Origin of the sequence: Sphingobium lactosutens (assembly GCF_013393185.1) — a bacterium.
GTDB classification, from domain to species: domain Bacteria; phylum Pseudomonadota; class Alphaproteobacteria; order Sphingomonadales; family Sphingomonadaceae; genus Sphingobium; species Sphingobium lactosutens_A.
In genome coordinates, this window is record NZ_QJQX01000022.1 from 1 (window position 1) to 57,671 (window position 57,671).

At 64.3% G+C, this 57,671-nt stretch carries 51 protein-coding genes and 1 pseudogene (1 of these 52 running past the window's edge); 28 read left to right on the forward strand and 24 right to left on the reverse strand.

Annotated features, from left to right (window positions below; genetic code table 11):
* Positions 1-162: 162 nt before the first annotated feature.
* From DM806_RS01985 to DM806_RS02025, 9 genes and pseudogenes are all read right to left on the reverse strand, one after another.
* Positions 163-3,357, reverse strand: a complete 3,195-nt coding sequence (locus DM806_RS01985; protein WP_179041596.1) for an amidohydrolase family protein — start codon at positions 3,355-3,357, stop codon at positions 163-165.
* Positions 3,358-3,436: 79 nt separating this feature from the next.
* The gene (locus tag DM806_RS01990) at positions 3,437-5,680 is read right to left on the reverse strand and encodes a TonB-dependent receptor (protein ID WP_179041597.1); all 2,244 of its coding nucleotides are present in this window, start codon (positions 5,678-5,680) and stop codon (positions 3,437-3,439) included.
* Between the two features lie 61 nt (positions 5,681-5,741).
* Positions 5,742-7,412: an amidohydrolase gene (locus DM806_RS01995; protein ID WP_179041598.1), complete on the reverse strand. Its 1,671-nt coding sequence runs from the start codon at positions 7,410-7,412 to the stop codon at positions 5,742-5,744.
* A complete protein-coding gene (locus tag DM806_RS02000; protein WP_179041599.1) occupies positions 7,409-8,032 on the reverse strand; it encodes an FMN-binding negative transcriptional regulator in 624 nt (207 codons plus the stop codon). The genes DM806_RS01995 and DM806_RS02000 overlap by 4 nt, the downstream gene beginning before the upstream one ends.
* A 123-nt stretch (positions 8,033-8,155) precedes the next feature.
* Positions 8,156-8,419: an alpha/beta fold hydrolase gene (locus tag DM806_RS02005; RefSeq protein ID WP_372859181.1), complete on the reverse strand. Its 264-nt coding sequence runs from the start codon at positions 8,417-8,419 to the stop codon at positions 8,156-8,158.
* Between the two features lie 136 nt (positions 8,420-8,555).
* A pseudogene (locus DM806_RS02010) lies at positions 8,556-8,735 on the reverse strand (3-oxoadipyl-CoA thiolase); the annotation flags it as partial.
* Positions 8,736-8,910: 175 nt separating this feature from the next.
* Positions 8,911-9,912, reverse strand: coding sequence for an SMP-30/gluconolactonase/LRE family protein (locus DM806_RS02015; protein ID WP_179041601.1), 1,002 nt, complete (start codon positions 9,910-9,912; stop codon positions 8,911-8,913).
* A complete protein-coding gene (locus DM806_RS02020) occupies positions 9,909-11,012 on the reverse strand; it encodes a Gfo/Idh/MocA family protein (RefSeq protein ID WP_179041602.1) in 1,104 nt (367 codons plus the stop codon). The genes DM806_RS02015 and DM806_RS02020 overlap by 4 nt, the downstream gene beginning before the upstream one ends.
* A 40-nt stretch (positions 11,013-11,052) precedes the next feature.
* Positions 11,053-11,334 carry a response regulator transcription factor gene (locus DM806_RS02025; RefSeq protein ID WP_179041603.1) on the reverse strand — a complete coding sequence of 94 codons (282 nt, stop codon included), beginning with the start codon at positions 11,332-11,334 and terminating at the stop codon, positions 11,053-11,055.
* Between the two features lie 310 nt (positions 11,335-11,644).
* On the opposite strand from DM806_RS02025, the gene DM806_RS02030 reads away from it, so the two are divergent.
* From DM806_RS02030 to DM806_RS02045, 4 genes are all read left to right on the forward strand, one after another.
* Positions 11,645-12,991: a GntP family permease gene (locus DM806_RS02030; protein ID WP_179041604.1), complete on the forward strand. Its 1,347-nt coding sequence runs from the start codon at positions 11,645-11,647 to the stop codon at positions 12,989-12,991.
* 83 nt (positions 12,992-13,074) lie between these two features.
* The gene (locus DM806_RS02035; protein ID WP_179041605.1) at positions 13,075-13,752 is read left to right on the forward strand and encodes a FadR/GntR family transcriptional regulator; all 678 of its coding nucleotides are present in this window, start codon (positions 13,075-13,077) and stop codon (positions 13,750-13,752) included.
* A 104-nt stretch (positions 13,753-13,856) separates the two neighbouring features.
* Entirely contained in the window at positions 13,857-14,327 is a 471-nt protein-coding gene (locus tag DM806_RS02040; protein WP_179041606.1) for a hypothetical protein, read from the forward strand.
* A gap of 34 nt (positions 14,328-14,361) precedes the next feature.
* Entirely contained in the window at positions 14,362-14,547 is a 186-nt protein-coding gene (locus tag DM806_RS02045) for a hypothetical protein (protein ID WP_179041607.1), read from the forward strand.
* Positions 14,548-14,723: 176 nt separating this feature from the next.
* Here the strand turns inward: DM806_RS02045 and DM806_RS02050 are convergent, their stop codons facing one another.
* Positions 14,724-15,254, reverse strand: coding sequence for a gluconokinase (locus DM806_RS02050; protein ID WP_256869049.1), 531 nt, complete (start codon positions 15,252-15,254; stop codon positions 14,724-14,726).
* 169 nt (positions 15,255-15,423) lie between these two features.
* Here DM806_RS02050 and DM806_RS02055 point away from each other — a divergent pair, with 169 nt between their 5' ends.
* From DM806_RS02055 to DM806_RS02065, 3 genes are all read left to right on the forward strand, one after another.
* Positions 15,424-18,447 carry a glycosyl hydrolase family 28-related protein gene (locus tag DM806_RS02055; protein WP_179041608.1) on the forward strand — a complete coding sequence of 1,008 codons (3,024 nt, stop codon included), beginning with the start codon at positions 15,424-15,426 and terminating at the stop codon, positions 18,445-18,447.
* 138 nt (positions 18,448-18,585) lie between these two features.
* Complete coding sequence (locus DM806_RS02060) at positions 18,586-21,558, forward strand: TonB-dependent receptor plug domain-containing protein (protein WP_179041609.1); 2,973 nt, start codon at positions 18,586-18,588, stop codon at positions 21,556-21,558.
* A 74-nt stretch (positions 21,559-21,632) separates the two neighbouring features.
* Positions 21,633-24,674: a glycosyl hydrolase family 28-related protein gene (locus DM806_RS02065; RefSeq protein WP_179041610.1), complete on the forward strand. Its 3,042-nt coding sequence runs from the start codon at positions 21,633-21,635 to the stop codon at positions 24,672-24,674.
* Positions 24,675-24,732: 58 nt separating this feature from the next.
* Here DM806_RS02065 and DM806_RS02070 read toward each other — a convergent pair whose 3' ends face one another.
* The 7 genes from DM806_RS02070 to DM806_RS02095 form a co-directional block, all read right to left on the reverse strand.
* Positions 24,733-25,620 carry a SphA family protein gene (locus tag DM806_RS02070; protein ID WP_179041611.1) on the reverse strand — a complete coding sequence of 296 codons (888 nt, stop codon included), beginning with the start codon at positions 25,618-25,620 and terminating at the stop codon, positions 24,733-24,735.
* Positions 25,621-25,751: 131 nt separating this feature from the next.
* On the reverse strand, positions 25,752-25,913 hold the full coding sequence (locus tag DM806_RS26925) for a hypothetical protein (RefSeq protein ID WP_218647305.1): 162 nt from the start codon (positions 25,911-25,913) through the stop codon (positions 25,752-25,754).
* Positions 25,877-26,464, reverse strand: a complete 588-nt coding sequence (locus DM806_RS27740; RefSeq protein ID WP_218647306.1) for an FAD-binding oxidoreductase — start codon at positions 26,462-26,464, stop codon at positions 25,877-25,879. The genes DM806_RS26925 and DM806_RS27740 overlap by 37 nt, the downstream gene beginning before the upstream one ends.
* A gap of 262 nt (positions 26,465-26,726) precedes the next feature.
* Positions 26,727-28,199, reverse strand: coding sequence for a MocR-like pyridoxine biosynthesis transcription factor PdxR (gene pdxR, locus DM806_RS02080; RefSeq protein WP_179041612.1), 1,473 nt, complete (start codon positions 28,197-28,199; stop codon positions 26,727-26,729).
* Between the two features lie 55 nt (positions 28,200-28,254).
* Complete coding sequence (locus tag DM806_RS02085; protein ID WP_179041613.1) at positions 28,255-28,767, reverse strand: hypothetical protein; 513 nt, start codon at positions 28,765-28,767, stop codon at positions 28,255-28,257.
* On the reverse strand, positions 28,764-29,171 hold the full coding sequence (locus tag DM806_RS02090) for a c-type cytochrome (protein ID WP_256869050.1): 408 nt from the start codon (positions 29,169-29,171) through the stop codon (positions 28,764-28,766). Before DM806_RS02090 ends, DM806_RS02085 begins: the two co-directional genes overlap by 4 nt.
* Positions 29,171-30,727: an FAD-binding oxidoreductase gene (locus DM806_RS02095; RefSeq protein WP_179041614.1), complete on the reverse strand. Its 1,557-nt coding sequence runs from the start codon at positions 30,725-30,727 to the stop codon at positions 29,171-29,173. The genes DM806_RS02090 and DM806_RS02095 overlap by 1 nt, the downstream gene beginning before the upstream one ends.
* Positions 30,728-30,895: 168 nt before the next feature.
* On the opposite strand from DM806_RS02095, the gene DM806_RS02100 reads away from it, so the two are divergent.
* The 5 genes from DM806_RS02100 (at position 30,896) to DM806_RS02120 (ending at position 34,972) form a co-directional block, all read left to right on the forward strand.
* On the forward strand, positions 30,896-31,732 hold the full coding sequence (locus DM806_RS02100) for a p-hydroxycinnamoyl CoA hydratase/lyase (RefSeq protein ID WP_179041615.1): 837 nt from the start codon (positions 30,896-30,898) through the stop codon (positions 31,730-31,732).
* 74 nt (positions 31,733-31,806) lie between these two features.
* On the forward strand, positions 31,807-32,931 hold the full coding sequence (locus DM806_RS02105; RefSeq protein ID WP_179041616.1) for a cobalamin-independent methionine synthase II family protein: 1,125 nt from the start codon (positions 31,807-31,809) through the stop codon (positions 32,929-32,931).
* Positions 32,928-33,329: a nuclear transport factor 2 family protein gene (locus DM806_RS02110; protein WP_372859186.1), complete on the forward strand. Its 402-nt coding sequence runs from the start codon at positions 32,928-32,930 to the stop codon at positions 33,327-33,329. The genes DM806_RS02105 and DM806_RS02110 overlap by 4 nt, the downstream gene beginning before the upstream one ends.
* An 18-nt stretch (positions 33,330-33,347) precedes the next feature.
* Positions 33,348-34,109, forward strand: coding sequence for an IclR family transcriptional regulator (locus DM806_RS02115; RefSeq protein WP_179041617.1), 762 nt, complete (start codon positions 33,348-33,350; stop codon positions 34,107-34,109).
* Positions 34,110-34,624: 515 nt separating this feature from the next.
* Positions 34,625-34,972 (forward strand): hypothetical protein, encoded by a 348-nt coding sequence (locus DM806_RS02120; protein ID WP_179041618.1) that lies wholly within the window; start codon positions 34,625-34,627, stop codon positions 34,970-34,972.
* Positions 34,973-35,102: 130 nt separating this feature from the next.
* On the opposite strand, the gene desA is transcribed toward DM806_RS02120, so the two are convergent.
* Positions 35,103-36,503, reverse strand: a complete 1,401-nt coding sequence (gene desA, locus DM806_RS02125; protein ID WP_179041619.1) for a syringate O-demethylase — start codon at positions 36,501-36,503, stop codon at positions 35,103-35,105.
* The gene (locus DM806_RS02130; protein ID WP_179041620.1) at positions 36,504-37,298 is read right to left on the reverse strand and encodes an alpha/beta fold hydrolase; all 795 of its coding nucleotides are present in this window, start codon (positions 37,296-37,298) and stop codon (positions 36,504-36,506) included.
* 120 nt (positions 37,299-37,418) lie between these two features.
* On the opposite strand from DM806_RS02130, the gene DM806_RS02135 reads away from it, so the two are divergent.
* From DM806_RS02135 to DM806_RS02150, 4 genes are all read left to right on the forward strand, one after another.
* On the forward strand, positions 37,419-38,291 hold the full coding sequence (locus tag DM806_RS02135) for a methylenetetrahydrofolate reductase (protein WP_179041621.1): 873 nt from the start codon (positions 37,419-37,421) through the stop codon (positions 38,289-38,291).
* 126 nt (positions 38,292-38,417) lie between these two features.
* Positions 38,418-39,272, forward strand: a complete 855-nt coding sequence (gene purU / locus DM806_RS02140) for a formyltetrahydrofolate deformylase (protein ID WP_179041622.1) — start codon at positions 38,418-38,420, stop codon at positions 39,270-39,272.
* Positions 39,241-40,140, forward strand: a complete 900-nt coding sequence (locus DM806_RS02145; RefSeq protein WP_179041623.1) for a bifunctional 5,10-methylenetetrahydrofolate dehydrogenase/5,10-methenyltetrahydrofolate cyclohydrolase — start codon at positions 39,241-39,243, stop codon at positions 40,138-40,140. The genes purU and DM806_RS02145 overlap by 32 nt, the downstream gene beginning before the upstream one ends.
* A complete protein-coding gene (locus DM806_RS02150) occupies positions 40,133-40,558 on the forward strand; it encodes a dihydroneopterin aldolase (protein ID WP_179041624.1) in 426 nt (141 codons plus the stop codon). Before DM806_RS02145 ends, DM806_RS02150 begins: the two co-directional genes overlap by 8 nt.
* On the opposite strand, the gene DM806_RS02155 is transcribed toward DM806_RS02150, so the two are convergent.
* Complete coding sequence (locus tag DM806_RS02155; RefSeq protein WP_179041625.1) at positions 40,555-41,901, reverse strand: MFS transporter; 1,347 nt, start codon at positions 41,899-41,901, stop codon at positions 40,555-40,557. The genes DM806_RS02150 and DM806_RS02155 overlap by 4 nt on opposite strands.
* Before the next feature lie 123 nt (positions 41,902-42,024).
* Between DM806_RS02155 and DM806_RS02160 the strand changes: the two genes are divergently transcribed.
* Entirely contained in the window at positions 42,025-43,239 is a 1,215-nt protein-coding gene (locus DM806_RS02160) for a Bcr/CflA family efflux MFS transporter (protein WP_179041626.1), read from the forward strand.
* Here DM806_RS02160 and DM806_RS02165 read toward each other — a convergent pair.
* Together DM806_RS02165 and DM806_RS02170 are read right to left on the reverse strand one after the other, a co-directional pair.
* Positions 43,224-43,772 carry a MarR family winged helix-turn-helix transcriptional regulator gene (locus DM806_RS02165; RefSeq protein WP_179041627.1) on the reverse strand — a complete coding sequence of 183 codons (549 nt, stop codon included), beginning with the start codon at positions 43,770-43,772 and terminating at the stop codon, positions 43,224-43,226. The genes DM806_RS02160 and DM806_RS02165 overlap by 16 nt on opposite strands.
* Positions 43,773-43,782: 10 nt before the next feature.
* On the reverse strand, positions 43,783-44,184 hold the full coding sequence (locus DM806_RS02170; RefSeq protein WP_179041628.1) for a nuclear transport factor 2 family protein: 402 nt from the start codon (positions 44,182-44,184) through the stop codon (positions 43,783-43,785).
* Positions 44,185-44,267: 83 nt separating this feature from the next.
* Here DM806_RS02170 and DM806_RS02175 point away from each other — a divergent pair, with 83 nt between their 5' ends.
* Genes DM806_RS02175 through DM806_RS02185 form a run of 3 tightly spaced genes read left to right on the forward strand, consistent with a single transcriptional unit; the run spans position 44,268 to position 45,924 of the window.
* Positions 44,268-44,657 carry a nuclear transport factor 2 family protein gene (locus DM806_RS02175; protein ID WP_179041629.1) on the forward strand — a complete coding sequence of 130 codons (390 nt, stop codon included), beginning with the start codon at positions 44,268-44,270 and terminating at the stop codon, positions 44,655-44,657.
* Positions 44,658-44,671: 14 nt separating this feature from the next.
* Complete coding sequence (locus DM806_RS02180; RefSeq protein ID WP_179041630.1) at positions 44,672-45,421, forward strand: SDR family oxidoreductase; 750 nt, start codon at positions 44,672-44,674, stop codon at positions 45,419-45,421.
* Positions 45,421-45,924 carry a DUF3237 domain-containing protein gene (locus DM806_RS02185; RefSeq protein WP_179041631.1) on the forward strand — a complete coding sequence of 168 codons (504 nt, stop codon included), beginning with the start codon at positions 45,421-45,423 and terminating at the stop codon, positions 45,922-45,924. The genes DM806_RS02180 and DM806_RS02185 overlap by 1 nt, the downstream gene beginning before the upstream one ends.
* 86 nt (positions 45,925-46,010) lie before the next feature.
* On the opposite strand, the gene DM806_RS02190 is transcribed toward DM806_RS02185, so the two are convergent.
* Together DM806_RS02190 and DM806_RS02195 are read right to left on the reverse strand one after the other, a co-directional pair.
* On the reverse strand, positions 46,011-48,158 hold the full coding sequence (locus tag DM806_RS02190; RefSeq protein WP_179041632.1) for an acetate--CoA ligase family protein: 2,148 nt from the start codon (positions 48,156-48,158) through the stop codon (positions 46,011-46,013).
* Positions 48,159-48,239: 81 nt separating this feature from the next.
* Positions 48,240-48,680: a MarR family winged helix-turn-helix transcriptional regulator gene (locus DM806_RS02195; protein ID WP_179041633.1), complete on the reverse strand. Its 441-nt coding sequence runs from the start codon at positions 48,678-48,680 to the stop codon at positions 48,240-48,242.
* A gap of 121 nt (positions 48,681-48,801) precedes the next feature.
* Between DM806_RS02195 and DM806_RS02200 the strand changes: the two genes are divergently transcribed.
* From DM806_RS02200 to DM806_RS02235, 8 genes are all read left to right on the forward strand, one after another.
* Complete coding sequence (locus tag DM806_RS02200) at positions 48,802-50,220, forward strand: aldehyde dehydrogenase family protein (RefSeq protein WP_179041634.1); 1,419 nt, start codon at positions 48,802-48,804, stop codon at positions 50,218-50,220.
* Between the two features lie 166 nt (positions 50,221-50,386).
* Positions 50,387-51,130 (forward strand): DUF4198 domain-containing protein, encoded by a 744-nt coding sequence (locus DM806_RS02205; RefSeq protein ID WP_179041635.1) that lies wholly within the window; start codon positions 50,387-50,389, stop codon positions 51,128-51,130.
* 28 nt (positions 51,131-51,158) lie between these two features.
* Complete coding sequence (locus tag DM806_RS02210) at positions 51,159-51,539, forward strand: hypothetical protein (protein WP_179041636.1); 381 nt, start codon at positions 51,159-51,161, stop codon at positions 51,537-51,539.
* 9 nt (positions 51,540-51,548) lie between these two features.
* Positions 51,549-52,277 (forward strand): HupE/UreJ family protein, encoded by a 729-nt coding sequence (locus tag DM806_RS02215; RefSeq protein ID WP_179041637.1) that lies wholly within the window; start codon positions 51,549-51,551, stop codon positions 52,275-52,277.
* A 1-nt stretch (position 52,278) separates the two neighbouring features.
* Positions 52,279-52,887, forward strand: a complete 609-nt coding sequence (locus DM806_RS02220) for a hypothetical protein (protein WP_179041638.1) — start codon at positions 52,279-52,281, stop codon at positions 52,885-52,887.
* Positions 52,888-52,913: 26 nt separating this feature from the next.
* Positions 52,914-54,125, forward strand: a complete 1,212-nt coding sequence (locus tag DM806_RS02225) for a DUF1624 domain-containing protein (RefSeq protein WP_179041639.1) — start codon at positions 52,914-52,916, stop codon at positions 54,123-54,125.
* Positions 54,126-54,452: 327 nt separating this feature from the next.
* On the forward strand, positions 54,453-56,585 hold the full coding sequence (locus DM806_RS02230) for a TonB-dependent siderophore receptor (RefSeq protein ID WP_179041640.1): 2,133 nt from the start codon (positions 54,453-54,455) through the stop codon (positions 56,583-56,585).
* Between the two features lie 107 nt (positions 56,586-56,692).
* A protein-coding gene (locus DM806_RS02235) for an NAD(P)-dependent oxidoreductase (protein ID WP_256869051.1) crosses the window boundary here: on the forward strand, positions 56,693-57,671 show its 5' portion. It continues 155 nt past the right edge of the window; the window shows 979 of its 1,134 coding nt (coding positions 1-979); the start codon lies at positions 56,693-56,695; its stop codon lies beyond the right edge, outside the window.

A 57,671-nucleotide genomic window follows, 5' to 3' on the forward strand; every position in this document is an offset into this window, starting at 1 on the left:
GCAGCGCCCCGTCCGGTGAAAAGCCCTCTAGGCATACCAATTGAGTCGGTCAACTAGAAAATTACAGAAAAACGACAAAGATCCGAACCCACCCCCTCGCCCACGCCTTCGCCCGAAAACAAAAGCTTCCGCCAAGCGACGCGGCGCATCCCCCACACCAAACTAGCGCCCCGGCGCGTCCCCAACAAACCAGGAAACCGGTCGGCTCCAGACCGTCGGCCAAATCTCGTCCAGCCTCAGAGGATCATAAAGGCGACCATTCTTCATCACAGCGCTGATCTTCATGGCATTGGCAATGTCGACACGCGGATCGGCATCCAGGATCAGCAGGTCCGCAAACTTGCCCGGCTCCAGGCTGCCGACATCGTCGCTGTGGCCAATCACCTCCGCCGAACCGATCGTTGCAGCCTTCAACACTTCCATCGGCGTTGCGCCGCCGGCCGCGAAGGCCTGCATCTCCCATTGATAGCCGAGCCCCTGCATCTCGCCATGGCTGCCGATGCCGACCAGCCCGCCGGCGCGCTGGATCGCAACCGCATCGGCGGCGATCAGCTGCCAGCTTTGCGCTTCGGGCGGCATCCAATGGCGGTTGCGCAATTTTTCGCTGACGATGCCGGGCGGCACGAAATGGCGGAACTTGGGGTCGTCTTGCGGGCGCTTGTTGATGATGAAGTCGAACAGGGCAGGCGTCGTGCCATAGGCGACCGAGATGGTGGGGGTGTAGCTGGTGCGGCTCTGTGCGAAGAGGCGAACGATATCCTCGCGCAGCGGTGACACCGGGATGCTGTGTTCATTGCCCGAAAAGCCGTCGATCGCGTGGGTGAGGTTGAGCACCATGTCGCTGGCGCCTTCGGTCGTGGGCATCATGCCCAGTTCCTTCGCCGCCTCGACCATATATTGGCGCTGGGCGCGGTCGCCGATCATGTAGCTCTTGATGTTCCGCGTGCGATAATGGTCGCGATAGCGGGTGAGGACGTCGAGCGCATCCTGCTTACTGTGAATCTCCGCGTTCACGAAGACACCGGGACCGGTGGACCATGCGCGCGGCCCAAGCATCATGCCCGCGTCGATCATGTCCTGATAGGCGAAGACATCGGTGGTGAATGGCTGGACGTCGAGCGCAGATGTCACGCCATAGGCAAGGTTGGCGGCGAAATCCCAATGCCCCTTGTCCTGAATGCCGCGCCTTATCTCGAACCAGTGGGCATGGGTGTCGACGAAACCGGGGACGATATATTTGCCGCTGACGTCGCGCACGCTCGCGCCGGCCGGCACCGCCAGCGAACCGGACGGGCCGACCGCGACGATCCGGTTGTCGGTAATAAGGATGTCGGCATTGGCGACCGCATCCTGCCCGCCCGCCATCGGCAGGACCGTCGCCCCGCGCAGCAATATGCTGCCCTCGGGTATGTCGCGCGGCAGTTCGACCGGGAGCACAAAGCTTTGCGCCGACGCTTCGCTGCCTTCGGGCGGGGCCGCCAGCGCCTGCGCAAGCGGAAGACGGCGGAAGGTCGCGCCGACCGACCAGGTGACGGTCGCGCCCTTGTCCGCCCAGTCGGTGAAGTCGGCGCCGATGCGGGTCAGCTTTGCTCTGGCGACCGTGGGGGCTGAGAGGTTGATCGTCGGCGGTTCGCTGCCATTAGCGGGCGGGACATCGAGCAGATAGATCTGGCTGAAGGACTTGACGAGCGCATGGCGGCCATCGGGGCTGAGGCGTACCTCCTCGACCGGCGCGGGTCCGGGGAAATATTGGCCAAGGCCGGGCGCAAGGACGCGCAGCTCCACCTGCGGGTCGCCGCCGGCCAGCGGCACCGAACTGACGCCGGCCGGACTGTAGAAGAGCAGCCGGCCGTCCTGCGCGAAATGCGGCAGGCGCGCGCCCATGGCATGAGCGATCAGCGTGGCGGACCCGCCTTGCATCGGCATGCGGATGAGGTCGGTGGGACGCGATGGATCGATTTCCGACACGGCGCGCAGCCGGTCATAATGGTTCGCCCGCAGCGCGACGACGCCCTTGCCGTCCGGAGTGAAGATCGGTTGCGTATAATAGGCGGAGAACTGCGTCAGGCGCTTCGGCTTGCCGCCGCCAGCCGGGACGGTCCAGACATGTCCGCCGTCCTTCGCGGTCCAGCTGACATAGACGATGCTCTTGCCGTCCGGCGACCAGGCTGGCTGGAAGGCGTCTTCGGCGACGATCTTGCGCGGCGTGAAGTTGGCGGCGAGATTTTGCACATAGAGCCCCCCCAGCGCGGTAAAGACCACGCTTTTCCCGTCGGGCGACTGGCGCGGCGCCTGCACCACGCGAACGCGGACCGGGCCATCCTCTTCCTTCTGGCGAACACGGGTGAGCGGACCGAGGCCGAGCTTCACCGGCGCGGTGAAGGGGATATCCGTTCGCACGCCGCTGGCGATATCGAGCCGGGCGAGCTTGCCCCCGACACTCATCAGCAGCGCCTTGTCGCCGGGCATGAAGGTGAAGCGCGGCAGCAGATCGGCGTAATAGCCGCCATCCTGCCCGTCCCGGTCGATCGGGAAGGCTATCCACCTGTCCTCGCCCGTTTCCAGATTGCGCAGGCGCAGGCCATCCTTCTGGTTGTTGCGGCTGGCATAGGCAAGCAGCCTGCCATCGTGCGACAGGGCCGGCCGCATCGCACCGCCGGAGGATTGAATGACGGTTTCGTCTTGCCCGGTCTTCAGATCGCGCCGCGCGATCGACCAGTTGGGCAGGTCATTCTCGGTCCAGGTATGGCCACGCTTGGTCGCATAATAGAGGGTGCGGCCGTCGGGCGCCGCGACGGCGCCCATCGCATTCATCTTCGCGTCCCAATTGTCGGGGGAGCCAGCCTTGGTGATCTGGATACCGCTGCCGCCGTCCCTGTCATACATGAACAGTTCGAAGGCGAGGATCGAGTGAACGGTGCGGGAAACGGTGACGAAGCGACCGTCCGGCGACCAAGCCGGCGAGGAATAGATCGCGACCGTCTCGTCATGCGACAGCTGCTTGAGGCCGGTGCCGTCGACATTGGCGATCCAGAGATTGGTGACACCGGACCGGTCGGAGATGAAGGCGAACTGCCTGCCGTCGGGTGAGAAGACGGGATTGCGTTCGAACGCCATGCCGGTCAGCAGAGGGCGAGCCGCGCCTCCCCCGACGTCGAGGGCGTAGATATCGCCAAGCAGGTCGAACAAGATCGTCTTGCCGTCGGGCGAGATGTCCGGCTGCATCCATGTGCCTTCGCTCGCCTGATAGTCCAGCGTCCTGGTCGGCTGGAGGCTGAGCCTCTCCTTCTCCTGCGCATGCAGAACGGCCGGGCTGAACGGAGTGGCGGACAGAAGCAGGGCGGCAAGAAAACGCATCGCGGCCTTTCCGGCAGGAGAGCAGACAGAAGACGGGACCGCCCGCCACTTGGCAAGCGGTCCCGTTCATTTTTGGACCTTACAGGCTCCAATCTGCGCGCAGGCCGATGGTGCGCGGCCGGATGATCGAGCCTTGCGGCGTGGCGGCATCATTGGCGAAGGGCGCATTCAGCACGCCATATTTATCGAAGACGTTGTTCGCGAAGGCCATCAACCGTATCTTTTCGCCAAGGCCGACCGAGGCGCGCAGGTCGAAGACGTTGAAGTCGCCGCGCCGCGACACGTCATCGAAGCTGGTCGGCGCCGACGAGAGATAGCGATGCGCAATGTCGAAGGTCGGCGCGCCCGACACATCGGCAAAGGTCAGCGTCAGATTGTTGGAGACCGACCATTTGGACGAACCGGGCAGCGTCGTCCCCTTGGGATAGCCGCCCAGCCCGGCCACGTCGAACGGATAGGGCAGGAACTCGGTGATCTCCGCATCCTGCCAGGTCACGTTGCTGGAAAAGCGGACCATCCGGTTGACGTTGACCGTGCCCGAAAATTCCACGCCGTTGATCCGCGCGCCGCCGGCATTGACGACATAGGAGAAATAGGACGGCGCCGGACCGAAGAGGCGCGCCTGGATATTGTTCCAGTCGATGCGGAAGCCGGTCAGGTCTACGGCGAAGCGGCCGTCGGGCGTCTGCGCCTTGATGCCGGCCTCGTAATTCTTGACCTTGTCGCTTTCATAGGCTTGCGGGATGCTGGGCAGCAGGCCGGCATTGGGGTTGATGCCGCCGACACGGAAACCTTCCGAATAGGTGGCATAGGCCATGATGTCCTTCGACGGGCGGAAGGCGAGCGTCACCTTGGGCGTAAACCCGTCTTCCTTCTGGTTCACGCTCCCGCTGCTGTCGGTCGGCGTGTAACCGCCTGGATAGCCGCCCAGCGCGCCGGCCTGGTTCAGCACGTCGGCCTTGGCGGTGGTGTCGAAATAGCGGCCGCCCACGGTGATCTCGAACTGCTCCACCGGCTTGAACGAGAGTTCGCCGAAGATACCGAAATCCTCGTTCGTGCTGTGGGTCAGATAGCCATAGAGCCGATCGCCCGGCGTCAGCTGCGCGCCGCTATAGCCACCGAACAGGCCGGGGTTGGCGTCGATGAAGTCGACCGCGCCCGCCTGGAAGATCTGGTCGTAGCTGTTCTTCTTCGCCTGCATGTAGCTGACGCCGACCAGCCACTTGAACGGCCCCTCGCCCGCAGAGGCCAGCCGCGCCTCGACCGTCTTGATGAGGGCGTCGGCCTCGCCGAGCGAATAGGCGGCGCCGTCGCCGGTGGTGACGCCGGTGACATAGGCATAGGGATAGGAGAAGACGGTCGTGTTGTTCTTCTTCGTGACCGATCCCAGCACCGTCAGGTTGGCGATGTCGCCGATTTCCTGATCGAGGCGCAGGCTGCTCATCCAGAAGTCGGTCTTCTGTGTTTCGGCGCGCGGCAGGTTGCGGACATAGGGATTTTGGAGGTCGAGATAGGTCTGGTCGTCGAGCTTGCTGTCCTGATAGCTGGACAGGAACGTCACCTTCGTCGTTTCGCCCAGATGCGCGACGATCGATCCGCGCAGCCCACGGCTGCGGAAGTCGTTGGAGCCGTTCACGCCGATGCCGGGATTGTCGAGATAGCCTGCGTCCGACCGCTGCATGGCGACGAGGCGCACGGCCAGCTGATCGGCGACCAGCGGAATATTGACCATCGCCTTGGCGGCATAGTTGAGTTCGCCCGACGCATTCTTGGTCGTGCCGACCAGACCCGATGCGGCGGCGTCGATCTTGCTGGCGTCGGCAACGTTGGCGACATAGTTGACGAGACCGCCAAGCGTCGAGGAACCGAAAAGCGTGCCCTGCGGACCGCGCAGCACCTCGACCCGCTGAAGGTCGAACGTGTCGACATCGGGGATGCCGATCGGGAAACCCGGCTCCACGATCGGCACTTCGTTCAGATAATAGCCGACCGTGGTCTGGCCCTGCTCATGATAGGTGGTGGCGGCGACACCGCGGATCACGACTTCGGAAATGCCGGGCTGATAATCGTTGAAGACGACGCCGGGCAGGCGCGTGATATAGTCGGACAGGCTGTTGGCGTTCATCGCCTTCAGCTGATCGCCGGTGACGGCGCTGATCGACAGGGCGACCTGGCGGATATCCTCGTCGCGCTTGCCGGCGGTGACGATGATGGTGTCCCCCTCCCCTGCGGCGGGCGCCTGGGCCATGGCCGGCGTGGAGAACAGGGTTGCCGCCGCGAGCGCGGCCAGACTGGCAGACTTCACATGCGTAATCGTCTTCATGCTTCTTCCCCTTCAAGTGGGAAGGCCGCCGTGTTCGGATCGGCCTTCCGAAACTGTCACTTCATGCGCTGAACCGCTCCGTGCCGTTGACGATGGTGCGCAGCACTTTCGTGTCGCCGGTCCGGGCCGGGTCGATCGCAAACAGGTTCGCATCCATCACCACGAAGTCAGCCAGCATCCCCGGCGCAATTCGGCCGAGCCGATCATCCTGAAATCCGGCAAAGGCGTTGGTCGCGGTGTAGGCGTGGAGCGCCTGCGCCATGGTCAGCTTCTGTTCGGGCAGCCAGCCGCCCGGATTGGCGCCGTCGATGGTCTGGCGCAGCACCGCCGCCGCGACTCCCGTGAGGGGATCGAGCGGGGCGACGGGCCAGTCCGACCCGAACGCCACCTTCGCCCCGGCGTCGAGCAGCGACCTGAAGGCATAGGTGCCCTTCAGCCGTTCCGCCCCGACACGCTGGATCGCCCAGCGGCCGTCATCGATCGCATGATAGGGCTGCATCGACGCGATGACCTGCTGCCTGGCGAAGCGCGGGATGGCGGCGGGGGCGAGATGCTGCGCATGTTCGATGCGGAAACGACGATCGCGCGCGCCATTTTTCGCAGCAGCCGCCGCGAAGATATCGAGCGCCTCGTCATTCGCCCTGTCACCGATGGCGTGGATCGTGATCTGGAGACCGGCCGCGTCGGCATCGTTGGTCCATTGCTGGACGTCGGCCATTTTGTGGATCGGCATGCCGCTATTGCCCGGCGCATCGTCATAGGGCTTGTAGAACATCGCCGTGCGCGACCCCAGCGATCCATCATATTGCAGCTTCAGCCCGCCCCAACGCACCCAGTCGTCGCCGCGCCCTTCGGCATCGACCAGCGCCTTGACCTTCGCCCAGTCCTGCAACGGCAGGAAGGAATAGAAACGCATGTCAGTTTCGCCCTTGGCGCGCAGGCGGCGCAGCGCGTCATGGGTGTGCCAGTCCAGTTCGGTCGTATGGACCTGGGTCACGCCCTTCGACAGGCCATGGGCGATGCCCTTGCGAACCGCCGCTTCGCGGTCGGCTTCGGTCGGCGCGGGAATGGCGCGCTTGACGAGGTCCATCGCGGCGTCCTTCAGGATGCCGGTGGGGTTGCCGTCCTTGTCGCGGACGATGACGCCGCCCGGCACTTCGGGCGTGTTACGGTCGATGCCCGCCAGCTTGAGCGCCAGGCTGTTGAGCGCCAACATGTGAAGATCGAGCCGCTGCACCGCGACGGGCGTATCGGGAGTCACCGGGTCCATCCAGCGGCGGTCGGGCAGTTCGCCGCCCCACAATTCAGCGTCCCAGCTGCCGCCCTGCACCCATTGGCCGGGCTTGAGCGCCTTGGCTGCGTCGCCGACGATGCGCGCAAACTCCTGCGGACTTTTCGCCTCGCGCAGATTGGGCTGGGTCAGCAGGTCCGACCCGATCAGGAAATGGGTGTGGCAGTCGATGAAGCCGGGCATGACGAAGGCGCCGCCCAGATCGACGATGCGGGTCGCCTTGCCGGTCTGCGCCTTGACGGCTGCTGCACCCACCGCCGCGATCCGCCCACCGACGATGCCGATGGCGGACCGTGCAGGCATGCCCTCCCCGGTCCATACCGTCGCGTTCACATAGGCGGCGTCGAGCACCTGCCCCGCCGCCCAGCTGCGCCCGCACATCATGGCCAGCGCCAGCCCGCCCGATGCACCCGCCAGCCATTCGCGACGGTTCATGCTCATGCCCTGTCCCCTTCTTCCGCCTGTTCCAGCCGATCGTCATTGTAGAGCCGCATCCAGTCGCGCAGCGCGCCCGGCGCCATGCCGCCGACAATCTCGTTGATGCCGGTGCGGGACTCGTCGCGGCCCAGCTTGAACCTGCCATCGATCGCGCGGACATGCGCGCGGAAGGCGATGATGTGCGGCAGCATCGCGGGCAGGCGCGCCTCGGCGTCGCTGACCTTCCACGGCGCGGCACGGCCTTCCTCCATCACATCGGTCAGCCGTTCGATCGCCTCACGGGTTTCCTCGGCCACGAACGCGACATCGACCTGGACAATCGCCATCGCATAATTCCAGGTCGGCACCCAGGTCGGACTGCTCAGCAATTCGGGCGAAATATAGCCTTGCGGCCCGTTGACCAGCACCAGCGCCTGCGGGCTTTCGCGCAGTTGCGCGACCTGGGGATTGGACAGGGCGCAATGGCCGAACAGCGACACGAGGCTGCCATTCTCGTCGCATTCGGGCAGCAGCGGCAGCGGCGTGGCGCCGAAGCCGTCAGGGCCGAACGAGACGAGCCAGCAGAGCGGGTTCTGCCGGACCAGCGATATTATATCGGCCTGGGCGCATGGCGCATATTTCATGCGAGTGACAATCACGCGCACTGGACCCCGCGCAAACATCCAATTCACAAAAGTGAAGGGGTCCAAGCAAAAAGGCCGGAAACATGTTCAAGGCGGCAGTGGACGGCGATGCGTCCTGATCACTCAGGCGGGAAAATCGCGGACGGCCCTGCCGAAAGCAGCGGGCTGCTCTACATTTGCCAGGTGGGCAGCATCGAGCATGACGAGGGTCGCACCCGGAATGGCATGGGCGAGCGCCTCGCTATGGGGCGGCGGGGTCGCAGGGTCGTGCGATCCGCCGATGATGAGAGCCGGCCTCTCGATCAACGCGCCAGCGCGGCGCATGTCCATGTCGCGAATGGCCGCGCAGCAGCCGGCATAGCCCCTAGGGTCGGTCGCCTGAAGCATCGTGGCGATGCGCGCGATCGCATCCGGGCTGGTAGCGGCGAAGGCCCTGGTGAACCAGCGCTCCACCGATGCCTGGGCGAGCGGGGCCATGCACTGTGCGCGGACCAGCGCAATGCGCGCGTCCCAGGCCGAAGGCGGCCTGATTGGCGCTGCCCAGGATCACATCATCGATCGCGGCAGGATCGAGGCCCGTCCGTTCGATCAGGGCCTTGAGCGGGATCGCCGCGAGATCGTCGGCACGGACGCTCGCCAGTGCACCGCGGTAGCGACCGACAGGCGTGCGGACGGCATCGCAGATAAGGCGGACGATGACCATCGCCTGCGACTGCATGGTCGCGACCGACAAGACATGCGGCCGGATAGTGGGCACATCGAGAATGACCGTCTCGACTGCTTCGATGGTGATTGCCGCTGCCATATAATGGAAAATGCCGTTTCGCTCCGACATGATACCTATTGGGTATCGCGCGGGCTGATGCCGACGGATTTTCTCAGGCGCTCGCTTTCAGCGCAACTCGCGCGATCATGTCCGATGACGCCAGGTAGAGATGCGCGCCTTTCGGATCGATGCAGATATTGGCGATCGCCTTGCCGGTGGCGATGATGCCGAGCAGCGCGCCTTGCTCCGCGCAGACATGCACCCCGCCCGGTCCCGTCGCGAAGACATGGCCGTCAGCGGCGACCTTGATCCCGTCGGGCAGGCCGGGACGTCCTTCGGCATGGTAAGCGCGCATGTCACGGAATTGCCTCTGTCCGACGGGCAGGCCGCGCGCATCCATATCATAAGCGATCACCTCGGGCCGTTCCTCGTCGGACAGGGCGAGGTAGAGCGTGCGGCCGTCCGGCGACAGCGCCACGCCATTGGGGCGGCGATGCTGGCCGTCGAGCAGCGTGACCTCACCATCGGGCGTCAGCCGGTACAGGCCATTATGATCGAGTTCGCGCAGGGGCGACGTATCGCCATCGGTCAAACCATAGGGCGGGTCGGTGAAATAGAGGACGCCCGACGGCGCGATGCACAGGTCGTTGGGGCTGTTGAACCTTTTGCCCTGAAAGCGATCGGCCAGGATCGTGCGGCGACGGGTACGCCGGTCGATACGCACGATCGCCCGCGTCCCGCTGTCCGCCGCAACCAGAGCGCCTTTGCCGTCGAGCGCCAACCCGTTAAGGCCAGCCTCGCGCACGCCGGGCGGAACTTTACCCTGATAGCCGGCGGGCGAGAGGAAAGGTTTCGCGTCTTCCCCCTGCTTCCAGCGCCAGGCGATATTGGCGGGCGGGTCGGTGAAGAGCAGACAGTCCTCCCCCGGCACCCAGACCGGCCCTTCCGCCCAGCGAAAGCCGCTCGCCACTATCTCGATCGCGGCCGACGGGTCGACGATGCGGTCCAGCGCCGGGTCGATCCGCTCGATCCGGCCGACAGGCGCCGCCATGCCGCGGGCCGACAGCAGCGGCAGGCTCGCAAGCCCGGCAAGGACGGTCCGCCGATCGGTCAAACGCCGATCCTGACAGAGGTCCGCTCGGCAGCGGAGCGATAGATCGCCTCGATCACGCGCAGGTCGGCCAGCCCCTCCTGCCCCGCCACGATCGGCGTCCTGTTGTTGAGGATGCATTCGGCCAGATGGTCGAGCTGGCCGGCAAACTGGTTCTTCGCCGGCGCGGGCAAGGTTCGGGGCGCGGTGACGCCATCCTTGCGGATCGTCATCGTCTGCCCGCTGTACGGCGTCGCCGGTTCCATATCGATCCAGCCCTCCGTGCCGATGACGCGATAGCCATTATGCGACGAGCTATAGCTGGAAATGCAGTTGGCGACGATGCCCGACGGGAAGCGGAGCGTGAAGCTCAGACGGTCCTCCACCGTGCGGAAGCGCGGATCGTTGCGATCGGTGGATTCGATCGCGCTGACCTCGACCGGTTCCTCGCCGGTCAGGTAGCGCGCGGCGTTGAGGCTGTAGATGCCGATGTCCATCATCGATCCGCCGCCGGACAAGGGCCGATCGAGCCGCCACTGGTCCGGCCGGATCGGAAAGCCATGTTCCGCCGTGATGAACCGGGTGGGACCGACATGACCGCCGCGCGCCAGATCGATGGCCAGCCGGTTATAAGGCTCGAACCGGGAGCGATAGCCGATCATCAGCTTCTTTCCGGCCTTGCGGCAGGCGGCGATCATCGCCTCGCACTCCGCCGCCGAAACCGCCATCGGCTTTTCGCACATCACATGCTTGCCGGCCTGCGCGGCGCGGATGCTATATTCGGCGTGCAGGCTGTTGGGCAGCACGACATAGACCGCGTCGATATCCGGATTGTCGCGGATGCGGTCAAAATCGGCATAGCTGTAGCGATGGGTCGACGGGATACCATATTGCGCGCCATATTGCTCCAGCTTGGCGGGCGTGCCGCTGACCAGAGCGACCAGCCGGGCATGATCGCAGCCGGCGAAATTGGGCATGATCTGGCGCGTGGCATAGGAGCCGAGGCCGACCACCGCATAGCCGATCCTGCGCGAAGGCGCGGTCGCCGCGCGCGCAGCCATACCGGCCAGCATCATGCCAGCGCCAAGGCCGCCCAGCAGTTCACGACGGGAACCTGTCGCCATGCGAACCTCCTTATTTTCTGGCCCGGTTACAGCCGGACGATCAGTCGGCCGCCCGGCCAAGCGCGGGCCGCAGCCACCCCAGATTACGCGCCGCGATGGCGGCCTGGGTGCGGTTGCGCACGTTCAGCTTGCGCATCAGCGCGGTCATGTGAACCTTCACCGTGGCTTCGGCCATGCCCAGCTCATAGGCGATCTGCTTGTTGAGCAGCCCCGAATGGACGCAGCGCAGCACCTTCATCTGGGTGGGCGTCAACTGCGGCGGTTGCGGTGCGCGGCGATCCTGATGATCGAGAATATCGTGCAAATCCGTTGCGAAGTGCATCCGTCCTCTCCCTGTTCGATCCGATCTGTGTGCGCCAGCAATTGGCCCGCTGGCTGCATCGGAATCGGTAGCGCTAACGATAAGAGAATCAGTCAGACAGGTTCAAGCGAAAATTGGCCAATTTGAGGATTTTTTCTAGTTCAGGGCAAAATTACGGCTATAACCTGTCTAACAGATTTTGGGGTCCGGTCGATCGAATCGCCGGATTCGCGCAGAATGAGAAAGGGGAGAGGATGGCGTTACCAGTTCGTCGATCGACTTCGTTTGTCCGCGGACGGCGACGCCGCGCCGATCATGGGATCAACGCCCGATGACTCCGGCGGATTACCGGCTCGTCCTGTCCGCCGTCATCGGCATCGCCCTTTCCATCGCGCTCATCATCCGGGGCAGGCTCCATCCCTTCGTCGGCCTGCTCTGCGGCGCCTTCACCGTCGGGCTGCTCGCCGGCCTGCCGATGGAGGAAACCGCCAAGGCCGTGGAAAAGGGCGCGGGCGCGATATTGGGCGGGACCGGCCTGGTCGTGGCGCTGGGCCTTGGCCTTGGCGCGATGCTGCAATTGTCCGACGGCGCGGGTGGTCTGGCGCGCGCGGCGTTGCGCGTATCGGGCGTGCGTGGCGCGCCCTGGGCCAGCCTCTTCACCGCGATCGTCATCGGCCTGCCGCTCTTTTTCGAGACTGGGCTGGTGCTGCTGCTGCCGATCGTCGCCTCTGCCGCCGCCGCCCTGCCCGCGGGGCAGAATGGCGACACGGCCAAGCTGCGGCTGATGCTGCCCGCGCTTTCGGGCCTGTCGGTGGTCCATGCGCTGGTGCCGCCGCATCCGGGGCCGCTGCTGGCGGTCAACGCGCTGGGCGCCAATCTGGGGCTGACGCTGGTCTACGGCCTGATCGTCGGCATCCCGACCGCGATCATCGCCGGCCCGCTGCTGGCGCGCTTCACCGCGCCGGGGGTCAAGCTCAGTCCGCCGCTGCTCGATCCGGTGAAGGTCGATGTGCCCGTCCCCTCGGTCGGCCGGGCGCTGACCGCCGTGCTGCTGCCGGTGGCGCTGATCGCCGCCGGGCAGGCCGTGGCGCTGATGCCGCCGGCGGTGGCCGCCCATTTCCACTGGCTCGGCTGGGTCAGCGATCCGGTGGTGGCGCTGCTGGTCGCGGTGCTGGTCGCCCTGCCCCTGCTGTTCGGCCGCCGCATTACCGATCGCAACATCCAGAATGCGATCTGGACCGAGGCGATGACGCCCGCAGGCGGCATCATCCTGGCGATCGGCGCGGGCGGCGCGCTCAAGCAGGTGCTGGTGACGGCGGGCCTGTCCGACATGCTGGTGCGGATCGCGGACGGCGGGGCGATCTCGCCGCTGCTGCTCGCCTGGGGCGTGTCGGTCTGCATCCGCCTGGCGACCGGGTCCGCGACGGTAGCGACGATCACCACGGCAGGCGTGATGGAGGGGCTGGTCGCCGCGTCCGGCGTGGAGCCGGAATGGATGGTGCTGGCCATCGGCGCGGGATCGCTGTTCTTCTCCCACGTCAACGATCCCGGCTTCTGGCTGGTGAAGAGCTATCTGGGCACCGACATGCCCGGCACGTTCAAGACCTGGTCGATCATGGAGACGGTGGTCGCCATTGTCGGCCTGCTGCTGGTGCTCATCGCCAGCAGCATCTTCTAACCATGGCGCTGCTGGCACTTGTCGCCAGCAGCCTGTTCTGACTAGGGGATGGTCATGAGTCCGTTCGACAGACAGGTGCCCCGATGAGCCAGGCGCGGCTTTCCGACCATGTCTATGCGGCGATCGTCGACATCATCAAGTCCGAGGGGCTGGAGGTCGGCGCGCGCCTGCCGTCGGAGGCACGGCTGGCGGAGATGTTCGGCGTGTCCCGCGCGATCGTGCGCGAGGCGCTGATGCGACTGGCGTCGGACGGCATCACCGAGGCGCGCCGGGGCGCTGGCTCCTTCGTCAAGAGCCGTCCGTCCGAACGGCTGGCGGTGTTCATGCCGTCGACCGAACTGCCGACGACGCTGGGCAGCTATGAGGTGCGCTTCGTGCTGGAGGCGGAGGCGGCCCGGCTCGCGGCGACCCGCCGCACCGCGCAGGAAATGGCGCATGTCGAGGAAGGCATGGAGATGCTGCGCGCCGCCCTGCTGTCAAGCGAACCGGCCCATGCCGAGGATATGGAGCTGCACCGCCGCATTGCCGAGGCGACGGGCAACCCCGCCTTCCTGATCGCCTTCGACGCGCTCCACGCCGATGTCGACAAGATCATGCGCGCCGGGGTCGACATCAGCCGCTCGCGCCCGCCGGAGGTGATTGCGACCATGCTGCGCGAGCATGAACAGATCGTCGACGCCATCCGCGCGCAAGACCCCGAAGGCGCGGCGCTCGCCATGCGCTGGCACTTGTGGGAAGGACGGCGGCGGCTGATGCCTTGAGCCGCGCGTCTTTGTGGGCAATTGCGACGACGCCTATCCACACAATCCCGTGAATGGCCGGGTCCAATGCCAGATGAACCGTCGCAACTGGCGGCGACTGGCAGATGGACGAAATTACCTCGCAAACCCTTGCATTTCAGCCGTTCTTCTACGATCGAAGTCGGATGCTGCCCGCAGATGTCGTCTCCATGATGCTTGATCGCCATGCATCCCTTCTCGCCCGGAGCGGACGCTCTCCAATCAACCTCGAATATGAGGAGATACAAAAGTGGTGCGAGCAAAATAGGATTTCTGACTCCGAACTGACCGAAGCGATGGCGATAGATGTGGCACGCCGGTATAGTCGGCATGAAGTTTCCTACCGGCCTGCCGACTGGATCATGAATAATCTCTTCTTCGCATTGGCCGACGATCCCAAAAGCGGGTTTTCCGAACTGTTCGTGGATATCTTCAATGCGTTCGATGCCGGGGAATATGATCGGAGCAAGGATCGGAGTTCGGAACCGAGCGAATTATATACTCGCCCCAGCATCACGCGGATATTGGAACGTTTGGATAGCATCCAGAAACGCTGATCTCGATCATATCGGCTCTTGATCGAACCGATCCATGCGCACGAAACTCGGCATCTGCCTCAAGAAGGCGCGCTATGACAGTGAGGAGGAGGCGTGGGCGGTAGTCCATCGGGCGGATATCGTGCTGCGTCCCTATCGCTGCGCCCTGTGCCGCAAATTTCATCTGACCAGTCGCACCAAGGGCATGCGGATACGGCCCCCGCTTAAAGACAGCCCGTGACCTGATGGCCACAGGCCGCCCGGAAACATCCTATTTTTCCAACACAGACCGATTCACTCTGTCCTATTTCGCACCGGGCGGCCTAATCCGAACGCCTCTTTGAACCGTCCGGCATGCCCCGCCCCTCCGCCTACGCGGGCGCGTACAGTGTGAACTTCGGCGGAAAGTCGCGCGTTTCAGCGCAACCAGGCGAGCGCACGATCGCGCAGGTCGGTCGGCGGGGCGTCCGTCGTCAGGATCATCGCCCCCTCCTGCGGCAAGGGCGGCTCAAGCGTCGCCAACTGGCTGTCGAGCAGGCTGGCGGGCATATAATGGCCGGGCCGATTGTTGAGCCGCGCCAGCAACTGGTCCCGGCTGTTTTCCAGCAGGATGAAGCGCACCGGAACGCCGATCGCCGCGCGCAACCGCTCGCGATAGACGTGGCGCAGCGCCGAGCAGGCCGCGACCGCCACGCCATGCGCCACGACACTCGTCGCCACCGCCTGCCCCAGCCGGTCGAGCCAGGGCCAGCGATCCTCGTCGGTCAGCGGGCAGCCGCCGCGCATCTTTTCCACCGCTTCGGCCGAATGGAAGCTGTCGCCTTCCAGAAAGGGACAGTCGAACGCTTCGGCCAGCAGCGCGCCCAGCGTGGACTTGCCGCAGCCGCTGACGCCCATGACGATGACCGCCAAAGGCGATGTCAGGGCAGGATCGACAGATGGCGGCAAAACGGCGTCCCTTGCAGGCAGGCGACGCCTGATCGGCATCGCGATGAAGTCCCCCGGCTATACCGACCGATGCAGGTCCATGAAAACTACGACCTTTGTCGCAAGTGCCAAGACCCGCCCCCGCCTCTAGCCATGCGACCCAAGGCGATAATGGCATGGAGAGGCAGCTATGATCGGACGCAGCATGATCGCGGCTTTGCTGGCGGCGACCACCCTTGGAGCGCCGGCCTGGGCCGCCGGCACATCGGTTTTCCCGGTCGCGCCGGACGAACCCCATGCCGTGACGGTCAAGGCGAAGGGCGACGGAAAGGCGGACGACAGCGCCGCGATCCAACAGGCGCTGGACCAGGCCCGCGACAAGACCGGCCATGGCATCGTCTTCCTGCCGTCGGGCACCTACCGCATCACCCGATCGCTGATCGTGCCGGCGGGCGTGCGCGTCTATGGCGTCGGGCCGACCCGCCCTGTCATTCTGCTTGGCGCGAACACGCCGGGCTTCCAGCAGGGCGTGTCGACCATGGTCATCTTCGCCGGCGGCGACCAGTATCAGGTCGGCAAGGTGCCGGTTCCAGTGCCGACCGTCGTGCCGCGCGACAAAGTGGTGCGCGACGCCAATTCGGGCACCTTCTATTCGTCGATGAGCAATGTCGACATCGAGATCGGCGCGGGCAATCCGGCGGCGGCGGGCGTGCGCTTCCGCATGGCGCAACATGCGTTCCTCAGCCATATGGAGTTCCGTCTCGGGACAGCCTTCGCCGGCGTTTATCAGGCGGGCAACGTTATCGAGAATGTCCATTTCCAGGGCGGCCGCTATGGCATCGTCACGGAAAAGACCTCCCCCGCCTGGCAGTTCAGCCTTCTCGATTCCACTTTCGACGGACAGCGGGACGCGGCGATCCGCGAGCATGAGGTCGACCTGACGCTGGTCAATGTCGCGATCCGCAACACGCCCGTCGGGATCGAGATCGACCGCGGCTATAGCGACAGCCTCTGGGGCAAGGATGTCCGCTTCGAAAATGTGTCGAAGGCCGGCGTCGTCATCTCGAACGAAAAGAATGTCTTCACCCAGGTCGGCTTCGACAATGCGCTTGTCGAGAACAGCCCGGTCTTCGTCCGTTTCCGCGACAGCGGCAAGACCGTGGACGGCAAGGGGAAAGCCTATAAGGTCGCCAATTTCTCCTACGGCCTCGCCATTCCCGACATGGGCCACACGGGCGAATATAGGACGGAGGCGGACATCCAGTCGCTGCCTGCCATGCCCGCGCGGCGCGAAGGGGCCATCCGCGACCTGCCGCCGATGCGCGAATGGGTGAATGTCCGCACGCTGGGTGCGATGGGCGACGGCAAGGCCGACGATACCGCCGCGATCCAGAAGGCGATCGACAGCCACCGCATCCTCTATTTCCCGGTCGGCTTCTACAAGGTGACGGACAGACTGACGCTGCGCCCCGACAGCGTGCTGATCGGCCTGCATCCCGCCATCACGCAACTCTATATTCCCGATGATAATCCCGCCCATGCCGGCCTCGGCCCGGTGCTGCCGATCCTCGAAAGCCCCAGGGGCGGCGACAATATCCTGTCGGGCCTTGGCCTGTTCACCGGCCGGATCAACCCGCGCGCCTCCGCCTTGCTGTGGCGATCGGGAGGAAAGAGCCTGGTCGAGGACGTGAAGATCATGGGCGGCGGCGGCACGCCGACCGCCGATGGCAAGATGCTGGGCGCATTGCGGGTGAACACCGGCGATCCGGTCACGGACGGACGGCTCGACGCCCAATATCCCAGCATCTGGGTGACGGACGGCGGCGGCGGCACCTTCGCCGACGTGTGGAGTCCCAACAGCTTCGCCCAGTCGGGCCTGCACATCACCAACACCAGCACGCCCGGCCATGTCTATGAAATGTCGGTCGAACATCATGCCCGCAACGAGATCGTCCTCGACAATGTGCAGAATTGGGAGTTCCTGGCGCCGCAGACCGAGCAGGAAGTGGATGACGGGCCGGACGCCATCTCGCTCGACATCCGCAATTCGAGCAATCTGCTGTTCGCCAACTATCATGGCTATCGCGTGACGCGCACCTATGCGCCGGAAAAGAGCGCGGTGAAGCTCACCAATTCGAGCGATATCCGCTTCCGCAACGTCCATATAAACGCCGAGAGCGGCTATGCCACTTGCGACGACGAAGGATGCGGCACCTTCCTGCGGGCGAGCAAATATCCGTTCGACAATGCGATCGAGGATGTAAGTCGCAAGCAGTTCGTGCGCGAGCGCGAGTTCGCGAAACTGGATATCGGCGCGGCCGATCGCAAAATCGCACCTGCCTCACCCAGCAGCGCCAGGGTCGAGAAGCTGGAGGACGGTTTCTGGTCGATCTCCGGCGCGGCGGTGGACGCCAGGGGGGCGCTCTATTTCATCGACCGCCGGTTCCAGCGCATCCATCGCTGGACCGAAGCGAAGGGACTGGAGATCGTCCGCGACAATGCGCTCGACCCGGTCAATCTGGCGATCGACGGATCGGGTCATTTGCTGGTGCTGTCCTCGCTGGGATCGAAGGGCGGCGTCTATTCGGTGGACCCAGAGGGGCCGAAGGACCAGATGACCTTGATCCAGCCGACCCCGGTGCGGACTGGCGGCGCGGCAAAGACGCTGCTGCCGGTCAACTGGTGGAATAATGGCGAATTCCGCGACCAGCTCGATCACAACACCTACGAGTTCACGACGCTCGCCGAGATGTTCGCGCGCGATGTCGGCACGCCCAAGGCGAAGGAATATCTCTCGCCCGACGGGAGCCTGTCCCTGCCTGCCTTCCGCACCTGGCAACAGGGGCCGATCGATCACACCGGCTGGCGCTGGTCCGATGGCCTGAACGCCAATGGCCTCATCGGCGGGAAGGTGGGCGAGCGCCTGTTCGTCACCAACGGGTCGGAGAATGTGACCTATAGCGGCACCGTGGGCGCGGGCGGCACGCTGACCAACCTGAAGCGCTTCGCCAATCGCGGCGGCGAGAGCGTCGCGGTCGATGGCCAGGGACGCGTCTATGTCGCGAACGGGCAGGTCTTCATCTACAGCCCCGATGGCAAAGAGACGGGACGTATCGATGTGCCCGACCGGCCGTTGCAGATCCTGTTCGGCGGGCCGGACAAGCGCACGCTGTTCATCCTGACGCATCATGCGCTCTACGCCGCAAAACCGTGAGAACTGCGCCGTTTTCGCCGCGCCTACGACCTATGTCGTAAGTGCGGTGGCGGGGGCCGCAGGATAGACAAGGGACAATCGCCCGCCATGGGCGTCGCCGGCGCCGGGAGGGCAGTCGGGCATAAAGGGGAAGGATGAATGAACGTGCAGATCGCAATCCACCGACACCTGACCAGCGTCAGCATCGCCGCCATGGCATCGATGGCGCTGGCCGGCGCTGCGCAGGCGCAGAGCGAACCTGCGCCGGCAGCCCAGACCATTGCGCCGCAGGACACTGCGACGGATGAAGCGCCGCGTGCCGCCGACATCGTCGTGACCGGATCGCGCATCACTACCAGCGGCTTCAACGCACCGACGCCGACCACCGTCATCGGTGAGGAGCAGATCGCCAACAATGCGCAGCCCAACATCTTCAACACGATCGCGCAGTTGCCCTCGCTTCAGGGATCGACCGGCGCGGCGACCGGCACGTTCAGCACGTCGAGCGGCCAGCAGGGCCTCAGTTCCTTCTCGCTGCGTGGCCTTGGCCCGATCCGCACCCTGACCCTGCTCGACGGCCAGCGGGTGGTCGGCGCCAACGTCACCGGCGTGCCCGACATCAGCATGTTCCCCCAGTTGCTGGTGAAGCGCGTCGACGTCGTGACCGGCGGCGCGTCGGCCTCCTACGGATCGGACGCGGTCGGCGGTGTCGTCAACTTCATCACCGATACGCATTTCGAAGGGTTCAAGGGCAATATTCTGGGCAGCATCACCAAATATGGCGATGATGAGACGGCGCTGGTGCAGGCCGCCTATGGCAAGTCCTTCATGGACAACCGGCTGCATATTGTCCTTAGCGGTGAATATGACCATGAAGGCGGCGTCGGCGCGGGCGATTTCGGCACGGACCTGGCCGGCAGCCGCGACTGGTATCGCGCGACGACGCTGATGAATACCGGCATCACCAATAACGGGCTGCCGCAATTCAATTACCGCGACTATGCGCAGCCCTATCAATATGCCCGCTATGGCCTGATCAACAATGGCCCGTTGCAGGGCATCGCCTTCGCCCCGGATGGCACGCCCTATAATTTCCAATATGGCTCCAACGGCCAGCCGCTCGGCAACGGCCGCGTCAGCAACTGCTATCCGGGCAACAGCTTCTGCGAAGGCGGCGACCTGTCCGGCGCGCCAGGATCGGGCGCATCGCTCAAATCCAAGCTGGAGCGCATCAACGGCTATGGCCGGGTCGGCTTCGACTTTGCCGAGGACAATGAAGTCTATGTCACGGTCAATGTCGCGCAGGTAAAGACGAATAACCAGCCCAGCCCCGGCTATGGCCGCGCCAGCCTGACGGTGCAATGTTCGAACCCCTATCTGCCGCAACTGGTCCGCGATCGCTGCGCCAGCGCGGGGATTACCAGCTTCGGCTTCGGTTCGTCCAACGCCTCCTTCCCCGATCCGCAGGTCTATACCGACCGCAAGCAGTATCGCTTCGTCGGCGGGGCCAAGGGCAAGTTCGACCTGGGCGGGACTGACTGGAATTATGACGCCTATTACGAACATGGCATCACCATTTCGGACATCCGCGTCCGCGATATCGTTCTCCAGAACCGCTATGTCGCCGCCACCGATGCGATCTCGCTCAATGGCGCCATCGTGTGCCGCGATCCGGTGGCGCGCGTCAATGGCTGCGTCCCCATCAATATCTTCGGCAATTTCGCGCCGTCGGCATCGGCCCTCACCTATGTCGCCCCGCATGAAAATGGCCCGTTCCAGCACACCAAGCTGACGCAGGATGTCGCCAGCCTCAACTTCTCCGGCAATCCGTTCGACCTGTGGGCCGGCCCGGTTTCGATCGCTTTCGGTGGCGAATATCGCCGCGAATTCTATCGGGTGAACGCCGATCCCTATGGCGCGGGCGTGACGGCGATCAGCCCCAACAGCCCGGACTATCCGGCAGACCCGCTGCTCAATTCCGCATTGGGCAGCAACTGGGCCGCCGGCAATTACAAGAATGGCCGTGGCAAATATGAAGTCTATGAAGGCTATCTGGAAGTCGACCTGCCACTGCTCGATAGCGACTCTTTCGGTCGCGCCAATCTCAACGGCGCGGCCCGCGCCACGCACTATAGCACGTCCGGCACCGTCTGGACGTGGAAGGTCGGCGGCACCTGGGATACGCCACTCAGCGGCGTGCGGCTGCGCGCCGTCACCTCGCGCGACGTCCGGGCGCCAAACCTGTCGGAACTCTTCGCCGCCCCCACCGTCACGACCCTGCCCAACTTCAACGACCCGTTCCGTAACCAGGCGGTGCAGGTGTTCCAGAACGTCGTCGGCAATCCCAACCTGCGCCCGGAAGTTGCACGCAACACCGAACTGGGCATCGTGCTGGCGCGGCCGGAATGGCTGCCGGGCCTCAGCCTGTCGTTCGATTATTATAACATCAAATTGAGTGGTGTCGTTTCGTCCCTGTCGGCGGACCAGATCGTTCGTTTCTGCTTCGACGGCAATCAGGCCTTCTGCGGGGGCTTCCAGCTCGACGGGCCGCAGGGCAGCAATTTCGTCAACGTCCAACCGTTCAATCTGGCATCCTGGAAGACCAGCGGCTTCGATATCGAGGCAAGCTATCAGTGGCAGGAGCCGCTCGGCCTGCCGGGCAATTTTACCGTCCGCGCGCTGGGCACGCATATCCGCAAGTTCGTCGTCAATGCTGGCATCGCCGGCGTCGATCCGATCGATCAGGCTGGTGCGAACAATGGCAACACGCCCGATTGGAAATGGCTGGCGGTGCAGACCTATGACAGCGGCCGGTTCAGCCTGACGGTCCAGGAACGCTGGTTCAGCGACGGCACGTTCGGCAATCAATATGTGGTCTGCCAGTCATCCTGCCCGGTCTCGACCACCAACCACCCGACCATCGATTTCAACAAGATGAAGGGCGCCTTCTACGTCGACCTCGGCGCGACCTTCAAGTTCGGCGAGCGTTTCTCCATCTACGGCAAGGTCGACAATCTGTTCGACAAGGATCCGGTCGCCTCGCCGCAGACCAATACCGGCCTGGACATCAATCCGGCACTCTACGACACGCTGGGCCGCATCTATCGCGCGGGTGTCCGCTTCAACTTCTGACAATCGCCCCCGATCTCCCCAACCTCGTCCCGGTCCTGCACGGCCGGGACATCTTCTTTTTCGGAGCATGCCGAATGTATCGCGGATTGAGCGGAGCCTGCGCCACCGTCCTGTTATGCCTGGCAGCGGCGCACCCGGCCCTTGCCTCCCCCTCCGTCTACAGGACCGCGCCGGATGAACCCCGGGCGGTAACGGTGAAGGGCGTCGGCGACGGCCGGGCCGACGACGGCGCCGCGATCCAGCAGGCGATCGACAAGGCGGCGGAGAAAGGCGGCGGTGGGATCGTCTTCCTGCCCGCCGGCACCTATCGCATCAGCCGCACGCTCTTCCTCTGGCCCGGCGTGCGCATCTTCGGCATCGGCGAGCAACGGCCCGTCATCCTGCTGGGCAAGAATACGCCCGGTTTCCAGCGCGGCGTCGCCCATATGCTGATGTTCACCGGCAGCACGCGCCAGACCGACAAGGACACCCGGCCGGCGGCCTTTCCCCCGGCCGGAAGCGTGCCGTTCAACAAGGATATAGCGGACGCCAATCCCGGTACATTCTATTCCGCGCTCGGCAATATCGATTTCCGTATCATGGACGGCAATCCGGCGGCGACCGCCATCCGCTTCCATTCGGCCCAGCATAGTTTCGTCAGCCATGTGGATTTCGATATCGGGTCAGGGCTGGCCGGCCTCTATCATGTCGCCAATGAGGCGGAAGATCTGCATTTCAAGGGCGGCCGTTATGGCATCCTCGCGGAAAAGCCCTCCCCCGCCTGGCCCTTCGCGCTGGTCGATGCGACCTTCGAGGGGCAGCGCGATGCGGCCATTCGCGAACATGAAGCAGGGCTGACGCTGGTCAATGTCGCGATCCGCGACACGCCGGTCGGGATCGAGATCGACCGGGGCTATGGCGACTGGCTGTGGGGACAGGATGTGCGATTCGAAAATGTCTCGAAGGCGGGCGTCATCATTTCCAACGAGAAGAATGTCTATACCCAGATCGGTTTCCAGAATGTGCTGGCGCGCAATACCCCGACCTTTGCGCGTTTCCGCGAGAGCGGCCGGACGGTGGCGGGCAAGGGCGCGACCTACAAGGTGACGTCCTTCACCCATGGCCTGACCTTGCCGGGCCTTGGTCGCATCGGCGAGTATCGGACCGACATGCAGGCGCAGAGCATCGCCAGCCTCCCCGCGCCGGTCGGACCGGCAATCCGCCCATTGCCGCCCGTGTCCGAATGGGTGAGCGTGCGGACGCTCGGCGCGAAGGGCGATGACAGCACGGACGATACGGCGGCGATCCAGAAGGCGATCGACAGCCATCGGGTCGTCTATCTGCCCGCCGGTTTCTACCGGGTCAGCGATACGTTGCGCCTGCGTCCCGACACGGTGCTGCTGGGCCTGCACCCCAGCCTGACCCAGATCGTCCTGCCCGACGGCACGCCAGCCTGGGCCGGCGTGGGCGCGCCCAAGGCGCTGGTCGAAAGCGCGCAGGGCGGCGATGCGATCGTCGCGGGACTGGGCCTCAATACCAATGGCGCCAATCCGCGCGCGACCGGCCTGCTATGGAAGGCCGGCGCCAACTCGATGGTCAACGACGTCAAATTCCAGGGCGGCCATGGTACCGACCGGTTCGATGGCAGCCGCGTCAATCCCTACAATAACAACGCCACCGCCGATCCCGATGCCGTGCGGCGCTGGGCCGGCCAATATGCCAGCCTCTGGGTGACGCAGGGTGGTGGCGGCACCTTCGCCAATATCTGGAGTCCGAGCACATTCGGCCATCCGGGCATCCTGATTTCCGACACGGAAACGCCCGGTCGCCTGATCCAGGCGTCGGTAGAGCATCATGTCCGCACCGAAATCGGGCTGAATCGCGTCGCCAACTGGGAATTACTGGCGCCGCAGACCGAAGGGGAAGCGGGCGAGAGCGGCGATGCCGTCGCGCTGGAAATCCGCAATTCGCGCAACATATTGGTGGCGAACTTCCATGGCTATCGCGTTACCCGCACGCGCGAGCCCGCACCGGCGGCCGTCACCCTCTATAATTCGCACGACATCCGCTTCCGCAACGTCCATGTGAACGCGGAGAGCGGGCTTGGCACCTGCGACGAAAACGGCTGCGCCACCTTCCTGCGCCTGACCAAATTTCCCTTCGAAAACAGCATAAGCGACGTCACCCACGGACTGGATGTGCGCGAGCGGGAATTTGCCGTGCTCGACGTGCTCGCAAAGCCCGATCCGGTCACGCCCTCCACTTTCCTCGGCGGTCAGGTCGAGAAGTTGGCGGACGGCTTCCATTCGATCGGCGGCGGGGCGGTCGATGCGCAGGGGCGGCTCTATTTCATCGACCGCAAATTCCAGCGCATCTGGCGCTGGTCCGACGCGGGGAAGCTGGAAATGGTCCGCGACGCGACGCTCGATCCGGTCAACCTGACGGTCGATCGATCGGGCGATCTGCTGGTCCTGTCCTCCTATGGGCGCAACGGCACCGTCTACAGCGTCAAACCCGATGCGCCTGACAGCGATATCCGCCTCATCAAAGCCACGGCAACCGCGCCTCATGCCGGTGCAACAACGGTGCTTCCGGTCAACTGGTGGATCAATGGCGAGTTCAGGGACCAGATCGATCCCAGGACCTATCAGTTCACCACGCTTGCGGAGATGTTCGCGCGCGACATGGCGCTGCCCAAGGCGATGGAATATGTCTCACCCGATGGCAGCATCGCCCTCCCCGCCTGGCGCGTCTTTGCGCAGGGACCGGCCGATCATCGCGGCCTGCGCTTCTCGGACTCGCTCGACAGCTATGGGTTCATCCAGGGCAAGCCGGGCGAGCGCGTCTATGTGACCAACGGATCGGAAAATCGGACCTATAGCGGGCTGGTCGGCGCGGGCGGCGCGATGACCGCCCTCAAGCCCTTCGCCGAGCGAGGCGGCGAAGGCGTGACCAGCGATGCGCAGGGTCGGGTCTATATCGCCAACGGGCAGGTCTTCGTCCACGCCCCCGATGGCAAGGCGGTCGGCCGGATCGACGTGCCCGAACGCCCGCTCCAGCTCCTGTTCGGCGGCGCAGATCGCAAGACGCTGTTCATCCTGGCGCATCATAGCCTCTATGCGTGGCGGATGCCGTAGGAGCAGAGGCCGGGCCGGCAACCGACAGCCGGCCCGACTTTGCAGAAGCCATGAGCGGTCAAAAGCGGAAAGCCGCCTTCAGCCAGAATTTGGCGCCCTGCGGCCGGTTTTCGGCATGGAATTCATGCTGCCATTGGGCCGTGATAGGCACATGGCCCAGTTGGTAGCGGAGGAGCGGTCCTGCCGCACAAGCCTCGCCCCGGTTGCCGTCGGGACCAACCCGCAGGCCATTTTGCCTGTCGTCGCTGGTCTGCTTGTAATAATAGGCGGTGACGCCGATGGTCAGCGGATTGAAATTATAGGCTGCAGCCACATCCGCATGGAATTCCTGCCCCGACCGATAGTCGGTTGCCTTGTTCTTCGTATTGAAGTCATACATTATCTTTGCGGAAACTTCCGGCCCGCCCTTGGGATCAGCATAAGTAACGGCGAGGACAGGCTCGAAAGTCCAGTAGTTGCAGCCGATATTGGCAAGGTCGCCCTTGCGATAGCGGCCGGTCGGGACATAGGTGTCCATCGTCGCGATGATGTTCAGGTTGCCCTTGGTCCAGCCGAGCATGAACGGATTGACGATCATGTCGCCGGGGCCGAACTTATGCTGCCGCGCGCCCGCCGCGTGCACCGTGAGGTCGACCACCGGCACGAAAGTCTGCATCGCGCAGGTCGCGCCCAATATCCTCTTGTCTGTCGGTCGGACGAAGCGCGCGATATTGGCGAAGGCATCGACCGCAAAATCAGGGACGGCGCTGTCGCCATGCGCATCGTTCAGCCGGTCGGCAGCATAATAGGTGGAATAGCCGAGCAGATAGGTGCCGGGCGGGGGAAGCCGCGCCACGCCGATGGATTCCGCGCCATTGGGATAGGCGCCGCCGCCGGTTTCGGTGGCCTGCGCGCTGGCGGCGACGGCGGCAAATGCGGCGGCCAGTGCGAGCGCATATTTGCGCATATTTCCCTCTCCTATATTTGTTTGATGCGTGTTTTCGGGACGCGGGACGCCCTCCCGCAAAAGCGGACTCGATGATGCTGACCGAGGCGCCGAATGGACCAGAGAGCGCTCTTCCTGCTCCCTGTCGTTCTTTAAATCTTCTTGAACAGCGCCGACCGTGCCGTGGCATCCGCATCCGCCGCCGCCAGGAATTTCTCCATGAAGATGTCGCGTTCGAACAGGCGGCCCTGCATCAGCGCCGTGATCGACGCATCGATCATCGCAGGCGGACCGCAGAGATAGGCCTGATGCACGCTGAACCTGCCGTCGAACAGGCGCGGACATAGCCCGCCTCGCCGGTCCAGCCATCGCCTTCCTCCGGTTGCGAAAGGACCGGGATGTAGCGCAGATTATCATGCGCCTGCTCCAACTCGCGAAAGATGTCCGCGAAATGCAGGTCATGCGGCCGCCTCGCGCCGTGGAGCAGGGTGATCTCCTCCTCATAGCCGCTTTCCAGCAAGTCGAGGATCATCGACTTGGGGCTGGACAGGCCCGAACCGCCGGCGATGAAGATCAGCGGCTTTTCCGCCGAGCGCCGGACGTAGAATCTCCCCAGGGGTCCGGTGAGGACAGGCTGTCGCCCGCCTTCAGATTCTCGTGCAGCCAGCTCGTCCCGACCCCGCCCGGCACCAGCCGGACGGACATGCAGTTCGATTTCGGCGGGCTGTGTCGGGCTTCCCGCGAGCGAAAAGGCGCGGGTGCCCTCCAGGCCGGGAATAGTCACATTCACATATTGCCCCGCCTGAAAGTCGATCCCTTCCCCTGGCAGCGAGAGCCAGATCGCCATGGTGTCGGGCGTCACCATTTCCGTCCGCGCAACTCCATGGCGTCGCCTATCGTCCGATCCTGGGCGACGCGCCGCAGACCCAGCTCAGCCTGGCCTATCGGCGGGACAATCGATCGACGGTGGCGGCGACCTTCTGCGCGCTGGTACGATCACGCAAGGGGCGTCGCTAGGGTATCGCGCGCAAAAGTGAGTACCGGTTTTGCGCATGAAGTGATGCGACCACACAGAATGGGAGAGCGCGACCTGCGTCCGATTTACCGCAGCGCGCTCCAGGCCCGGATCACAGTTCATCCGCGCAGCGGCGCAGCGCCTGCAGAACCTCGCGCGCCTCCGCCTCGGTCAGGCTGGCGAAGCCGATGCGCAGACCGCGTTCGCCACCCTCTTCGACCGAAAAGGAGCGCGACGGCGCGAAGCTGAGGCCGAGCGCGGGGGCACGCGCCTCGATCCTGTCCAGCGCAGCAGGATCGCGGAACCGCAACCAGAAGGCCAGGCCGCCATCGGGCAGGCGATAGTCGATCAGGTCGCCCATTTCCTCGTCCAGCGCCTGGGCGAAGGCGTTGCGGCGGCCTTCGTAGATGGGCGCCGTCTTGCGCACCTGCCGCCGCACCTCGCCACTGGCCAGCAGGTCGGCCGCCGCATTTTCGGTGACGCTATTGCCCATGCCGTCAATCAGCGAAATCTGATAGGCAAGCGCATCGATCACGCCGGGCGCTGCGGCGATATAGCCGATGCGCAATGCCGGCACGAGCAATTTGGACATCGAACCGGCATAGATGATCCGCGCCGGCGCATAGCTTGCCATCGGCAGCAGAGGCTGCGCACCGAAATGAAATTCATGGTCATAATCATCCTCGATGATCGCAAAGGCGAATTGCCGGGCGAGGTCGAGGAGGCGCAGCCGCCGTTCGGGGCGCATCGACACGGTGGTCGGGAATTGATGATGAGGGGTCACGAATACGGCCCGCACCTTGTGCCGGCGGCACTGATGTTCGACCTGTTCGACGTCGATGCCGTCCTCGTCCAGGTCCACGGTGACGATCTTCGCCCCGCAGGCGCGAAAAGCGGCGACCGCCGGCTCATAGGTCAGCCGCTCCACCAGCACGGCGTCACCGGGGCGGACCAGGATGCGGGCGGTGAGGAAGATGCCCATCTGACTGCCGCGCGTGATGCAGATATGGTCGGCGGTGACGGTCAGGCCGCGCTGGCCCCGCAGCATGTCCGCGACCGCGCTGCGCAGCGGCAGCGTGCCGCGCGGATCGCGATAATGCAGCGCGTTGGCGCGCGATGCCTCCTCGGTCGCCTTGCGATAAGCGCGCGCCAGCAGGTCGGCGGGGAAGAGGCGCGGGTCGGAAATCCCCTCGTCCAGCTTGCGCCAGCGGCCCTGCGGCACCGCGATGGGCCTATCGGGCGCCGGCAGGAACGGATATTCGGTCTGGTCGATATCGACCGGCGAGAGCGTGACGGGGGCGACCTTCGCCGTGCCGCGCGGCAGGGACAGCGACACCATGGTGCCGCGCGTGCCCGCACTCGCCAGCCAGCCCTGCGCGATCAGTTCCTCATAGGCGGTGACGATCGTCTTGCGATTGACGTCCAGCGCGGCGGCCAGTTCTCGGCTGCTCGGCAGATAGTCCCCAGGCTTCAGCCGGCCCCGCTCAATCTCGTGGATCAGGCCATGGGCGATCTGCATGTAGCGCGGACTGTCTGCCGCGATCTGCTCGATATCCTTCAGCAACAGGGTCCAGGGTCGCAGCATGCCGGCATGTCTAGAATATTCTGAAGTCGGCTGGAACAGCCGACGGCTCGCAATATCACCCCTGGCGACGGACCAGCATCCAGCTGAAAGCCGGCTCGATCACGGCGGACGGCTCGCGCTTGCATCGGGCGACGCCCCGGAGCGCCAGATCGGCAAAGGCTTCCGGCCAGCCCGCGCCCGCCAGCCGCGCCAATGCCGCGATCGCCGCCCCGTCCCGCGTGCAATCCGCCACCATCCTATCGGCGCCATGCCGCACCGATGCGACAGGGCGATAGCCCGCCTCCCCGGCGATCTCCCCGATCAGCAGCGCATCCGCCCGGCGCGTGACACCAAACAGGGCGGACGGCCGGCGCGCCAGCAAGGCCTGCATGCAACGCACCCGCTCTCCCTCGATGGCGATCGATTCGCCGTCGAGCGCCGTCGCCCGCGCGGCAAAGCGCCGCCCTGCCGCCAGGCCCGGATCGTGAAGCAGCAAGGGCGGCACGGCCGCGGCGGCACGGCTGCCCGCCAGCGTCGCCGAAGTCAGGGCCACCCCGGCCATGAAGCCGCGCCGCGACAGGATGGTCATTGCCCGCTCCCCCTTGTCCCGGCCAGATGCTCCGCGATCTGCTGCAACTCTGCATCGCTCACCTCGCCGCGGGGAATGGCCGGCATGTTGCCGATCCCCCCGCGCGCCGCCTGCACCACATAATCGACCGTCAGGTCGGTGCGTTTTTCCAGCAGCGGCTGATCGGTGCGCCGCGCCAGCAGCCCCGTGCCCATGCCGCCCGGCCCGTGGCACATGGCGCATTTCTCCAGATAGAGCCGCTCGCCCGGCTTGGCGTTCGGGCGCGTCGACAGGGTTTCAGGCGCGGGCAAGGGAGGCGGTCCCTTGCCTGTTTCCCCTTGCCCGGATTGCTCCTGCGCCCGGCTGCAGGCCGCGCCCGCAAGGACCAGCGCGGCGCCCGCCAGGACGATCATCCCCCGCCGCATCAGCCCCGCCCTCCCGCCTGGCTGCTGGGCCAGATGCCGCTCTTGCCCGGCGCGATGATGCCCTTGGGATCGAGCGCATCCTTCACCCGACGGTTGAGCCGGCCCAGCGCGCCGCCGTTGAAGTCATAGGTGCCCTCGACCGCATCCATATAGTCGAGATGGGTGCGATATTCGCCATAGCCCTGCGCCTTGGCGTCGGCGATCAGATGCTTGAGGAAAGGATCTACCCGGCCCATCAGATCCGGGTCGTCCTTGTTGATCAGAACGGCGTTGACGTTGATCAGGTGACGTTCGCCAAAGGCGAAGCTGGCCTGATAATCCATGCCATATTCCCTGTAGCGGGCGTAGGTGCGCTGGAACTGGGCCTGCGCCGCTGCCCCCGACTGCGGCAATATCGGCGAAAAGCCGATATGCCCGCCGCGCCCGCCATGCCAGTTGGCATTCTGCATCGGCATGGTCAGCGGGGTGCCGGTCCAGCCCGTCGCCTCCAGCGGCTCGCCGGTCTTCCAGACAGTGGGGCGCAGCGACAGGGGTTTCAGCTTCCCCATTTCCTGCTCCAATATGGCATAGGCGGCCTTGTTGACCGTCTCCCGACCATAGAGGCGCAGACTCACGCCCCACCAGCCCACATTGAATTTCCTGCGGATCGCCGCGATCACATCGTCGGGGAGCGCCCCCGGCTTGTCGGTCCACTGGTCGCGGGTTGTGACCACGGCCGCGGCGCGCAGCCAGTTGCCGATGGTCGGCGACTGCTGCAACAGCCCTTCCCGCCGCAGCGGCGCGATCGCGTCGATCAACGGCCCCAGATCCTCCGGCCGGTCGAACTCCAGGTCCATGCCCATCAGCGATTCGGGCGCGGGCATCAGCCACAGGCCCATTTTGGTGACGATGCCGAAATTGGACTGGACGAACATCTGGTCCCAGCCGGGACCGAAACCGAAGCGATAAAGCTGCCAGGTCGGCGCGCCATCGAGCGCGCCCATGCCAGTACGCACCACCAGCCCGTCGGCCATCACCGCCTCCACCCCGCAGATGCGCGTGGCGTGCTCGCCATAGGGCGTGTAGCCCATGCCCCGGTCCAGCGCATTGCCGACCACCGATCCCCAGCTGTTGCCGGGCACCGACAGCCAATGCTTCATGCCCCTCGCCTTCAGGAAATCATAGAGATCGTAGAAGCCCACCCCCGGCTCCAGCAGCACGGTGCCGTTCACCTCGTCATAGTCTATCTTCTTCATGCGGCTGAGGTCGAGTATCACCGATCCTGCCAGCACCGGGGCGGAACCGCCATAACCCAGATTCTTGCCCCGGCTGATCGGCCAGAGGGCGATACCCCGTTCCGACGCGATACGGACGATCGCCTGTATCTCTTCCACGCTGGCGGGGGCGACCGCGCCGGCGGGATGGTGGCGCGCATCGTCGATCGCGAACTTGTCCTGATAGCTGGCCTGATCCTCTTCCGCGAAGAAGACATGATCCTTGCCGACGATCGCCGCGAAGGCGGCAATCGTCGCGGGGGCTGTCGCGCGCGTCCCGATGCTGTTGCCTGTCACATCCATCCCATCTCGCTCCGCCGGTCGGGCCGGCCCATTTAATAACGATCGTTATTATTTGGAACGATAGCCTTGTCAAGCAGCGGGCTGATTGCATGATCGGAAAAACCGCTTGCCTGCCCTGCCCGATTAATTGTATGCCAATGATACATATTGCCGGTCAGGAGCAGGAAGATGGAAGAAAAGGACGTCGTTTCCTTTCATGTCGAAAACGGGATCGCCTGGGTGAACTTCGCCCGCCCCGCCAAGCGCAACGCGATGAGCCCGACGCTCAACCGGCGCATGATGGAGGTGCTGGACGAACTGGAATATCGCGACGATGTCGGCGTGCTGGTGCTGAGCGGCGAAGGCACTGCCTGGTCGGCAGGCATGGACCTGAAGGAATATTTTCGCGAGACCGAAGCGCAGGGACTGCGCGGCGTGCGCAAGTCGCAGGCCGAAAGCTATGGCTGGTTCCGCCGCCTGCGCTGGTATCAGAAGCCGACCATCGCCATGGTCAATGGCTGGTGCTTCGGCGGCGGCTTCGGCCCGCTCTTCGCCTGCGACCTCGCCATCTGCGCGGACGAGGCCCAGTTCGGCCTCAGCGAAATCAACTGGGGCATATTGCCGGGCGGCGGCGTGACCAAGGTGGTGGTCGACCTGCTTCCCATGCGGGACGCCATGTGGCTGACGCTGACGGGCGAACTGATCGACGGCAAGGCGGCTGCGGCCATGCGACTGGTCAATGAAAGCGTACCGCTGGACCAGCTCAAGGCGCGCACGACGCAGGTCGCGGAGCTGCTTCTCCAGAAGAATCCGGTCGCGCTCAAATTCGCCAAGGATGCAGTCCGCCGCGTCGGCACCATGACCTATGATGAGGCCGAGGATTATCTGGTCCGCATGCAGGAAGCGGCCAATTTCCACGACAAGAGCGAGGGCCGCAAGGAAGGCATCCGCCAGTTCATCGACGAGAAAAGCTACAAGCCGGGCCTTGGCAGCTATGACCTCAGCAAAGGCAAGGCGCCGGCATAGAATTCATATCTATGATATATCCATATCCATGAATTTATGGCAGGGTGATCCGAAAGCAGGAGAAGGATCACCCCATGCCCATCGCCACCACCCATGTCGGCAGCCTGCCACGCGGCGACGCGCTGACGCCGCTGCTTCTCGCCCGCGACAAGGGCGAACCCTATGATGCCGCGACATTCGACGAGATTGTCCAGATCGCTGTCCAGGAAGCAGTGGCCAGGCAGATCGAGGCCGGGGTCGACATTGTCAGCGATGGCGAATTGGGGAAGGTCGGCTATTCCACCTACATGATCGAGCGGCTGTCGGGTTTCGGCGGCCATATCGACCGCAAGCCTGCTGCCGACCTCGCCCCGTTGCCCGAACTGCGGCAGAAACTGGCGGCGATCATGGGGAGCCAGGAATTCACCCGCGCCTCCTGTATTGGCCCGGTGCGGCTGGTGACGCTCGATCCGTTGCATGAGGATATACGTCGCTTCAAGACGGCGCTGGCCGACCATCAGGGCACCCGCGCCTTCATGAACGCCGCCTCCCCCGGCCTCATCACCGCCTTCCAGGTCAACCGCCATTATCCCAGCCATGAAGCCTATCTGGCCGATCTGGTCGATGCGATGCGGGCGGAATATGAGACGATCGTCGCAGCGGGATTCGACCTGCAACTCGATTGCCCCGACCTCGCCATGTCGCGCCACACCGGATATCAGGAGGCGAGCGACGAGGCCTTTCTCAAAATCGCGGCCGCCAATGTCGAGGCGCTGAATGCGGCGACGGCCAATATCCCGGCGGAACGGATGCGGATGCATATCTGCTGGGGCAATTATGAGGGGCCGCACGATCATGACATTCCGCTGGAGAAGGTGATCGACATCATCCTCGCCGCCCGCCCCGCGACCGTGCTGTTCGAGGCGGCCAATCCGTGCCACGAGCATGAATGGACGGTTTGGCGCGACGCTAAGGTGCCCGGCGACAAGATCCTTGCTCCCGGCCTGATCGACACCTGTTCCAACTATGTCGAGCATCCCGAACTGATCGCCCAACGGATCGAGCGCTTTGTCGGGGTCGTGGGCAAGGACCGCGTAATCGCCAGCACCGACTGCGGCTTCGGCACCTTTGCCGGCTATGGCAAGATCGACCCGGCGGTGACGTGGAAGAAGCTGCGGTCGTTGCGCGCCGGTGCCGATATCGCGGACGCGCGGTCGTGACGCCCGACATCCCCGACGAGCAGCGCCGCGCGATCGAACAGGATTGCGCCCGGCTCGTCGCGCTCTACGCCAATCTGAACGATGCCGGGCGATGGGACGATGTCGCGGCGCTCTATGCCGAAGACGGCCGCATGGCGCGCCCGACCGCGCCGGACGACTGGATCGAGGGACGGGACGCGATCCTGACCGCCTTCCTCTCCCGCCCGGCCCGCACCACGCGCCATGTCTGTTCCAATGTCGTGATCGACGTCATCAGCGGCAGCGAAGCGGTGGGGGAAAGCGCCATGCTGTTGTTCACCGGTGAAGGCGCGCCTAAAGTCGGTAGCTTTCACGACCGCTTCACCGCTACGGAGGCGGGCTGGCGCTTTGCCGAGAGGCGGGGCAGCCTGACATTTTAATTGGGGGTATCGCCGATCATGAATGGCACCACGCCGTCCACCGTCAAATCGGCGATGCGCACCATCGACATCATCGAATATGTCGTCGCACGCCCCGCCGGCGTCGTCGCGCAGGAAATTGCGGCGGGCCTCGCCATTCCGGTCAGCAGCCTGTCCTATCTGCTCGCGACCCTGGTGGAGCGGCAGTATCTGGCGCGGGAGGGTCGCCGCTATCTGCCCGGCCCGGCGCTGGAGCGATTGGCGTCGCCCCGCATCGCCATGTCGCTGGCCGACAAGGTCCGGCCCCTGGTCAAGTCGCTGCGATTGCAGATGAACGAGACGGCCTCCTTCTTCGTGCGCGACGGCTGGCAGCTGGAGGCGATCGTCACCGAGACGGCGGAACAGTCGCTGCGCTATTCGATCAGCGTCGGCACGCGCAGCCCGCTCCATTGCCTGGCGGCGGGCAAGGCGCTGCTCGCCCACCTGTCCGACGCGGAACTGGACGCCTATTTCGCCGCCACCCCGCTGGAACGCTTTACGCCCAGCAGCATCGTCGATGAAGGACAATTGCGCGCCGAACTGGCGGAAATCCGCGCCACCGGCATCGGCCGCACACGGGAGGAATATACGCCGGGCATCTGCGGCCTGGGCATGGCGGTGGTGATCGACGGCGTGGCGGTCGGCGCCTTCGCCCTCGCCATCCCCGTGCCGCGCTTCTCCGCCGAACTGGAAGGCCGGACCATCTCCAAGCTGGAACAGGCGGTGGACCTGTTCGCGGCGGCCGAGATGCCGGCGGGTTAGCATATTACGTCACAGTGACGCGACAGGCCGAAGTTCACGATGTCGTCGCGTAATTTTGGTCCATTGCGCCGGAAAAGCGGCAAAAACGCGCCACCGAAGCGACACCGACGCGCCATGTGAGTCACAACGACGTGACACAAACGCGACAGTTGCGCGCCTGGGACGCGCCACGGACGCAACGGGTTGGCGAGGTGAATCCGGGGGCCGCGGGGATATGGGTCCATCTACAAGGGTAGATCAGACAAAATCCTACATTGGAAGGGTTTTGGGGGTGCCGCGGCTGCTCGTGTCGCATGGTCGGGCGGAGTGCGGACCGGACACGCTTCTCTCACACCGTCATCCCGCGGAGGCGGCGAACCATCTCCCCAACCCCGTGCTTGGGGTGAGATCAGGAGATGGGTTCCCGCCTTCGCGGGAATGACGAAAAAGGGTGGTTAGGGGACGGTCCGCTATTGCACGAAAGACATTCGATCGAGGGCATCTTCCAATCATCGTACCGTCGGTTAGGATAGGCCATGGACATACAGCATTCAGCGCCGGGTGTTACCACCAGCCTCGATGGAGATGATCTTGTTATCCGCATAGAACGCGATCAGGCGTCTCCGCTCATTTCTATACTTCTCCATTCTAAATTTTCCGATGGCCCTCGTATGGAATTCCTTACAAATCCATATGTGAATATGCTTTTGGAGGCTCTGATGGTCACTAATGATACCACGGAATACATGGCAAAAAGAGAAGGGATGGCGGAGGCTTTAGCTTCTACTATTGAATTTGTAGAGGCTTGGGCAGAGCGGAACGGGATGAGCGATGAAGCAGCAGATATAGTGCGGTCAGCTATATATCCTTACAGTCTGACCTAACAGTCCGCTCTCAGAAAATTGTTATCATGCGGTGCTTGTCCGCAACTGGTAGGCAGTCACCACAGCCATAACCAAAAACGGGGGACGCCTTCCGGCATCCCCCGCTTCCCCCGCTCAGAATCGGAGTCGATCAGGCGGCTTTGGTGCGCCAGCCGTCGGCATAGCTGTCACGCGCCGCTTCCGAATAGGGCACGGACGACACGATCGCCTTGATCTCCGTCTGGACGTGAGGTTCGACGGTCGGCTTGCTCGTGCCGCCATCGGGTTCGCCCCACAGAAGGGTGACTTCGGTGCCGGGCGCTGCGAATTCCGCATCGACCATCGCCAGCGCCAGGAAACGGCCGGCATTCACTGTATAGCCGATCCAAGTCGACAGGCCGATGGTCTTGCCGTCCTTCAGCACCGCGTCATAGGGATGCATGCAATAGACGGCGCTCGGGAATTCGAGGAACTTCGCCTTGTCGCCGGTCTGGAGCATGGAGCTCATGACGCGGACGATATCCTCATTGTCGAGGGCCAGCGTCACCTTTTGCCGATGCGGCTGATCCTTGACCTTCTCCAACGCTTCACGGCCGACGAAGTCATGGTCGAACTTGACCATGATGCCATAGCCCAGCTCCCACGGGTTCAGATAATAATCCTCGATCTTGTCGGAGACGAAGCTGCCGCCGAGCGAACATTTGCCTTCATAGCTGTTGGCGCCGAGCCATTCGCGGAATCCCTTCGAACCTTCGCCGGTATAAGTGGCGGGCAGCGGCGAGGGAATCCAGCCCGATTCCAGCGTGTTCGACGAATAGGTCCGGCCGCCGCACAGAGTCAGGCCATGATCCTTGCCCGCTTCGATCAGGGCATTGCGGACGGTGTCATAATCTTCCCACGGGCCGAACAGTTCATAGCCCGGCTGGCCGGCCATGCCGTGGCGCAGCGCGCGCACTTCGACGCCGGCGATGTTGATCGGCGCCATGTGGAAGAATTTGAGGTCCGGCGGGGTCTGGCCCATCGCCTTTTCCAGCACCGGCATGGCGTTCGGTCCCTGCAACTGGAAGCGATAGTTGCGGCGATAACCCTGTTGGTCGAGCGGGCGGGCGGCAGTGCGCTCATCGCGTTCCACCTTCACGTCCCACTTGCCGGTCGAAGCCCAATATTCGACCCATTCGATCGAGGGAGCACGGCCGACCAGTTCGAACTTCTCTTCTTCCAGATAGAAAAGGATGACGTCGCCGATCACATAGCCTTCGGGGGTAACGGGCGCGAACTGCTTGGCGCGGTTCGGCACGAAGCCCTTGAAGCTGTTGGGAGCGAGATAGGCGAGCATGTCGAAGGCGCCGGGGCCGGTGACGAGCAGGTCGACCATGTGGAAGCTCTGGTTGAACAGCACCGCGCTTTCGGCCCAGCTGCGCTGCTCGTCGCGCCAGTTGCTATATTCGGCCGGGACGCCCGGATAGACATTCGGGCCGGTCTGTTGGTTGCGCAGGAAGTGGACGATATCGCCCTTTTCATCGAGCAGCTGCTGCAGGGACTTGTCGCTCATTCAAACCTCTCCTTCGACTTGATATGCAAAGTTCACACCGTTGCCAGGCAATGGCTGGTCCAGCCATTCCTGCACGATTTCGTTGAAGGCCTGCGGTGCTTCCGCCGGCATCATATGGCCCGCGCCCGGCACGACACGCAGGCGCGCGCCCGGAATGGCGGCGGCGATCGCGTCATGCTGGGCGACAGGGGACCAGCGATCCTCCTGCCCGACGATCGCAAAGGTCGGGCAGGCGATCGTCGGCAACAGCGCATCGACCGACGGGCGGTGTAGCAGCGCATCGATCTGCGCTTCGAAGGTCGAAAGCCCCGCCGCGACCGCCATGGCGTAGAGCCGGTCCATCAGGGCTTCGTCGCGCAGCGAGTCGGCGGCCATCATCGGCGGTAGCCATTCGCCGACCAGCGCCGCCATGCCCTGCGCCCGGCCAAGGTCGCGCAGGCGATAGCGTCCCTCCTGTTCGCCCGGCTTTACAGAATGGACGCCGGTATCGACCAGCGCCAGCCGTTCCACCCGATCGGGCGCCTTGCGCAGCACTTCGAGCGCGACCCGCGCGCCCATGGAGTGGCCGAGCAGCGAGCAGCACGCCGGCATATGGGCGAGCGCGCGATCGGCCATCGCCTCGATCCTGTCCGCACCATCATAAAAGCCATCGACGACCCTGCTGCCGGGAAATGCCGCCAGCGTGTCGGCAAACATGCGCGAATCACACATCAGCCCCGGAAGGATGACGAGCGGCGCTGTCGCGCCCTGCTCTCCTGCTATCTGGCCTGCTATCTGGAATGATTTCGCACTCATGAAAATTTCATCTATACGAATCTTCGATGATGGGCTAGGGGGAAAATGCGCCGGGGATACAAAGAGCGCCAAAGCGATGCGCCAAGCCGCCCCAGGGTCCAGTCCTACCGGGAGAGAAATATGAGCCTGCCGTCGATCCATCCAAACTGGGATTTGCCGCCGAAAGGCATGACCGACGGCTTTTCCTTGGAGATCACCGCCAAGGACATAGAGGCGCTGACCGAGGCCGCACCCGCCATGCCCGCCGAGACGCCAGTCGCCGTCACCTTCCTGCCGGGCGAGTCGCTGGACGCGCGGATCGCGGCGGCGAAGACGGTGCGGGCGCTCGGGTTCGAGCCGATGCCGCACTTTTCCGCGCGGCGGCTGGAATCGGGCGACGATTTCGAGACCTATCTGGCCGCGGTCGTGCGCGAGGCAGGGGTGCGACGCTGCTTCGTCATCGCCGGCGATCCGCCTGAAGCCGCCGGTCCCTATGCCGACAGCATGGCGCTGATCCGCACCGGCGCGTTCGAGCGCGCGGGGATCAGGGCGATCGGCATCGGTGGCCATCCGGAGGGCCACCCCAATATGACGCCCGACCAGACGTTCGAAGTGCTGACGGACAAGTGCGACGAGATCGCCAGCCGGAACATGGCGCCGCTGATCGTCACCCAGTTCGGTTTCGACGCCGCGCCCATATTGGGCTGGCTGGCCGAATTGCGCGCCCGCGGGATCGACGCACCGGTGCGGATCGGCGTGCCCGGCCCGGCGGGGATCAAGACGCTGATGCGCTTTGCCGCGCGCTGCGGCGTGGGCGCATCGACTTCGGTGCTCGCCAAATATGGCATCTCGATCACCAAGCTGATCGGCACGGCCGGTCCCGACAAGCTGGTCGATGCGCTGGCCGACGGGCTAGAACCGCAGCATGGCAAGGTGCGGCTGCATTTCTATCCGTTCGGCGGGCTCGCCCGCACGGTCGAATGGATCAACGATTATAGCGCCCGTTCCGATTAAACCGGATCGGAACAGGCGCTATTTCCTTTTGTTTTCCGCGATTTCCGAGCCGTGAAATGTGCCATTTCACTTGAAATCACTTTAGCGCGCGCCGCTGAGCGCGACGCCCCAAGGAGAGAGACGAACGTGGCTGAAATCTGCACCCTCACCCTGCAATGCGGCGACCGGCCGGGGCTGGTCGCCGACGTCGCGACCTTCCTGACGAGGCAGGGCGGCAACATCACCGACGCGCAGCAGTTCAATGACAAGCTGACCGACCGTTTCTTCATGCGGGTCGAGTTCGAAATCGCCGAAGAGGACATCAGCGAGCTGGAAGAGGCATTCGGACCACTGGCGCGCGAGCGCGGGATGGAATGGGCGCTGCGCCGCCGCAGCGAGCGGCAGAAGGTGCTGCTGCTGGTCAGCAAGTTCGACCATTGCCTGGGCGACCTTCTCTATCGCTGGCGCATCGGCGAGCTGGACATGGACGTGGTGGGCATCGTCAGCAACCATCCGCAGCATGTGCTGACGACGTCGCTGATGGGCGACCTGCCCTATCATCACCTGCCGATCAGCAAGGACAGCAAGCGGCAGCAGGAGGAGCAGATCAAGGCGATCGTCGACCGGACGGGCGCCGACCTGATCGTGTTGGCGCGTTACATGCAGATATTGAGCGACGATCTGGCGGCTTTTCTGTCTGGCCGGTGCATCAATATCCACCACAGCTTTCTGCCCGGCTTCAAGGGCGCCAAGCCCTATCACCAGGCGCATGATCGCGGGGTCAAGATGATCGGCGCGACCGCCCATTATGTGACCGCCGACCTGGATGAAGGGCCGATCATCCATCAGGATGTGGAGGCGATCAACCATGCCGACCTGCCCGACGATCTGGTCCGCAAGGGCCGCGATATCGAGCGGCGCGTACTGGCGACCGCCGTGCAGCATCATCTTCAGGGACGGGTCTTCCAGAATGGCGCACGCACTGTCGTCTTCAAGGCCTGAGGCCGTGGTGGAGCGGATCGACGGGCGGGCCATGGCGCGCGCCCTGTCGACGGAGACGGCGGCGCGGGTCGAGGCGCTGTGCGCACGCACCGGCCATTGCCCGGCGCTGGCGGTGATACTGGTCGGCGACGATCCGGCGAGCCAGGTCTATGTCGGACGCAAGGTCGCGGAATGCCGCAAGGCGGGCATCCGCTCGGTCGAGCATCGGCTGCCGGCCGATACGGGGCAGGACGTGCTGCTGGACCTGATCGACCGGCTCAATCTGGATGGCGCGGTCGACGGCATATTGATCCAGTTGCCGCTGCCGCCGCAAATCGATGCGGGGCTGGTGCTGGACCGGATCGACCCGACCAAGGATGTGGACGGATTCCATCCGGTCAATGTCGGGCGACTGTCGACCGGGACCGGAGGGCTGGTGCCCTGCACGCCGCTGGGGGTGATGAAGCTGCTGGACAGCGTGGTCGCGGATTATCGAGGGCTGGACGTGGTGGTGATCGGCAAGTCGAACATCGTCGGCAAGCCGGTCGCGATGCTGCTGCTGGAGCGGGAAGCGACGGTGACGGTGACGCATATAGAGACGCGCGGGTTGTCCGACATTGCGCGCAAGGCCGACATCATCGTCGCGGCGGCCGGTGTGCCCCATCTGGTGCGCGGCTATTGGGTGAAGCCGGGCGCGATCGTGGTCGATGTCGGTATCACGCGGGTCGCGGAGCCGGACGGATCGACCCGGCTGGTCGGCGATTGCGCCACGGAGGAACTGGGCCATGCCGGGGCGGTGACGCCGGTGCCGGGCGGCGTTGGGCCGATGACCATCGCCTGCCTGCTGAGCAACACAGTGACGGCAGCGGAAAGGGCGCGGCATGAGTGAGCTTCTTCTGGAACCCGGTCGACAGTCGCCATTCGACGCTTCTCGACCAGGCGCGAAACCAACCGGGTCGGTTGCACGCTGCTTCACCAAGGTGCGGGTGCGCGACCTGCCGCTGCTCGCCGATATCGGCATCAATCCCGATGAGATCGGGCGGCGCCAGCCGCTGGTGCTGTCGGTCGAGCTGACCCTGTCCGGCGACCGGATCGAGGGGATAGGCGAGACGGTCGACTATCGCCGGGTCGCACAGGCGGCCGAGGATCTGGCGCTGGTGCATATCCCGCTGATCGAGACTTTCGCCCAGAAGCTCGGAGAGCGCTGCCTCGACTTTCCCATGGTCGTCGAGGCGCGGGTGAGCGTGGACAAGCCCTTTGCCTTGACTCGGGGCATGGCCGGAGTCGAGGTGGTGGTGCGGCGTTAGGCCAACTTAGGCTGAGAACCATTTTCTTCCGCCGCGCGGATCTGGACCAGCAGCAGGACGAGCGCGGCGAGGCCCGAGCCGAACGCCAGCAGCATCGAGGTGACGCCCCGCCCTGCCCCCGCCGCCAACAGTTGCCCGGCAATGAAGGGACCGAAAGCCGCGCCGAAGCGGCCGAAGCCGATCACCGCGCCGGTCCCGGTCGCGCGCAGGGTGGTCGGATAGACATTGGCGATCAGCGCGTAGAGGCCGACCACCGAGCCGTTGGCAAGGAAGCCGAGGCAGAAGGCCGCGACCTGAAGCATCAGGAAATCGGCCGGCACCGCACCAAAAATGCTGACCGCGATCGCCGCGCCGGCGAGGCCGACAAGAACCAGCCGGCGCAGACCGAGGCGGGGCGAAAGAAGGCCAAGCGTCACGCCGCCGATCGCACCACCCATGTTCATCGCCACCGACACGATGGTCGCGCGGGATGGATCGAAGCCCAGCGCCACGACGAGCGAGGGCGCCCAGCCGAGCGCATAATAGAAGGTCATCATGTGGAGGCCGTACATGAGGATAAGCGCGATCGTCATCGTGCGATAGCGGTCGGCGAACAGCGCGCCCATCGATGCCTTCGGTTCATCCAGAATAGCGATGCGTCCGGCCAGCGGCTGGCCCAGCCGACGCAGGATCGCGTTGATCCGGGCGAGCGCGTCCGGGCCGCCGCGCGTCGCCAGCCAGCCGATCGATTCGGGCAGGAAGAGAAGGACGAGCGGCACCATCAGCGCGGTGGCGAGGCCACCGAAGAGGAAGATGGATTCCCAGCCATGATGGCGCAGCAGCTGCGCCGCGCCCCAGCCGCCGACGATGCCCCCCACCGGATAGCCTGCGGCCATGATACTGACCGCAAGGTCGCGCCGGGCGCGGCTGGCGAATTCGGCGGCCATGGCGTTGATCGCCGCGAGCATGGCGCCAAGGCCGAGGCCCGTGATCGCGCGCAGCAGGCTGAGCATAACGACGCCGGTGGCGAAGGCGCAGGCGATCATGCCGGGGATGATGATGGCGAGGCAGAGCAATATCTGCCGCCGCCGCCCGATCCGGTCGGCGAGCTGGCCGAGCGTTAGCGAGCCGATCACCATGCCCACAAGGCCCATCGACACGATGGTGCCGACCGCGCCCGGCCCGATGCCCCAGTCCCGTGCAATGCCCGGCGCGGCGAAGGTGATAGCGAGGATGTCGAAACCGTCGAGCGCATTCAGCAGGAAGCAGATGGCGATCGCCACGCATTGCAGCGGGCGCATCCTGTTCTCGGCCAATATGGCGCGCGGATCATCCGCTGGCAGGCTGGCGCCGGATATGCTCATCATCCTCTCCCGATCTTTGCCGTCATTGTATGCTGACGACACAATAAGCCAAGCTAAATCGCTTGCCGCCCGCGCCGAACAAATATAACGATCGTTATTGTTTGGAGAGAGTGAAAGAGTAGCATGACCAACGCCAGTCCCATGACGGACCGTGCGCCGGCCGAACCCAGCCTGTGGCTGGGCATTGGTTTCGGCTTCCTGTCGTCGCTCGGCCCGTTCGCGATCGACCTCTATCTGCCGGCGATGCCGGGCATGGCGCAGGCCTTTCTGGTCGAAAATGGCGCGGTCCAGCGGACCCTGTCCGCCTTCTTCCTGGGGCTGGCGCTGGCGCAAATCCCGCTGGGAATGCTGGGCGACCGGTTCGGGCGGCGACGGCCGCTGCTGGGCGGGCTGGCGCTGTTCGCCGCCGCATCGATCGCCTGCGCACTGGCGACCAGCCTGACGCAGCTCATCCTGTTCCGCTTCATCCAGGGCATGGGCGCATGCGCAGGCACATCCAGCGTCCGCGCCATGATCCGCGACCGGCATAGCGGCCATCGTGCGGCGCGGCTGATGGCCTTCACCTTCCTCATCATCGGTATCTCGCCGGTGATCGCGCCGCTGGCGGGAAGTTATCTGCTGGAGCTGACGAGCTGGCGCGGGCTGTTCCTGCTGCTGGCCTGCGGCGGCGGGGTGGCGGCGCTGGCGGCGGGGGTGACATTGCCGGAAAGCCTGCCGCCCGAAAGGCGGAGCCATGGCCAGCCGGTGCTGGCGCCCTGCCTGCGATTGCTGGGCAATGGCCGCTATCTGGGCTGGACATTGGTGGCGGGGCTGGCGACGACCATTCCCTTCGCCTTCGTGACGGCCGCCCCCTTCATCTACAGCGGCGGCTTCGGCCTCGATGCCCGGAACTATAGCCTGTTGCTGGCGATGAATGCCGTCGTGTCGATCGTCGCGACCCAGTTCGCGCCCGGCCTGATGCGGACCCAGGGCGCACGCCGACTGGTGACGGGCGCGGCACTGGTCGCGATCGGGGCGACAATCCTGCTGGCTCTGGCCGCCGGGGCGTGGGTACCGCTGCCGCTGTTCCAGCTTTACGCCATGCTGCTGTTCGCCTTGTCGGGCCTGATCCTGACACCGGCCGCGACGTCGGCGCTCGATGCCGCGGCGGGAGGCGCAGGCGCGGCGGCAGGGCTGCTCGGTACGCTGCAACTGGCGATCACGGCGCTGGCGAGCGGGACGGTGTCGCTGCTGCCGTCCTTTTCCGTCCTGCCGCTGATGGCGGTGCTGGGGACCAGCTTCACGCTCATGCTGGCGACGATGGTGGCGCTGGGACGGCCGGCTCAGCCTTCGTCCTGATCCCCGTCGGGCCTGGTGAATTCCAGGAAGCGGCTGTTGCCTGCCTCGTCAGTCGCTTCGAGCGTATCGACCAGCGTGTCGAGATAGTGGTTGAGCGTCTCCACCTCCTTCGCCCTGAGGTCGGAAACGAGATAGGTCGCGACCTTGTCGGTCTGCGGGCGCATCAGCCGGTAGAGGCGCTGGCCTTCGTCGGTCAGGACCAGGATCTTGCGGCGCTTGTTGGCGGGGTCGCGCTCGACGGTGATGCGGCCATGTTTCTGAAGCGCCGCTACGGCGCGCGACACGCTCATCGGATTGACGCCGGTCATCTCCGCCAGTTCATGGCTGGCCGAATTGGGAAAGCGGCCGAGCAGCATCAGCAGGCGGAATTCGTTGAGGCTGATCTTGTAGCGATGCTCCAGATAGGTGGAGAAAGGCGCCATCAGCTTGTTCGCCAGCCGCAGCACGCGGTGCAGCGTGTCGGCGGGGCTGGTTTCGGCCGACGCAGGGGTCGTCTTGGGACTGCTGTTCGACATGGTCTTCCGATAGGACATTTGCCGGCGCTCAAGTCAAGCCGACGATGGCGCATCCGACGCTGGTGAATTTGCCGTCGGCCAGATGATAATGGATATATTGGCGCATCTGCTGCACTTCCCCCTTCGCGATGGGCATGAACTGGTCGAGGCCCTGCGCCTCCAATGTCGCGGCGTCGAGATCGCGCGTCGCTTCTATCCGGATGATGCCTTCGAGCGCGACCAGATCCTCGCCCGACGCGAAGCGTTCGATCGTCAGCGTTTCGATGACATGATCGTGGAGGAAGCCGTAGAAGCGCTTGAATGCGTCCCGGTCGCTCAGGTCGACGCCGAAGAAGCGGATGCTGGCGCCCGGCGCATAATGGTCGAAGACGGCGTCATAGTCGCGGTCGTTGAAGGCCTGCGCATAACGTTCATAGTCGGCGCGGTTCATGGCGCTTCTCCTCTCCTTGGCTCTTGCTCTTTTGATAACGATCGTTACCATATAACGAAAGCAGAAAATGTGAGGAGAGGCTGATGGGCTATAGCGCGCAGGAGCAGCGCAACCTGGATCTGGTCCAGGCGATGTTCGATCATGTGCTGATACCGATGGATGCCGATGCGGCGGATCGCTTCATCGCGGCGGACTATATCCAGCATAATCAGTGGGTCGATACCGGGCGGGAACCGCTGAAGGCCTTCCTGCGCAAGGTGCGGGGAGACAATCCCGATGCGGTGCATGACATCAAGCGGCGCTTTGCCGACGGCGACCATGTGGTCGTCCATTATCATGTGCGACGGTTCGATGGCGATCCAGGCTTTGCGGTGATGGACATCTTTCGCATCGAAGGCGACATGATCGTCGAGCATTGGGACGTGGTGCAGGATGTGCCGACCGACAGCCCCAATCCCCATTCGCCCTTCTGAACCGGGAGAGACTCATGCGGTTCAGGGACAAGATCATTCTGGTCGTGGGCGGGAACAGCGGCATCGGCCTCGCCAGCGCGCAGGCCTTTGCGGCGGAGGGCGCGCAGGTGCGGCTGACCGGGCGCGATCAGACGACGATCGACACGGCAGTTGAGGGGATTGCGGGCGCGCGGGGCTATCGCGCGGACATGGCCGATCTGGACGCGATGGAGGCGGTGATCGCCGACATGGAGGCGCAGGACGGGCGGATCGACACACTGTTCGTCAATGCGGGCGTGGGCGGGTTCGCCCCCTTTCGCGATGTAACGCCGGAGGATTGGGACCATGTCCATGGCGTCAATCTACGCGGCTGCGTCTTTGCCATCCAGAAGGCGCTGCGGCTGATGGGCCGGGGCGGGTCGATCGTGGCCACGGGATCGATCGGCGGCCATGCCTTCGTGCCGGGGAATACGGCTTATGCCGCGGCCAAGGGCGGGCTTTATGCGGCGCTTAAGGTGATTGCGGGCGAACTGGTGAGCGAGGGCATAAGGCTCAACCTGGTCAGCCCCGGTCCGATCGAGACGCCTTTGCTGCATCGCAATCCGGGCATGAGCGCGGCCGATGTGGACGTTATGCGGGAGGCCATGATCGCGGCCGTGCCGATGAAGCGCATGGGCCGGGCGGACGAGGTCGCGCGCGCGGTGCTGTTCCTGGCTTCCGACGACGCCAGTTTCATTACGGCCGCCAATCTCTTTGTCGATGGCGGCACTCTGGAGTTAGGTTGATGGAAAATCTGTTTTCGACGCTGGACAATCCGCGGCTGGAATTCGCGATGGAGGTGCGGCTGCAATTTCCGCGCGTGCAGATGATCGCCAACACCCCCTGGGGTGGCAATCGCAGCGCAGTCTATGTGGAAAGCGGTACGTTCGAGGGGCCGAAGATCCGGGGCAGGGCGGTGCCGGGATCGGGCGGCGACTATGCCTATTTCCGGCCGGATGATGTGGCGGTGTTCGACGCGCGCTACATGCTGGAGGAGGAGGATGGCACGCTGATCCTGCTCAACAATCGCGGTTTCCTTTGGGGTCGCAAGCCCGACACGATGCAGCGTTTACGCGACTGGGCCTTTGCCGGCGGCGAGCCGGTGGAGCAGCAGGACTATTATCTGCGCGGCAATCCCAGTTTCGAAACGCCAGTGGGCAAGCATGACTGGCTGACCAAGCATGTGTTCGTCGGCGTGGGCGAGCGACGCGCGGACGGGAATGTGCTGCGATACTATGCGCTGACGTAAGACGATCCGTTCGCTTCGAGCGAAGTCGAGAAGCGGCTGGAACTGCGCTTCCCATTTCTCGACTTCGCTCGAAACGAAGGGAGGGGTTACAGCGAGATCAGCGCATCCAGCGCGAGGGCGCCCTGCCCTTCCGGATAGACGATCACCGGGTTGAGATCGACTTCCGCGATCACCGGGGTCGCCGCGACCATCTGGGCCAGGCGCTGGACCATATCGGCGACGGCGCCGATGTCCATGACCGGCGCGCCGCGAAAACCGTCGAGCAGCGGCGCCATCCGCAGCGTGCGGATTTCGGCGATGATCGCGTCGCGGGTCAGGTCCGGCGGGAGCAGGCAGACATCGTGCAGCAGTTCGGCCGCGACGCCGCCGAAGCCGACAAGGATGGTCGGTCCCCAATGCGGGTCGTTGCGCGCGCCGACGATCAGTTCGACGCCCCTGGCCGCCATCCCTTCCACCAGCACGCCATCCAGCGCGAGGCCGGGGCGCGAGGCGGCGAGATTGGCCATCAGCCGGTCCCAGCCCGCCGCAACCGCATCTGCATCGGCGAGGTTGATGATGACGCCGCCGGCGTCGCTCTTGTGCGGCAGTTCGGGGGACTGGGCCTTCAAGACCACCGGATAGCCGAGGCGATCGGCGGCGGCGACGGCTTCCGCCGCGCTCTGCGCCAGTTCAAAGGCGGGGAAGGCGATGCCCTGTGCGCCCATGATTGCCTTCGACCGATGTTCGGGGATGGTGCTGCCGACCTGCGCCAGACCGGCGACGGGCTGGGCGTCGAGCGCCGCCACCGCCGCGTCGCGCCGACGATGGGCGGCGATCCGGGCGAGCGCGCGCAGCATCCGTTCTGCGGTGGGGAGATAGGTAACGCCCGCCCGGCGCAGGGCGGCGAGATCGTCGGCGAGGACGCCACCACCTTCATCGACACCGCCGACGATGATCGGCTTCGTCTGGCCGATGGCTGCCAGCGCATCCAGTACCGCCTTGAACTTCACATGCGAGGTGCCGGTGTCGGTCTGGATCAGCGTCAGCAAGATGGTGCCGATCCGATCGTCCTGCGCCAGCGCGGCGAGCGTGCGGCCATAGAGGCCGGGATCGACCAGACCCTGGGCGGTGATGTCCATGGGGTTGGTGACAGGAACGAAATCGGGCAGGGCCGCGCGCAGCGCCGGGCTGTCCGCATCGGTCAGCCTGGGCAGGTCGAGGTCGACCAACTCGGCGAGGTCGAGCATCATCGCCTTGAAGGCCCCCGATTCGGCGATGATGCCGGCACCGCCCAGCCCTGCGTCAGGGGAGCGGGCGAGGATTTCGACGATGTCGCCCAGTTCCTCCAGCGAGTCGGCCAGGATGACGCCAGCGCGCTCAACATGGACGGCCATGATCGCATGGTCGCCCGCCATCGCGCCGGTATGGGTGGCGGCGCTGGCCGCGCCCGCCGCGCTGCGGCCGGGATGGAGCAGCACGACCGCCTTGCCGGCATCGCGCGCCGCGCGGGCGGCGGCGAGGAAGCGGGCGGGGTCGCGCACATGTTCGGCGATGAGCGCGATGACGGCGGTATCGGGCTGGTCGACCAGATGGGCGAGATAATCCTCGATCCCGCTCGCTGCCTCGTTGCCGGTCGAAATGTAGCAGTTCAAGGGCACGTCGCGATGGATCATCGTCGTCGCCAGCACGGCGGCCATCGCCCCCGATTGCGAAACGATGCCAACGCGGCGGTCGCCCTGCGCCTTCGCCTCCGGCATTTCGATGAAGGTCAGCGAGACATTGTCGCGGAAATTGACGAGGCCAAGGCAGTTCGGCCCTTCGACCACCATGCCGGCGTCGCGGGCGATGCGGGCGATTTCCTGCTGGTCGGCCAGGCCCTGCGGTCCATCCTCCGCAAAGCCGGCGGAGAAGATGACGGCGGCACCGACACCGCGGCGAGCGAGGCCGCGCATCGCATCCAGCACGCCCGCGCGCGGTATGGCGAGCACGGCGACATCGACGCCGTGCGGAAGATCATCGACCGACGCAACGCAGGCGCGCCCGCCTATCTCGGCCCGCTTCGGATTGACCAGATGGATCGGGCCGTCAAAACCCTGTCGCAGCAGATTGGCTAGGACCGATGCGCCCAGCGCGCCCGGCTTGTCCGACGCGCCGACGATCGCCGCCGATCGCGGCCGCAACAGTCGGTCGAGCGACAGCGACGACAGAATCCTGTCCGGCGCATCTACATTGCCCAGGCATATCGCTTCCGTCACGCGCACCTCTCCATCTTCCTCGAATCAAACGCCGATCAGAAGATATTTGTGCGCCAGTGATACAATTGGCGCAAGCGCTATTCAGTCCCCCGTCTCTTCATCCGCAGCACCCACGCGTTCGAGCAGATCTTTCAGCGTCTTCAGTTCGTCCGCGCTCAATCCGGCCGTCATCCGCGCATCGGATCGGCCGACCGCCTTGAGCATGGCCTTCAACTGACTTTCACCATGGGGTAGCAGCGCCAGCGCATTGGTGCGCAGGTCGCGACCGGGACGCCGTTCGATCAACCCTTTGTCGACGAGGATGTTGACCAGCTTCATCGCGCTCGACCGATTGATGCTGAGCGCCCGGCCCAGCGCCGTCTGGTCGCAGCCCGGATTGTCGCGGATCAGGATAAGCGCAGTCATCTTCGCCGGCGAGAGATCATAGTCGGCCAGAGCAGCGCGGGCGTCGGCATCCATGCGCAGATTGGCGCGCTGGATCTGATAGCCCATCAGCGACTGGAGGTCGGCCCCCTGTTTCATTCCCAATCCACCCCCTTGCCAAATACTGTATCCCTAGCGCACAAATATATGGTACAGCTACCGGAACCGAATTGCGATAGGCAATGCCGTCCCAAGGCGCTGCAACAGTGGAGAGCGACACATGGATCATGAATATCGGATGCTGATCGACGGCGAACTGGTGCCCGGTGTCAGCACGTTCGGCGTGGTGAACCCGGCGACGGCCGAGTCTTTTGCCGCCTGCCCCAAGGCCGACGAGGCGCTGGCAGAGCGCGCGATCGCTGCGGCCAAGCGGGCGCAGCCGGGCTGGGCGGCGACGCCGGTCGAAGAACGCGCGGCGCTGGTGCTGAAGATCGCCGATGCGCTGGAGGCCCGGATCGGCGAGTTCGCCAGCCTGCTGACGCGCGAACAGGGCAAACCGCTGGACCAGGCCGGCTACGAGATCATGGGCAGCGTGTTCACGTTGCGCGCCTTTGCCGCGATGCGGATCGAGCCGAAGACTTTGAAGGATGAAGGCGGCAATCGCGTCATCGAACATCGCACCCCCTTGGGTGTCGTCGCGTCGATCACGCCTTGGAATTTCCCGCTGATCCTGCTGATGAACAAGCTGGGTCCGGCATTGGTGACGGGCAACACGATGGTCGCCAAGCCCGCGCCGACGACGCCGCTCACCACCCTGCTGTTCGGCGAACTGGTGCAGTCGATCCTGCCGGCGGGCGTGCTCAACATTGTCTGCGACCAGAATGAGCTGGGACCGCTGCTGACCGGACACAAGGATATCGCCAAGGTCGCCTTCACCGGATCGACCGCGACCGGGAAGAAGGTCATGGCCTCCTCCGCCGGCACGGTGAAGCGGGTCACGCTGGAGCTGGGCGGCAATGATGCCGCGATCGTGCTGGACGATGTCGACCCGCGCAAGATAGCGCACAAGGTCTATCAGGGCGCGATGACAAATGCCGGGCAGATCTGCGTCGCGGTGAAGCGCGCCTATGTGCCCAGCCCCATGTATGACGATTTCTGTGACGAACTGGCGAAACTGGCGAAGGAAGCGATCGTCGACGATGGCGCCAAGCAAGGCACGACCATCGGCCCGGTGCAGAACAAGATGCAGTTCGACAAGGTCAGCGCGCTGATCGCCGACGCGAAGACGCGCGGCACGGTGCTGGCGGGCGGCGAGCCGCTTGATCGACCGGGCTATTTCATCGCGCCGACGATCGTGCGCGATCTGGACGAGGACGCGCCGCTGGTGCGCGAGGAACAGTTCGGCCCGGTGCTGCCGGTGCTGAAATATGATGACATTGACGACGTCATCGCCCGCGCCAATGACAGCGATTATGGGCTGGCTGGCACGGTGTGGGGCAAGGATGTGGAACGCGCCACGCAGATAGCGATGAAGATCGACACCGGCACCGTCTGGGTCAACCAGCATCTTGCCATCGATGCCAATATCCCCTTCCGCGGGGTCAAGCAGTCGGGCCTGGGCGGCGAACTGGGCGAAGCAGGCATGCTGGAATACACCCAGGCGCACATCGTCAACATCGTGACGCTGGAAGACGCATAACCGTCTTGCGCCTGTAACAGTCGGAGGGCCGTTGAAGCATATCGCTTCTTCGGCCCTCTCTTTTTGACATTTTCCGCTCTGCCGTCCGGCATATTCGGAACATTCCATCGTGCAGCCGTCATAGCCTCGATCCCACGGGACCACCCCCTGTCCGAGGAGTCTGCACTTGGCTTTTTCTCGCCTTGCCACCGCCGCCATTGGCGCTGTCACCCTTGCCGCTGTCGCCGTACCCGCCGGGGCCCACGGCATCTGGTTCGCGCAGCGCGCGCGCCAGCTGGCGCTGATCTACGGCGTCGGCGCCGACGACCTGGACGCCGTCAAGCGTTTGCCGCTGGTCAAGACCGTCAGCGGCTATGACAGCGACTGGGCGCCGGTCGCCACCCGCCTTCGTGCAGCCGGCGTCATTCCGGTCGTCGACAATGACGAGCCGATCGCCGCCGTCGCCGCCGTCATGGATTATGGCTATTGGAGCAAGACGCCCGACGGCGAATGGCACAATAAGGGCCGCGACGAAGTGCCCAACGCCACGCTGGCCGAGCATAATTTCAAATATGCCGTCCACCTGACGCAGGTGCCGACCAAGCCCGTGCCGCTGCTGGAAGGCCATATGCTCCAGCTGGTGCCTGCCGACGTCGCCATCCCCCAGAAGATGGGCGAGCCGATGAAGGTGCGCGTCTATTACAAGGGCAAGCCCGTCGCCGGCGCGACCGTCATGCAGGATTATGTCAACGATCCCGACGAGGCTGCGCCCGCCAAGACCGCAGCTGACGGCACCGCGACGATCAAGCTGCGCAACCAGGGCATCAATGTGCTGATGGCCATCTATGTCGGGGAAACCACCGACAAGAAGGTCGATCATGAGGAATATCGCGCCTCGCTGTCTTTCGTCCTGCCGCATGCGCCCGAATGACCCACGCCTCTTTGTCAGGAGATTTTGCATGAAGACCGATCTTTTCCGTACCGGACTCGCTGCGATCGCGCTGATGGCCGCACCGTCGATGCTGCACGCCCATGGCAGCATGAAACCGCAGCATGGCGGGCTGGTCCAGATGACCGGCGAGACGATGATCGAACTGGTGGCAAGCCCCAAAGGCGTGGACGTCTATCTGAGTGAGGAGGACGAGCCGCTGGCCGCCGCCGGCTTCACCGCCAAGCTCACCCAGACGGCCGCCGGGGCCAAGACCGAGGCCGCCCTCAAGCCGGCCGGTGGCAACAAGCTGAGCGCGCCGGGCTTCAAGGCGGCGAAGGGCGCCAAGCTGGTAGTGGCGCTGGTCGACAAGAGCGGAGCAAAGAGCTTCGCCACCTTCCAGGCGAAATAAGGAACCGCCATGCACAGCGCGACCCACCCACCGCTTCTTTCTCCAGGCATGCGGCGGGTCGCGCTGCTGCTCCTGGGAGGGCTTCTGGCTTGCCTGAGTTCCACGCTCTGGGCGCATGGCGTCAACGAGAACGACAAGGCCTTCATCGAAGGCGCGTCGGGGATCAATATCATCCCCTATATGTATCTGGGGGCCAAGCATATGGTCACTGGCTACGACCATCTTCTGTTTCTGGCAGGCGTCATCTTCTTCCTCTATCGGCTGAAAGATGTCGGCGCCTATGTGACCCTGTTCGCGATCGGGCACAGCACCACGCTGCTGCTCGGCGTCCTGCTCGACATCCGGGCCAACCCCTTCCTGATCGACGCGATCATCGGCTTGTCCGTGGTCTACAAGGCGATCGACAATATGGACGGATTCCGCACTTGGTTCGGCATATCACCCAATCCCAAGGCGGCGGTGCTGATCTTCGGCTTTTTCCATGGCTTCGGCCTGGCCACGAAACTGCAGGAGTTGACACTGGCGAAGGATGGAATGATATACAATCTCATTAGTTTCAATATCGGCGTCGAACTGGGCCAGTTCATGGCGCTGACGATCATCCTCCTTCTCATGAATCTATGGCGCATGACTTCGACCTTTCACCGCAGCGCCATCGTCGCGAACGCCGCGCTGATGACCGCCGGCTTCGTCCTGATCGGCTATCAGCTGGCCGGCTATTTCACGCAGGGAGCCTGACATGACCGCAACCACCGTATCCGCGCTTCCCACCCGAATCAGCCCCGCCCCCGCTACACTCGCCAAAGCGACCGGCGGCGCGGCGCTGGCCGCGATCGCCATAGTCACCCTATTCGTGCTGCCAGCCGAATATGGCATCGACCCGACCGGGGCCGGCACCGCGCTCGGCCTCACCGGCATGGTCGCCGGCAAGGAAAAGGCCGAACCTGCCGTGGCGGCTCCGGCCAAGGCAAGCGATATTCCCACGCCCAGCAAGGCCAGCATCTCCAAATCCACGCCTTGGCGGCAGGATGAGATGACCATCACCCTGCCGCCGCATAGCGGACAGGAAGTGAAGGCCCATATGGAAAAGGGCGACAGCTTCATCTTCACCTGGAAATCCACCGGCCCGATCAAAGCGGAGATGCACGGCGAGGTGCTGAACGCCGCCGACGACGCCTTCACCGATTATTGGAAGGAACTGGAGATCAGCGGCGGCCAGGGCGACTTCACCGCCCCCTTCGCCGGCATCCATGGCTGGTATTTCCGCAACAAGGGCGACACGCCCGTCACCGTCACCGTCAAGACGGTCGGCTTCTACAAAGATCTCTATCAGCCCAAGGCTGAATGAGCGTATAAGGGACAAAGGACAGGGTCATGAACAGTTTTGCGGGCCAAGCGCCCCCCATAGGCCTTCGGGCCGCCACATCGCCGGTTGCCGCCGCGAAGGCGCGGACGCGGTTGATCGCCATCGATGCCTTGCGCGGCCTCGTCATGCTGTTCATGCTGGTCGATCATGTGCGCGAGACCTGGTTCCTGCACTTGCAGGTGACGGACCCGGTGGATGCCAATACGACCGACCCCGGCCTGTTCTTCACCCGCCTATTGTCGACCTTTTGCGCGCCGACCTTCGTCGCGCTGACCGGATTGTCGGCGTGGCTCTACGGCCAGTCGCACAGCAAGGGGCAGGTCTCCGAATTCCTGTTCAAGCGCGGCCTGTTCCTGATCGTGCTGGAGTTCACCATCGTCGGCTATGCCTGGCCGACGCAGGCGCCGGCCTTCCCGCCGACCGCAATCTGGCTGCAGGTGATCTGGGCGATCGGGATCAGCATGGTCTGCCTGGCCGCGCTCATCCACTTGCCCCGGCCGGCGCAGTTCGCGCTTGGCCTCGCGATCGTCTGCCTGCACAATCTGCTCGATCCGATCCGGCTGACAGCGGACTCGCCTTTCTTCATTCCCTGGGCGATGCTGCACCAGCGGGACAAGTTCGAAATTGGCGGAATCCTGTTCAAGACGACCTATCCGGTCCTGCCGTGGATCGGCGTCATCCTGCTGGGCTATGCCTGCGGTCCGTGGTTTGCACGGGGCAGCGATCCGGAGCGCCGCATCAGACGGCTGACCATGCTCGGCCTTGGCCTGATCGTCGGATTCGTCGTCATCCGCTATCTCAACATCTATGGCGACAAGCCTTGGTTCGTCGCGGAAACGCCGCTTCGCACGACGATGAGCTTCCTGGCGCTCACCAAATATCCGCCGTCCCTGCTGTTCCTGATGCCCACCGTGGGCACCGGCTGCCTGTTGCTGGCGCTGTTCGAGACGTTTCAGGACAGCAAGGCGATGCCGCATCTCGCCTTGTTGGGCGGCGCACCGATGTTCTATTATGTGCTGCACCTCTATGTGCTGAAGGCGATCTATAATGTCGCGCTGCTGCTGTACGGCCCGACCAAGGGCACGGTGTTCGGCGTCGATCATCTGCGCTGGGTGTGGATCTGGGTCTTCATTTTGATCCCTGTCCTCTATTTCCCCACCCGCTGGTTCGCGCAGCTCAAGCAGCGCCGCAAGGACATATGGTGGCTCAAATATCTCTGACGGTCCTGCGTTAGGGTCGCCTTGGCCGCCTTCCCTTCGAAGGCGGCCATTTTTCGGGCTTTCCACGCTTTCCGATCGCAGAAGAGGACGCCGCATTTTCGTGCCGTAGGAAGCCAAGATTCACAATTTTGCGCCGTCCCATGAGCCAAGTTTGACGTAATATTTCCGTCACTCAACCTTAGCCTTGAAACCAAGAAGAGGTGGGAAATCACCCAAGGATCGGCCCCGACGACAGGACAAAGTCCGCGCGGGGCAAGGTGGAAAAGCCCGATCCCCCCGTTTCGCAGGACATAAGGGAACAGCGATTTTACAAGGGGTTACAGCATTATGCGCACTTCATCGGCCCTCCGCCTGGCCTTCGTCGCCAGCACCGCCGCCATCGCACTGACGTCCGCCGCTCAAGCCCAGGAGCCGGCCCCCGCGACGCCCGACGGCGAAATCGTCGTCACCGGCCTCAAACGCCAATATTTCGGCGATACGCCGGTCAAGGAAATCCCGCAGGCGGTCCAGTTCCTGGAAGGCAAGCTGCTCGACGACCTCAACATCACCCGCCTCGACACCGCGCTGGAACTGGCGAGCGGCGTGTCGAAGCAGAATAATTTCGGCGGCCTGTGGGACAGTTTCGCGATCCGCGGCTTTGCCGGCGACGAGAATTTCCCGAGCGGCTTCCTGGTCAACGGTTTCAACGGCGGCCGCGGCTATGGCGGTCCGCGCGACGCATCGAATGTCGAACGGATCGAGGTGCTGAAGGGACCGAACTCCGCGCTCTTCGGGCGCGGCGAGCCGGGCGGCACGATCAACATCGTCACCAAGAAGCCGACCTTCGAACAGGGTGGCAGCTTCTCCGTATCGGGCGGCAGCTGGGAAACCTATCGCGCCGAGGGCGACTATAACCTGCCGCTCACCGACAGCGTGGCCGTCCGCATCAACGGCTCTGTCGAAAAGGCGGAAAGCTTCCGCGACACGGTGGAAACGCAGAAATATACGCTGACCCCGTCCTTCCTGGCAAAGCTGTCGGACAAGGACATCTTCACCTACGAACTGGAATATGTGAACCAGGAAGTGCCGTTCGATCGCGGCGTGGTCGCCATTCCGACGGTCAATGCCAATGGCACCACCAGCTATAATCTGGGCGCCATCCCCAATTCGCGCTTCCTGAGCAACCCCAATGACGGTCCGATCAAGATCGGCGTGCTGGGCCATCAGGCGCAATATCAGCACGACTTCAACGACGACTGGACGCTGATGCTGGGCGCCGGCTACAAGCATACCACGTTCGAGGGCTATTCCAGCGATCCCGAACTGGCGTTGGGCCGCCAGATGCTCGACAATGACGGGCGCACTTTGTCGCGCCAGCGCCGGTATCGCGATTACAGCACCACCCATATGGTGTTCCGTGGCGAAATCAGCGGCAAGCTGGAAACCGGCTCCATCGTGCATAATATCCGCATCGGCGGGGACTGGGACAAGTTCAAGATCAACACGTTCCAGCTGCGCTATCGCCCGACCGCCGCAGACCAGTCCTATTCGATCGACATCTTCAACCCAGATTACACCATCCCTGCGCCGACACCGACGTCCGTGATCCAGAATTCGACGGAAATCCAGAAGGCTTGGGGCATCTATGCCCAGGATCAGATTGAGATTACCGAACAGTTCAAAGTCCGGTTCGGCGGTCGCTACGACGATTTCAGCCAGAATATCGACAACCGTCTGGGCACCACCAATCCGGCGGCCTATACCAAGTTCAGCCCAATGGCGGGACTGGTGTTCGAACCGACCAGCAGCCTCTCCTTCTACGCTAGCTATGGCAAGGGGTTCCGGCCGAACAGCGGCGTCGACGTCAACAACAATCCCTTCGCCCCGGAAGTCAGCAAAAGCTATGAAGTCGGCGCGAAGTTCGTGACGCCGGATGGCAAGCTGACCAGCACGCTGTCGCTCTACAAGATGAAGAAGAGCAACGTCCTGACCGCCGACCTGCTGACCGGCCTTTCGATCGCGGTGGGTGAGGCCAAGAGCCAAGGCGTGGAGTTCGACGTCAACGCCAAACTGCCCGGCGGCTTCGAACTGTTCCTGACCTATGCCTACACCGACGCAGGCTGGGCCGACGACTATGCCTCTGCCGGGGTTAGCAAGAATGATCCGCTGATCAACATTCCCAAGCATCAGGGTAATGCCCTGCTGTTCAAGAATTTCTCCATCGGTGATCATGAAGCGATGCTGGGCGCGGGCGTAACCCATGTCAGCAAGCGCCTGGGCCAGACGGCGGCGGATTTCTACCTGCCGAGCTATACCATCGCCAAGGTGCTGGGATCGTTCAACATCACCGAGCAGATCAAGCTGTCGGCGGACGTGAACAACCTGTTCAACAAGAAATATTATGCCAGCTCCTATTCGGCGCTGTGGATCCAGCCCGGCATGCCGCGCTCGTTCACCGTCCGCGCGAGCTTCAACTTCTGATGGCATAGGTCGGGGCGCGCCCGTCCCGACCCCGGCCGCCGGCATCCCTTCCTCCAAGCTATAGGGGTGCTGGCGGCCTTTTCCTTTTCGACCGCAAGAGGCGCCGCATGACCCGCGCGACATGGCTCCGCATTCACCGCGTCCTTGGCCTTGCCATGGCGGCCTTCCTGCTGGTTCAGGCGCTGACCGGCGCTTTGCTGCTCTATCGCGGACCGGTTGCGCGAATGATCGATCCATCCGGCATGACAACCCAGGCGACCGGCCCGGCCTGCTCCGCCGGGCGCGCTGTGGGGCAGGCGAGCCATGCCCTGCCCGGTTATCATGTGACCCGCCTCTTTGCACCGGATGCCGAGGACGCGACCTGGTTCGCGCAGTTGAGCGACGATAGCGGACGGACGCGCTATGCCTCGATCGATCCGGCCGGCGGCCGCGTGCTCCGCGCCGGCAGCCTGGCGCCTTCGGCCGAATTACTCGCCGGGCTGCCCAATCTGGAGATTCTCTTCTCGATCGGCGCCGGGATCGACCAATTCGACATGAGCGCCCTGCCGCCCCATGTGCGCGTAGTCCGCATGATCGAGCCGGGCATCGCGGCAGGCATGGTCGAATATGTCACGATGGCGGTGCTGGCGCTGCACCGGAACCTGATCGACTATCGCGAGGCACAGAAAGACGCGCGCTGGGCGCCGATCAAGCTGAAGCCTGCGGGCGAGCGGCGGGTCGGTATCATGGGTCTCGGCAATCTGGGTCAGGCGGTGTTGAAGGCGCTGACGCCCTTCGCCTTCGCCCTGTCGGGGTGGAGCCGGTCGCCGCGTGATATCGAAGGCGTGACCTGCCATGCCGGGGAAGCCGCGCTGCCCGATTTTCTGGCGACCTGCGACATATTGATCTGCCTGCTGCCGCTGACCGACGAAACACGCGGCATTTTGTGCCGGAACAGCCTGTCGCAACTGCCCGGTGGCGCTGCCCTCATCAACGCCGGGCGGGGTGGGCATCTGGTGGAGCAGGATCTGCTGTCATTGCTCGACGAACGGCATCTGTCCGGCGCGTTTCTCGACGTCACCGACCCCGAACCGCTGCCTGCCAGCC

Coding starts and splice junctions, on each gene's coding strand:
- DM806_RS02020 (WP_179041602.1), bottom strand. CDS start 11,012: ATGGCGACAGGTTCCCGTCGTGAACTGCTGGGCGGCCTTGGCGCTGGC.
- DM806_RS02025 (WP_179041603.1), bottom strand. CDS start 11,334: ATGCACTTCGCAACGGATTTGCACGATATTCTCGATCATCAGGATCGC.
- DM806_RS02060 (WP_179041609.1), top strand. CDS start 18,586: ATGAACGTGCAGATCGCAATCCACCGACACCTGACCAGCGTCAGCATC.
- DM806_RS02145 (WP_179041623.1), top strand. CDS start 39,241: ATGGCGCACGCACTGTCGTCTTCAAGGCCTGAGGCCGTGGTGGAGCGG.
- DM806_RS02200 (WP_179041634.1), top strand. CDS start 48,802: ATGGATCATGAATATCGGATGCTGATCGACGGCGAACTGGTGCCCGGT.
- DM806_RS02055 (WP_179041608.1), top strand. CDS start 15,424: ATGATCGGACGCAGCATGATCGCGGCTTTGCTGGCGGCGACCACCCTT.
- DM806_RS02185 (WP_179041631.1), top strand. CDS start 45,421: ATGGAAAATCTGTTTTCGACGCTGGACAATCCGCGGCTGGAATTCGCG.
- DM806_RS02135 (WP_179041621.1), top strand. CDS start 37,419: ATGAGCCTGCCGTCGATCCATCCAAACTGGGATTTGCCGCCGAAAGGC.
- DM806_RS02175 (WP_179041629.1), top strand. CDS start 44,268: ATGGGCTATAGCGCGCAGGAGCAGCGCAACCTGGATCTGGTCCAGGCG.
- DM806_RS02115 (WP_179041617.1), top strand. CDS start 33,348: ATGAATGGCACCACGCCGTCCACCGTCAAATCGGCGATGCGCACCATC.
- DM806_RS02225 (WP_179041639.1), top strand. CDS start 52,914: ATGAACAGTTTTGCGGGCCAAGCGCCCCCCATAGGCCTTCGGGCCGCC.
- DM806_RS02180 (WP_179041630.1), top strand. CDS start 44,672: ATGCGGTTCAGGGACAAGATCATTCTGGTCGTGGGCGGGAACAGCGGC.
- DM806_RS02090 (WP_256869050.1), bottom strand. CDS start 29,171: ATGCGGCGGGGGATGATCGTCCTGGCGGGCGCCGCGCTGGTCCTTGCG.
- desA (WP_179041619.1), bottom strand. CDS start 36,503: ATGAGCGACAAGTCCCTGCAGCAGCTGCTCGATGAAAAGGGCGATATC.
- DM806_RS02065 (WP_179041610.1), top strand. CDS start 21,633: ATGTATCGCGGATTGAGCGGAGCCTGCGCCACCGTCCTGTTATGCCTG.
- DM806_RS02035 (WP_179041605.1), top strand. CDS start 13,075: ATGAGCCAGGCGCGGCTTTCCGACCATGTCTATGCGGCGATCGTCGAC.
- DM806_RS02160 (WP_179041626.1), top strand. CDS start 42,025: ATGACCAACGCCAGTCCCATGACGGACCGTGCGCCGGCCGAACCCAGC.
- DM806_RS02040 (WP_179041606.1), top strand. CDS start 13,857: ATGGACGAAATTACCTCGCAAACCCTTGCATTTCAGCCGTTCTTCTAC.
- DM806_RS02000 (WP_179041599.1), bottom strand. CDS start 8,032: ATGAAATATGCGCCATGCGCCCAGGCCGATATAATATCGCTGGTCCGG.
- DM806_RS02030 (WP_179041604.1), top strand. CDS start 11,645: ATGACTCCGGCGGATTACCGGCTCGTCCTGTCCGCCGTCATCGGCATC.
- DM806_RS02070 (WP_179041611.1), bottom strand. CDS start 25,620: ATGCGCAAATATGCGCTCGCACTGGCCGCCGCATTTGCCGCCGTCGCC.
- DM806_RS02130 (WP_179041620.1), bottom strand. CDS start 37,298: ATGAGTGCGAAATCATTCCAGATAGCAGGCCAGATAGCAGGAGAGCAG.
- DM806_RS02210 (WP_179041636.1), top strand. CDS start 51,159: ATGAAGACCGATCTTTTCCGTACCGGACTCGCTGCGATCGCGCTGATG.
- DM806_RS02215 (WP_179041637.1), top strand. CDS start 51,549: ATGCACAGCGCGACCCACCCACCGCTTCTTTCTCCAGGCATGCGGCGG.
- DM806_RS02155 (WP_179041625.1), bottom strand. CDS start 41,901: ATGAGCATATCCGGCGCCAGCCTGCCAGCGGATGATCCGCGCGCCATA.
- DM806_RS02165 (WP_179041627.1), bottom strand. CDS start 43,772: ATGTCCTATCGGAAGACCATGTCGAACAGCAGTCCCAAGACGACCCCT.
- DM806_RS01990 (WP_179041597.1), bottom strand. CDS start 5,680: ATGAAGACGATTACGCATGTGAAGTCTGCCAGTCTGGCCGCGCTCGCG.
- DM806_RS02195 (WP_179041633.1), bottom strand. CDS start 48,680: ATGAAACAGGGGGCCGACCTCCAGTCGCTGATGGGCTATCAGATCCAG.
- DM806_RS01995 (WP_179041598.1), bottom strand. CDS start 7,412: ATGAGCATGAACCGTCGCGAATGGCTGGCGGGTGCATCGGGCGGGCTG.
- DM806_RS27740 (WP_218647306.1), bottom strand. CDS start 26,464: ATGGTGACGCCCGACACCATGGCGATCTGGCTCTCGCTGCCAGGGGAA.
- DM806_RS02100 (WP_179041615.1), top strand. CDS start 30,896: ATGGAAGAAAAGGACGTCGTTTCCTTTCATGTCGAAAACGGGATCGCC.
- DM806_RS02120 (WP_179041618.1), top strand. CDS start 34,625: ATGGACATACAGCATTCAGCGCCGGGTGTTACCACCAGCCTCGATGGA.
- DM806_RS02170 (WP_179041628.1), bottom strand. CDS start 44,184: ATGAACCGCGCCGACTATGAACGTTATGCGCAGGCCTTCAACGACCGC.
- DM806_RS02045 (WP_179041607.1), top strand. CDS start 14,362: ATGCGCACGAAACTCGGCATCTGCCTCAAGAAGGCGCGCTATGACAGT.
- DM806_RS02105 (WP_179041616.1), top strand. CDS start 31,807: ATGCCCATCGCCACCACCCATGTCGGCAGCCTGCCACGCGGCGACGCG.
- DM806_RS02230 (WP_179041640.1), top strand. CDS start 54,453: ATGCGCACTTCATCGGCCCTCCGCCTGGCCTTCGTCGCCAGCACCGCC.
- DM806_RS02005 (WP_372859181.1), bottom strand. CDS start 8,419: ATGCTTCAGGCGACCGACCCTAGGGGCTATGCCGGCTGCTGCGCGGCC.
- DM806_RS02150 (WP_179041624.1), top strand. CDS start 40,133: ATGAGTGAGCTTCTTCTGGAACCCGGTCGACAGTCGCCATTCGACGCT.
- DM806_RS01985 (WP_179041596.1), bottom strand. CDS start 3,357: ATGCGTTTTCTTGCCGCCCTGCTTCTGTCCGCCACTCCGTTCAGCCCG.
- DM806_RS02095 (WP_179041614.1), bottom strand. CDS start 30,727: ATGGATGTGACAGGCAACAGCATCGGGACGCGCGCGACAGCCCCCGCG.
- DM806_RS02085 (WP_179041613.1), bottom strand. CDS start 28,767: ATGACCATCCTGTCGCGGCGCGGCTTCATGGCCGGGGTGGCCCTGACT.
- DM806_RS02220 (WP_179041638.1), top strand. CDS start 52,279: ATGACCGCAACCACCGTATCCGCGCTTCCCACCCGAATCAGCCCCGCC.
- pdxR (WP_179041612.1), bottom strand. CDS start 28,199: ATGCTGCGACCCTGGACCCTGTTGCTGAAGGATATCGAGCAGATCGCG.